At 71.2% G+C, this 42,559-nt stretch carries 41 protein-coding genes and 1 pseudogene; 24 read left to right on the forward strand and 18 right to left on the reverse strand.

The window, feature by feature from the left end; all coding sequences use genetic code 11:
• Positions 1 to 511 precede the first annotated feature (511 nt).
• Together ACFVW8_RS20365 and ACFVW8_RS20370 are read left to right on the forward strand one after the other, a co-directional pair.
• Positions 512 to 1,120 carry a hypothetical protein gene (locus ACFVW8_RS20365; RefSeq protein WP_389691885.1) on the forward strand — a complete coding sequence of 203 codons (609 nt, stop codon included), beginning with the start codon at positions 512 to 514 and terminating at the stop codon, positions 1,118 to 1,120.
• Between the two features lie 199 nt (positions 1,121 to 1,319).
• The gene (locus tag ACFVW8_RS20370; protein ID WP_389691887.1) at positions 1,320 to 3,752 is read left to right on the forward strand and encodes a right-handed parallel beta-helix repeat-containing protein; all 2,433 of its coding nucleotides are present in this window, start codon (positions 1,320 to 1,322) and stop codon (positions 3,750 to 3,752) included.
• Here the strand turns inward: ACFVW8_RS20370 and ACFVW8_RS20375 are convergent.
• Positions 3,725 to 6,102: pseudogene (locus ACFVW8_RS20375) on the reverse strand (hypothetical protein); the annotation flags it as partial. The gene ACFVW8_RS20370 and the pseudogene ACFVW8_RS20375 sit on opposite strands and share 28 nt — an antisense overlap.
• 184 nt (positions 6,103 to 6,286) lie before the next feature.
• Here ACFVW8_RS20375 and ACFVW8_RS20380 point away from each other — a divergent pair.
• The 4 genes from ACFVW8_RS20380 to ACFVW8_RS20395 all read left to right on the forward strand — a co-directional run bounded on the left by ACFVW8_RS20380 (position 6,287) and on the right by ACFVW8_RS20395 (position 10,360).
• Positions 6,287 to 7,129: a DeoR/GlpR family DNA-binding transcription regulator gene (locus tag ACFVW8_RS20380; protein WP_389691889.1), complete on the forward strand. Its 843-nt coding sequence runs from the start codon at positions 6,287 to 6,289 to the stop codon at positions 7,127 to 7,129.
• 46 nt (positions 7,130 to 7,175) lie between these two features.
• Positions 7,176 to 7,628, forward strand: coding sequence for an SRPBCC family protein (locus tag ACFVW8_RS20385; RefSeq protein ID WP_389691891.1), 453 nt, complete (start codon positions 7,176 to 7,178; stop codon positions 7,626 to 7,628).
• Between the two features lie 124 nt (positions 7,629 to 7,752).
• Positions 7,753 to 9,765 carry a hypothetical protein gene (locus ACFVW8_RS20390; protein ID WP_389691893.1) on the forward strand — a complete coding sequence of 671 codons (2,013 nt, stop codon included), beginning with the start codon at positions 7,753 to 7,755 and terminating at the stop codon, positions 9,763 to 9,765.
• Between the two features lie 115 nt (positions 9,766 to 9,880).
• On the forward strand, positions 9,881 to 10,360 hold the full coding sequence (locus ACFVW8_RS20395; RefSeq protein ID WP_389691895.1) for an SRPBCC family protein: 480 nt from the start codon (positions 9,881 to 9,883) through the stop codon (positions 10,358 to 10,360).
• Between the two features lie 27 nt (positions 10,361 to 10,387).
• Here ACFVW8_RS20395 and ACFVW8_RS20400 read toward each other — a convergent pair whose 3' ends face one another.
• Positions 10,388 to 11,539 (reverse strand): PLP-dependent cysteine synthase family protein, encoded by a 1,152-nt coding sequence (locus tag ACFVW8_RS20400; RefSeq protein ID WP_389691897.1) that lies wholly within the window; start codon positions 11,537 to 11,539, stop codon positions 10,388 to 10,390.
• Positions 11,540 to 11,765: 226 nt separating this feature from the next.
• Here ACFVW8_RS20400 and ACFVW8_RS20405 point away from each other — a divergent pair, with 226 nt between their 5' ends.
• Both ACFVW8_RS20405 and ACFVW8_RS20410 read left to right on the forward strand, forming a co-directional pair.
• A complete protein-coding gene (locus tag ACFVW8_RS20405; RefSeq protein WP_389691899.1) occupies positions 11,766 to 12,083 on the forward strand; it encodes a hypothetical protein in 318 nt (105 codons plus the stop codon).
• Between the two features lie 187 nt (positions 12,084 to 12,270).
• Complete coding sequence (locus tag ACFVW8_RS20410; RefSeq protein WP_389691901.1) at positions 12,271 to 12,792, forward strand: ATP-binding protein; 522 nt, start codon at positions 12,271 to 12,273, stop codon at positions 12,790 to 12,792.
• A gap of 353 nt (positions 12,793 to 13,145) precedes the next feature.
• Here ACFVW8_RS20410 and ACFVW8_RS20415 read toward each other — a convergent pair whose 3' ends face one another.
• Positions 13,146 to 13,484, reverse strand: coding sequence for a MerR family transcriptional regulator (locus tag ACFVW8_RS20415; protein WP_389691903.1), 339 nt, complete (start codon positions 13,482 to 13,484; stop codon positions 13,146 to 13,148).
• An 810-nt stretch (positions 13,485 to 14,294) separates the two neighbouring features.
• Entirely contained in the window at positions 14,295 to 14,585 is a 291-nt protein-coding gene (locus ACFVW8_RS20420) for an SHOCT domain-containing protein (protein WP_389691905.1), read from the reverse strand.
• Positions 14,586 to 14,785: 200 nt separating this feature from the next.
• On the opposite strand from ACFVW8_RS20420, the gene ACFVW8_RS20425 reads away from it, so the two are divergent.
• The 4 genes from ACFVW8_RS20425 to ACFVW8_RS20440 all read left to right on the forward strand — a co-directional run bounded on the left by ACFVW8_RS20425 (position 14,786) and on the right by ACFVW8_RS20440 (position 17,341).
• Positions 14,786 to 15,370 (forward strand): TetR/AcrR family transcriptional regulator, encoded by a 585-nt coding sequence (locus tag ACFVW8_RS20425; protein WP_389691907.1) that lies wholly within the window; start codon positions 14,786 to 14,788, stop codon positions 15,368 to 15,370.
• Between the two features lie 84 nt (positions 15,371 to 15,454).
• Positions 15,455 to 15,853 carry a cupin domain-containing protein gene (locus tag ACFVW8_RS20430; protein ID WP_389691909.1) on the forward strand — a complete coding sequence of 133 codons (399 nt, stop codon included), beginning with the start codon at positions 15,455 to 15,457 and terminating at the stop codon, positions 15,851 to 15,853.
• Between the two features lie 10 nt (positions 15,854 to 15,863).
• On the forward strand, positions 15,864 to 16,445 hold the full coding sequence (locus ACFVW8_RS20435) for a DUF4865 family protein (protein WP_389691911.1): 582 nt from the start codon (positions 15,864 to 15,866) through the stop codon (positions 16,443 to 16,445).
• Positions 16,439 to 17,341: a phosphotriesterase gene (locus tag ACFVW8_RS20440; RefSeq protein WP_389691913.1), complete on the forward strand. Its 903-nt coding sequence runs from the start codon at positions 16,439 to 16,441 to the stop codon at positions 17,339 to 17,341. The genes ACFVW8_RS20435 and ACFVW8_RS20440 overlap by 7 nt, the downstream gene beginning before the upstream one ends.
• A gap of 58 nt (positions 17,342 to 17,399) precedes the next feature.
• Here ACFVW8_RS20440 and ACFVW8_RS20445 read toward each other — a convergent pair whose 3' ends face one another.
• Positions 17,400 to 18,614 (reverse strand): ROK family protein, encoded by a 1,215-nt coding sequence (locus ACFVW8_RS20445; protein WP_389691915.1) that lies wholly within the window; start codon positions 18,612 to 18,614, stop codon positions 17,400 to 17,402.
• Between the two features lie 218 nt (positions 18,615 to 18,832).
• Here ACFVW8_RS20445 and ACFVW8_RS20450 point away from each other — a divergent pair, with 218 nt between their 5' ends.
• From ACFVW8_RS20450 to ACFVW8_RS20470, 5 genes are all read left to right on the forward strand, one after another.
• Positions 18,833 to 19,963: an MFS transporter gene (locus ACFVW8_RS20450; RefSeq protein WP_389691962.1), complete on the forward strand. Its 1,131-nt coding sequence runs from the start codon at positions 18,833 to 18,835 to the stop codon at positions 19,961 to 19,963.
• Between the two features lie 68 nt (positions 19,964 to 20,031).
• A complete protein-coding gene (locus ACFVW8_RS20455; protein WP_389691916.1) occupies positions 20,032 to 20,403 on the forward strand; it encodes an SCO4225 family membrane protein in 372 nt (123 codons plus the stop codon).
• A 20-nt stretch (positions 20,404 to 20,423) separates the two neighbouring features.
• On the forward strand, positions 20,424 to 21,179 hold the full coding sequence (locus ACFVW8_RS20460) for a maleylpyruvate isomerase family mycothiol-dependent enzyme (RefSeq protein ID WP_389691918.1): 756 nt from the start codon (positions 20,424 to 20,426) through the stop codon (positions 21,177 to 21,179).
• A gap of 88 nt (positions 21,180 to 21,267) precedes the next feature.
• Positions 21,268 to 21,774 (forward strand): NUDIX hydrolase, encoded by a 507-nt coding sequence (locus tag ACFVW8_RS20465; protein WP_389691920.1) that lies wholly within the window; start codon positions 21,268 to 21,270, stop codon positions 21,772 to 21,774.
• Positions 21,775 to 21,855: 81 nt separating this feature from the next.
• The gene (locus tag ACFVW8_RS20470) at positions 21,856 to 22,173 is read left to right on the forward strand and encodes a DUF6332 family protein (protein ID WP_389691922.1); all 318 of its coding nucleotides are present in this window, start codon (positions 21,856 to 21,858) and stop codon (positions 22,171 to 22,173) included.
• On the opposite strand, the gene ACFVW8_RS20475 is transcribed toward ACFVW8_RS20470, so the two are convergent.
• The 3 genes from ACFVW8_RS20475 to ACFVW8_RS20485 all read right to left on the reverse strand — a co-directional run bounded on the left by ACFVW8_RS20475 (position 22,134) and on the right by ACFVW8_RS20485 (position 25,577).
• The gene (locus tag ACFVW8_RS20475; protein WP_389691924.1) at positions 22,134 to 22,799 is read right to left on the reverse strand and encodes a response regulator; all 666 of its coding nucleotides are present in this window, start codon (positions 22,797 to 22,799) and stop codon (positions 22,134 to 22,136) included. The genes ACFVW8_RS20470 and ACFVW8_RS20475 overlap by 40 nt on opposite strands.
• Positions 22,796 to 24,028: a sensor histidine kinase gene (locus tag ACFVW8_RS20480; RefSeq protein WP_389691926.1), complete on the reverse strand. Its 1,233-nt coding sequence runs from the start codon at positions 24,026 to 24,028 to the stop codon at positions 22,796 to 22,798. The genes ACFVW8_RS20475 and ACFVW8_RS20480 overlap by 4 nt, the downstream gene beginning before the upstream one ends.
• A gap of 331 nt (positions 24,029 to 24,359) precedes the next feature.
• Positions 24,360 to 25,577, reverse strand: a complete 1,218-nt coding sequence (locus ACFVW8_RS20485) for a geranylgeranyl reductase family protein (protein WP_389691928.1) — start codon at positions 25,575 to 25,577, stop codon at positions 24,360 to 24,362.
• A gap of 183 nt (positions 25,578 to 25,760) precedes the next feature.
• Here ACFVW8_RS20485 and ACFVW8_RS20490 point away from each other — a divergent pair, with 183 nt between their 5' ends.
• Positions 25,761 to 27,125: a dipeptidase gene (locus ACFVW8_RS20490; protein WP_389691930.1), complete on the forward strand. Its 1,365-nt coding sequence runs from the start codon at positions 25,761 to 25,763 to the stop codon at positions 27,123 to 27,125.
• 128 nt (positions 27,126 to 27,253) lie between these two features.
• On the forward strand, positions 27,254 to 27,964 hold the full coding sequence (locus tag ACFVW8_RS20495) for an MBL fold metallo-hydrolase (RefSeq protein WP_389691932.1): 711 nt from the start codon (positions 27,254 to 27,256) through the stop codon (positions 27,962 to 27,964).
• Here the strand turns inward: ACFVW8_RS20495 and ACFVW8_RS20500 are convergent.
• The gene (locus tag ACFVW8_RS20500) at positions 27,923 to 28,960 is read right to left on the reverse strand and encodes an NUDIX domain-containing protein (RefSeq protein ID WP_389691934.1); all 1,038 of its coding nucleotides are present in this window, start codon (positions 28,958 to 28,960) and stop codon (positions 27,923 to 27,925) included. The two genes, ACFVW8_RS20495 and ACFVW8_RS20500, sit on opposite strands and share 42 nt — an antisense overlap.
• A gap of 208 nt (positions 28,961 to 29,168) precedes the next feature.
• Between ACFVW8_RS20500 and ACFVW8_RS20505 the strand changes: the two genes are divergently transcribed.
• A complete protein-coding gene (locus ACFVW8_RS20505) occupies positions 29,169 to 29,345 on the forward strand; it encodes a hypothetical protein (RefSeq protein WP_389691936.1) in 177 nt (58 codons plus the stop codon).
• Positions 29,346 to 29,384: 39 nt separating this feature from the next.
• On the opposite strand, the gene ACFVW8_RS20510 is transcribed toward ACFVW8_RS20505, so the two are convergent.
• Together ACFVW8_RS20510 and ACFVW8_RS20515 are read right to left on the reverse strand one after the other, a co-directional pair.
• Entirely contained in the window at positions 29,385 to 29,816 is a 432-nt protein-coding gene (locus tag ACFVW8_RS20510) for a hypothetical protein (RefSeq protein ID WP_389691938.1), read from the reverse strand.
• Positions 29,817 to 29,873: 57 nt separating this feature from the next.
• Entirely contained in the window at positions 29,874 to 30,146 is a 273-nt protein-coding gene (locus ACFVW8_RS20515) for a hypothetical protein (RefSeq protein WP_389691940.1), read from the reverse strand.
• A gap of 206 nt (positions 30,147 to 30,352) precedes the next feature.
• On the opposite strand from ACFVW8_RS20515, the gene ACFVW8_RS20520 reads away from it, so the two are divergent.
• Positions 30,353 to 30,757, forward strand: coding sequence for an NUDIX hydrolase (locus ACFVW8_RS20520; RefSeq protein ID WP_389691942.1), 405 nt, complete (start codon positions 30,353 to 30,355; stop codon positions 30,755 to 30,757).
• 140 nt (positions 30,758 to 30,897) lie between these two features.
• On the opposite strand, the gene ACFVW8_RS20525 is transcribed toward ACFVW8_RS20520, so the two are convergent.
• The 4 genes from ACFVW8_RS20525 to ACFVW8_RS20540 form a co-directional block, all read right to left on the reverse strand.
• Positions 30,898 to 32,238 carry an FG-GAP repeat domain-containing protein gene (locus ACFVW8_RS20525; protein WP_389691943.1) on the reverse strand — a complete coding sequence of 447 codons (1,341 nt, stop codon included), beginning with the start codon at positions 32,236 to 32,238 and terminating at the stop codon, positions 30,898 to 30,900.
• 164 nt (positions 32,239 to 32,402) lie between these two features.
• On the reverse strand, positions 32,403 to 33,317 hold the full coding sequence (locus ACFVW8_RS20530) for a carbohydrate ABC transporter permease (RefSeq protein ID WP_389691945.1): 915 nt from the start codon (positions 33,315 to 33,317) through the stop codon (positions 32,403 to 32,405).
• Entirely contained in the window at positions 33,314 to 34,228 is a 915-nt protein-coding gene (locus ACFVW8_RS20535; RefSeq protein ID WP_389691947.1) for a carbohydrate ABC transporter permease, read from the reverse strand. Before ACFVW8_RS20535 ends, ACFVW8_RS20530 begins: the two co-directional genes overlap by 4 nt.
• A 16-nt stretch (positions 34,229 to 34,244) precedes the next feature.
• Positions 34,245 to 35,534: an ABC transporter substrate-binding protein gene (locus ACFVW8_RS20540; RefSeq protein ID WP_389691949.1), complete on the reverse strand. Its 1,290-nt coding sequence runs from the start codon at positions 35,532 to 35,534 to the stop codon at positions 34,245 to 34,247.
• A 263-nt stretch (positions 35,535 to 35,797) separates the two neighbouring features.
• On the opposite strand from ACFVW8_RS20540, the gene ACFVW8_RS20545 reads away from it, so the two are divergent.
• Both ACFVW8_RS20545 and ACFVW8_RS20550 read left to right on the forward strand, forming a co-directional pair.
• Positions 35,798 to 37,846, forward strand: coding sequence for an NPCBM/NEW2 domain-containing protein (locus ACFVW8_RS20545; RefSeq protein ID WP_389691951.1), 2,049 nt, complete (start codon positions 35,798 to 35,800; stop codon positions 37,844 to 37,846).
• 105 nt (positions 37,847 to 37,951) lie between these two features.
• Positions 37,952 to 38,284: a nuclear transport factor 2 family protein gene (locus tag ACFVW8_RS20550; RefSeq protein ID WP_389691953.1), complete on the forward strand. Its 333-nt coding sequence runs from the start codon at positions 37,952 to 37,954 to the stop codon at positions 38,282 to 38,284.
• Between the two features lie 51 nt (positions 38,285 to 38,335).
• Here the strand turns inward: ACFVW8_RS20550 and ACFVW8_RS20555 are convergent, their stop codons facing one another.
• Positions 38,336 to 39,292: an ROK family protein gene (locus ACFVW8_RS20555; RefSeq protein ID WP_389691955.1), complete on the reverse strand. Its 957-nt coding sequence runs from the start codon at positions 39,290 to 39,292 to the stop codon at positions 38,336 to 38,338.
• A 182-nt stretch (positions 39,293 to 39,474) separates the two neighbouring features.
• Between ACFVW8_RS20555 and ACFVW8_RS20560 the strand changes: the two genes are divergently transcribed.
• The gene (locus tag ACFVW8_RS20560; protein WP_389691956.1) at positions 39,475 to 40,503 is read left to right on the forward strand and encodes a LacI family DNA-binding transcriptional regulator; all 1,029 of its coding nucleotides are present in this window, start codon (positions 39,475 to 39,477) and stop codon (positions 40,501 to 40,503) included.
• Between the two features lie 30 nt (positions 40,504 to 40,533).
• Here ACFVW8_RS20560 and ACFVW8_RS20565 read toward each other — a convergent pair whose 3' ends face one another.
• Complete coding sequence (locus ACFVW8_RS20565) at positions 40,534 to 41,832, reverse strand: DUF6986 family protein (protein ID WP_389691958.1); 1,299 nt, start codon at positions 41,830 to 41,832, stop codon at positions 40,534 to 40,536.
• A gap of 179 nt (positions 41,833 to 42,011) precedes the next feature.
• The coding region (locus ACFVW8_RS20570; RefSeq protein ID WP_389691960.1) for an electron transfer flavoprotein subunit alpha/FixB family protein at positions 42,012 to 42,559 on the reverse strand (548 nt) is incomplete at its 5' end.

A 42,559-nucleotide genomic window follows, 5' to 3' on the forward strand; every position in this document is an offset into this window, starting at 1 on the left:
GGGTACTAGGGGAACTGCGCACAGGCGGCGGGCTGTCCGCGGCGGCTGGCAGAATGGACGCATGCGCCCTGCCGTACTGAGTGCCGTCCACACACATCCGGCCGGATCGCCGACGGCACACCCGGCCGGCGAGACCGCTGTCGAGCCATGGGGACTCGACAACGAACCTCGCCGGATGTCGGCCGATGCCGTCGGCAGAACTGTCACGCGACGTCAGCAGCCGCCTTGGGCGCCTGCGTCCGTCACGCCGGTGCCGGGCGGCGGAGCCTGTCGGCCGGCCCCGGTGAGCGCGGCTTCGGCCACGGAGGTCCCGGAGCCGCCGAGCACGGTCCGCCCGATACCGCCAGGAGCGGGGGCCCGGTGCGCGCCCCGGCCGGGCGGTCATGCGAGAAGGGGAACTCCTGGGGGCGGCCGATGCGTTGGAAAGGGAGAGGCTGCTCTCTCCTCGTTTTTCCGGCGCTCGGACCGCACCGTATCGGGTTAAGACGGATACGGAAGGGGGTGCAGGACTGTGCGAGCACTTACAGGAGTCTGGCGTTGGCGGCACAACCCCCTGCGTCGTGCCACGGACCGGCACGAGGCGTGGGTGGCGCTCGTCGCGTTCGTGCTGCTCGTGCTGGCAGCACCCGCGGTCGGATGGTTCTTCGGAGCGCGCACCGACGACGCGTTGCAGGTGTCCGTGCGGGCGCAGCAGGCCAGGAGCCATCTCACCACCGCCGTCGTGGTGCGCAGGGCGGCAGGAGGACGGCACTTCGTGGCCGACCCCGAGATCGCCACCGACCGGACACCGCAGACTCTGGTGCTGGCCCGTTGGCGGGCGCCGGACGGAACGACCCACCACGCCACGGTGTCGACATCCTCGCGCAACACCGCACCCGGGGCACGGATCCGGATCTGGACCGACCGGGAGGGCCGTCCAGCGCTGCGCCCGATGGACGCACCGACCGCGCACACACACGCCGCACTGGCCGGCTTCGGCGCGGCGATGGTGGCCGCCCTGATGATCGAGGCCGGACGGCGTCTGATCGTATGGCGCATGGTGCAACAGCGGTACGAGCGGCTCGACCAGGCATGGTCCAGGGCCGGTCCGGACTGGGGCAGGACGGGCACCGGCAGCTGACGCCATGACCGGCAGGCATGGCCGGTCCCGGCACCGGGGTGGGCCCCGGGAGCTGCTGATCGGGTCAACTCCCGCCCTCCGCGCGCGCTACGGTGGACCGGCCCGCCCGTCACTCCGGCGGGCGGACCCTGGGTGGTCACTGCCGCGAGGCCGGTGATCCGGGCATCACACACGCACGAGGCGGGGGCACGACAGCGCCATGGCACAGGGCACGGTCCAGGTGACGCACACCGGCACATCGCGGTGGCGGCGCCGCACTGGCGAATACGCCTCCCTCACCGCGGCGCTGGAAGCGGCGGCGGACGGTGATGTGCTCACGGTCGCGCCGGGCACCTACCGGGAGAATCTGGTCATCGCCCGCGCGGTGACCCTGCGCGGCCCCGAGGGCTCCCTCGGCTCCGTCCGCATAGCCCCCGTGGACGGCGTACCGCTGACCCTGCGAGCCTCCGCGGTGGTCCAGGATCTGCATGTGGAGGGCCAGGACTCCGCGGCCCCCGCCCTGCTGGTCGAGGAAGGCGCCCCGGACCTGGCGGACCTGCGGATCGTGACCCGCTCGGCTGCCGGGATCGAGGTGCGGGGTGCGGCCCGGCCCACCGTGCGCCGCTGCACCGTCGACAACCCGGCCGGTGTCGGCATCGCCGTACTCGACGGCGCGGGCGGCGTGTTCGAGGAGTGCGAGATCGTCTCGGCCGGGCAGTCCGGTGTCTCGGTGCGCGACGGTGCGCACCCCCGGCTGGAGCGGTGCCGTGTCCACCACTCCTCGGGCGCGGGGCTGTCCGTCACGGGTGAGGGCAGCGGACTGGAAGCGGTCGGCTGCGAGATCTACGAGATCAAGGGCAGCGGAATACAGGTGGCGGCCCACGCCTCCGCCCACCTCACCGACTGCACGGTGCACCGCACGTCCGCGGACGGGGTCACCCTCGACACCGACGCCGTGCTCACGCTGGCCGACTGCGACATCCACGACATCCCGGAGAACGCGGTGGACCTGCGCTCGCGCTCGGTCCTCACCCTGACCCGCTCCACGGTGCGCCGCTTCGGCCGCAACGGGCTGTCGGTCTGGGACCCGGGCACCCGTGTCGACGCCAACCAGTGCGAGATCCACGACAGCACGGGCGACTACCCGGCCGTCTGGGTCAGCGACGGGGCGACGGTGATACTGGACTCCTGCCGTGTCCACGACGTTCCGGACGCCATCTTCGTGCTCGACCGCGGTTCGCGGGCCGACGTCGTGGACAGCGATCTGTCCCAGATCCGCAATACGGCGGTGTCGGTGAGCGACGGGGCGACGGCGCAGCTCGACGACTGCCGGATCCGGGAGGCCTCCACCGGTGCATGGTTCCGCGACCACGGGAGCGGCGGCACGCTGAACAACTGCACCATCGACGCCGCCCAGACGGGCGTGATCGTCACCAAGGGCGCCGATCCGACGATCGAGCGGTGCACGGTCACCTCGCCCGCCGAGGCCGGTTTCTATGTGTCGGCCGAGGGCCGCGGCACCTTCCACGGCTGCCGGGTCACCGGTAGCGAGGGCTACGGCTTCCATGTGATGGACGGCTGCCGTACGACGCTCACCCGCTGCCGTACCGAGCGTTGTGCCCGCGGCGGTTACGAGTTCCCCGAGGGCGGCACCCGGAGCGAGGGGTCCGGCACCGGCCCGGTCGTGGAGAACTGCACCAGCGACGAGAGCGCGCTGCGCGCCGCCGCTCCCCCGCCGCCGGCCGTTCTCACGGAGACCCGGACGACGCCGGGGCTGCTCGGTGGGGTCCCCGCGCCGCGTGCGGTCGAGCCCGTCGCCGTGGAGCCGGCGGCCGAGCCGGTGCGCACTTCCGGGGCGGTGCTCGGCGAACTGGACACGCTGGTCGGCCTCGACAGTGTCAAGCGCGAGGTGCGCGCCCTCACGGACATGATCGAGGTGGGGCGCCGGCGCCAGCTGGCCGGGCTCAAGGCGGCGTCGGTCCGGCGCCATCTCGTCTTCACCGGTTCCCCGGGCACGGGCAAGACCACGGTGGCCCGGTTGTACGGCGAGATCCTGGCGTCCCTCGGAGTGCTGGAGCGGGGCCACCTGGTCGAGGTGTCCCGGGTCGATCTGGTCGGCGAGCACATCGGCTCGACCGCCATCCGCACCCAGGAGGCCTTCGACCGGGCGCGCGGCGGGGTGCTGTTCGTCGACGAGGCGTACGCCCTGTCGCCCGAGGACTCCGGCCGGGACTTCGGCCGGGAGGCGATCGACACGCTCGTGAAGCTGATGGAGGATCACCGGGACGCGGTCGTCGTCATCGTCGCCGGGTACACCCACGAGATGGAGCGGTTCCTCTCCGTCAACCCCGGTGTGGCGTCCCGTTTCTCACGGACCATCACCTTCAGCGACTACGAGCCGCAGGAGCTGCTGCGCATCGTCGAGCAGCAGACCGAGGAGCAGGAGTACAGCCTGGCCCCGGGGACCGACGAGGCGCTGCTGAAGTACTTCACCGAGCTCCCCAAGGGCCCCTCCTTCGGCAACGGCCGGACGGCCCGTCAGACCTTCGAGTCGATGGTGGAGCGGCATGCGGGCCGGGTCGCCCAGCTCGCCGAGACGAGCACGGACGACCTCACCCTGCTGTATCCGGAGGACCTTCCGGAACTCCCTTGAGCTCCCCGCGGGGCTCCTCGGCCTGATGGGGCAGAAGCGGGACCAGCCGTTCCAGGAGCGCGGCCCGCTCCTGGGCGAAGACGGGGTCGGCCTGGTAGTCGGAGTGGCCCAGCACCGGTTCGGGCAGTGGGTGTTCGGGGGTGCGCCCGTAGACCAGGGGGTCCCTCAGCGGGCCCCGGTCCACCTCGGGTCCGGACTCCTCGCCGAGCCGGATCTCGCCGCCGATCGGATCGGTGGCCCGCCACAGATTGCGCCAGCAGTGCACCGAGCGGTGCAGCCCGTGCAACTGCGCGGGGCCGAAGTAGGCCGGGAACCAGCGCCCGTAGAGCCGCTCGATCGGTGAACCGTAGGTGAGCAGGGCGACCCTGCGCCGGGTCCCCGCGGGCAGCTGCCAGACCGCGGACGCCGCGAGGACGCTGCCCTGGGAGTGCCCTGAGATGACGAGCCTGCCGCGGGTGCGTGCGGTCCAGCCCGACATGCGTGAGGCCAGATCGGGGACGGCGCGCTCCGCGTAGCAGGGCGGCGCGAAGGGGTGTGCGGCGCGCGGCCAGAACGTACCGACGTCCCAGAGGATGCCGATCGTGCGCCGGGCGGAGGCGTCCCGGTAGGCCCTGCGGCCGCAGGTGACGAAGACCAGGAAGCCGAAGCCGATCATCCAGGAGCCGGTCGACTGCGCCGCCTCGGCCACCGACTCGACGAAGGGGCTGCTGCCGTCCATCGCCAGGCCGGGCACCTGTCCGCTCGCCCAGGCCCCGCCGACCGCTGCGGCGCCGAGCAGCAGGGTCGCGCCGGAGACCAGAGCGAGCATGCCGGGCGCCGAGTCGGTGAGCGCGGCTGCCGCCCGGATGCGGGCGATCTGCTTGGTACGGGCGGGATCGGGCCGCGACTCCTCGTACTCCGTGTCGATCAGGGGCTCCAGCCGGCGGGCCGTGAGAAACGTCCGCACGACGAGCGCGGCGCCGGGCACCAGGAGCAGCACCAGCAGTACGGGGATGACGGAGGCCTGCCAGCTGAGCAGGACCGGCGGTCCGTCTATGACGGCGCTCCGGCCCATGCCGGGGCTCCCGGGGCCGTCGAGCCAGTCGGCGACCCGCTGGGCCACCCCGCCGGTCATCACACCGCCGAGCGCGCAGGCGAGCATCGCGACGGCGGGGCCGCCCAGTCCGTGCACCACGGTGCGTGGCTCGGGACTGCGCCGGTACAGGCTCCACGCCACCACGGCGAGGAGGACGACGAGGGCTCCCTGGGCGAGCGTGACGATGCGGAACGTGATGTCGCCGGGCAGTGTGCCCGAGGAGGTCCAGCCGGGGCGCGACCAGGCGGCGTGCACCGAAGCGAGGACGAGCAGCGTCAGCGCGGCCCCGGGCAGATAGGTGATGACGGCGCGGTCGAGCCGGTTGTCGAGGCGCCGCTCGCTCCGGCCGCGCCGGCAGACGACCCAGAGCACCACGAGCATCCCGAGGACGAGCAGCGCCTCGATCACCCGGCCGTACACCGCGGGAACCGACCCCTCGGCGGAGCGGTCGTGCCGGGCCGCGGCGCCCGCGACGGAGGCGGTGACGGTGAGGAATCCGGCGGCGGTGTGGGCGGCGCGCAGCCGGGCGACGAGCCGGCGTCCGAACCAGAATCCGGGGCGTCCGAGCGCGGGCCGCACCGGCTCGGCGGGAGCGGTGCCGTCCTCGGGGGCGGTGTCCGGCTCGTCGGCGTCCGGGTCCGTGCCGGTCAGCGGGCGCTGGGACTCGTAGGCGCTCCAGGTGCGGTTGGACAGGTACCAGAGCAGCCCCACCAGCGCGGTCGGCACCAGGGCGGCGAGCGCGAGCCTGCGCCCCGGCTGGGACCACCAGCCGCCCTGTGCGGCGGACAGGAAGCCGAGCCAGGAACGCTGGTCGGAACAGTGCGGCACGCCGGCGCACTGCCAGGCCGCCAGGTCGAGCGCGACCTCACAGGCAGCGGCCGTCAGCAGGACGGTGAGGCTCAGCGCGACAAGCCGGACGAGCGCGCCGTAGAGCCGCACGGTGCGGGGCCGGCCCGACGCGGCCGGGCGCATCCAGTGGGCGAGGTTGATCACCATGAACGGGAGCAGCAGGAGCCACAGTGCCCGGGAGCCGTTGCCGGACGTGAGATTGGACCAGCAGTACGCCTCGGCGATGGGCCGGTCCCGGTAGCGCTCGGGGTGCTGTTCCGCGTCGATGTCGTCGGAGCGCCGGTATATGGCGGCGGTGGCGTCACCGGTGACGCGGACCGTGCGCGGGTCGACGAGCATCTCCTGGGGGGTGGTCCCGCCCACACCGTGGACCAGCAGTTCCAGCGCTGGCCCGGTGCTCTGCGGGGCCTGGGTGGCAGGTGGCACTGGGGTCACTCGCTCTCGAAGGGGGAAGGCGGCTGATGCCCGGTCACCAGAATCTCGGATGGGCCCCGGTGTCCGTGCCTCTGTCACCGAATCTCCCCAGTGCGGCGGTCCGCGACACCGCGTGGCAGGATGAGCCCGTCCGAAGGGACTCCTGCACGGCCAGAGGGAAGGACCGGACCCGGCGTTGAGCGAGAATCAGAATCTGCTCGCGGAGCAGCGGCGTGCGCTGATCCTCGACGAGGTACGCAGGCGCGGCGGGGTCAGGGTCAATGAGCTGACCCGGAAGCTGAACGTCTCCGACATGACCGTCCGCCGGGACCTGGACGCGCTGGCCCGGCAGGGTGTCATCGAGAAGGTGCACGGCGGCGCCGTTCCGGTGGTCGAGGCGAGTACGCACGAGCCCGGCTTCGAGGCCAAGTCGACGCTGGAGCTGACCGCCAAGGAGGACATCGCGCGGGCGGCAGCCGCGATGGCCGTGCCGGGCAGCGCCATCGCGCTCTCCGGGGGCACCACGACCTATGCGCTCGCCCAGCATCTGCTGGATGTACCGGACCTGACGGTGGTCACCAACTCCGTACGGGTCGCCGACGTGTTCCATGTGGCCCAGCGTCCCGGATCGCCCGGCGCCCGGCCCGGTGCCGCGACCGTGGTGCTCACCGGCGGGGTGCGGACACCGTCCGACTCGCTGGTCGGCCCGGTCGCCGACCAGGCGATCGTCTCGCTCCACTTCGATGTGCTCTTCCTCGGAGTGCACGGGATCTCGGTGGAGGCCGGTCTGTCCACGCCGAACCTGGCGGAGGCGGAGACCAACCGCCGCTTCGTCCAGTCGGCGCGCCGCGTGGTGGTGGTCGCCGACCACACCAAGTGGGGCACGGTGGGCCTGAGTTCGTTCGCCACGCTGGAGCAGGTGGATACGTTCGTCACGGACGCGGGGCTGCCTCGGGAGGCCCGCGCGGAGGTCGAGGAGCAGCTGCCCGGTCTGGTGGTCGCCGGCCGGGACACGGGCGGCAGGCCCGCAGAGGGCTGAGCCGCGGATCCACCAGGGGTTACGGGAGAGCCCTTAGGATCGTGGTGTGGCCGTCTTCCGGATCGAGCGTTTCACCCCTCTGCCCGCAGCCGAGTCCTGGCGTCGGGTGACGGACTGGGAACGGCACGCCGCGCATGTCCCGCTCACCACGATCACGGTGCCGGCCGGACTGCCGACCCGGACCGGGACGGTCTTCGTGGCACGTACCGGGGTCGGCCCGCTGGCGTTCGACGATCCGATGGAAGTGGTGCGGTGGTCACCGCCGTCCGGCAGCAGGGCCGGGATGTGCCGGCTGGAGAAGCATGGCCGGGTGATGCTGGGCCGGGCGTCGATCGATGTGTATCCCACCCATGCCGGCTCCCATGTGGTGTGGGTGGAGGAGCTGAGCGTCCGGCTGCTGCCGAGGTGGGGCGATCCGCTGATCTCGGGGGCGGGACGGCGGATCTTCGGCCGGGTGCTCGACTCCATGCTCGACCGGCCGGCACAGCCGCATCGGTGACCGGGGGCGGGATGCGTGCGGACACCGGGGGCACGGGCGCTTGAGCAGGTGATGTGACCGTCACACCGTCGAGTCGTTTGTCGGTGTGACGGTTTCCGCCTCTGGCTCGGAAGGCCCCGAATTCATGCCGATCCACCAACAGAAGCAGCGGTACTCCGGCAGCGGCGGACGCCCCGGCGTCCCGCAGGCCGAGGCCGCGCTCGTGGAGCACTATCCGCGGCTCGTGCGGCTCGCCTATCTGGTGCTGCCGCCCGCCCTCGGCAGGCACCGCCGCGTGCTGGCCGCCCACGCGGCGGTGCAGCGTGCGCTGCCGGGGTTGCGCACGAGGCCCGCGGCACCGGCTCCGGCCCGGGTGCCGGCCCAGACCCGCGGGGCGGCGCGCAGGCCCCTTCCGGACGACGGTGTCACCTCCGCGTTCGCCTGGATGCGGCTGCGGGTGCTGCGCAGCTCGCTGGCCCACGAGCGGCGGCCGCGCTGGTGGCCCGGTCGACTGCCTGCGCCCGCCGCGCTGCGCCCCTCGCTCCCGGCCGTCTGGGGCCTGCGGCTGTTCCCGCGGGCCGGCGGGGCTGCCGAACTGGCCCTTGACCAGGCGCTGTCGGCGGCTCCGGCGGCAGTGCGGGCAGCGTTCGCGCTGCGGCTGCTGGAGGAGCTCGACGAGCCCGAGGCGCAGGCGCTGCTCGCGCGTGCAGGTGCCCGGGACCCGGCGGGGGCGGTGCGGGCGGCCGGGCGACTCGGGGCCGGCGGTGGTGCGGGCGCGGAGGCGCTGCTGCGCTCCGCGGAGTTCGACCCGTGCGTCCTGCAGACGCGCCCGAGTGATCTGCTGCGGCGCAGGCACCGGATGCGGGTGGTGGCGGGCGTCGCCGCGCTGTGCGTGGTGGCCGGCGGCGTGGTCGCGCTGGCCGAGGAGGGCTCGGCTGTCCGTCTCCCCGACGGCGCGGACACGCGGGGCGCGTTCGCAGCCGCCCTCGATCCGACGTCTCTGCTGCGTACCGCCGCCGAGGAGTGGGCGGACACCTCACGCGTCGACTTCACCGCGTGGCCGGCCCGTGGTGAGCGCACCGATGACCGGAAGCTGCTCGGCCGGGCGCTGCACGCCTGGGGCCGTACCCCTCAGGACGTCGCGGTCTCGGCCACGCCCGGAACGCTCGCGGTGCCCCCTGCCCAGCCGCCACGGCTGCTGTACGCGGGTGAGGTGGACGGCGCTGCCGTGGTGCTGTTTCACGACGGCGGGGTGCGGGTGGTGCGCTACGCGGAGCCGCTGTCCGGGTCCGGCACCCCCGCGCTGGACTTCGCCCGGACCGATGACGCGGATGTGACAACGGGCGCGGCCGTGGTCGTCAGCCGCAGCGGGGACCGGGCCCGTTTCCTGCTGGCGCCCTGGATCTCGCAGACCACGACACGCGATCTGCTGCGGCCGGACACCGCCGCGCGTGCTGTGAAGGTGGGGGCGGACGGCGTCACCGCCGCCGTTGCGCGTCCGTCGTCCGGCGGCGCCTGCGACTCCTGGCCGGTGATGCAACTGCGTTCATCCGAGCGCATCGTGGAGAAGCACGCCTTCCTCGTCACCGATCTCGGAGATCTGACCCCGGTCCATCTGACGTTCACGCCGAGGCCGGGCGGCGGGGCACCCGCCCGGCAGCCGAGGGAGGCGACGGGCGGCCCCGCCCTGCTCAGCTGGGCACATACGGCCTGCTCGCTGCAGGCGCTGCGCGGCAGTGGTGTCCGCGCGGTCAACAACTGGGACTTCGCCGAACAGCGGCTCCCGGAGGGCGGCTCCCCGGCCCAGTGGGTCTGCACCAGGGCCGACACCTGGCAGGGCCCCGGACGCGTTCTGGTGCAGTTCCAGGGCCCCGGCCCCTCGCTCACCGCGCCGGCCACCGTGGTGGGCGACGAGCGCGACACAGCGTTGTGCAGCCGGTTCGGGCAGCACGTCCTGGCGGGCAACCGCTGGAAGGCGCCGTCCGGGCAGTGGTACGTGCTGGCCGCGGGAAGCCGTGCGGTGAACCGGATCGAGGCCACCGGCGCGGTCCACGGCACGGCGGACGGCACCACGCTCGCGGTGCGGGCGCCGCGCAATGCCTCGGTCGAGCTGACGGCCCGGCTGCGGGAGGGGGGTTCGCTCACGGCGGTGCGGTGAGGCGATCCGCGTACCGTCCGCAGTCCGAAGCCGATGCGCCTGACGACATCTGACGAGCAGTCAGCTAGGGTGAGCCGCAGCCCGTCCGCCGCCGACCGCACGGGAGGTGCGTTCCATGGCACACCGACTCCGCACTGTGCAGCCCGACTTCGTCGGGTCCGCTCCGCTGCGCCTGGTCTTCACCGCCGAGGTGTCCGCGCCGCCCGATGCCGTGTACCGCGCGCTGGCCGAGGACGTCGAGGGCTGGCCCGGCTGGTTCACCCAGGTGACGGCGGCGCGGCCGCTCGACGCGGGTGCGGGCCGCGAGGTGCGGCTGCGGGGCGGGATCGCGTTCCGCGAGACGATCGTCGCCGCGGAGCCCGGCCGGCGGTACGCCTACCGGGCGGACGAGTCCAACGCACCGGGTATGCATGCCCTGTTGGAGGAGTGGCTGCTGACCCCGGCCGGCACCGGCACCCGAGTGCAGTGGACCTTCGCCGCGGACGGGTCTGCGCTGTTCCGGTTCACGATGCGGCGCGCACGGCCGGGCATGGGCAAATCGTTCCGGGACGCCGTGCGCAATCTCGGCCGGCGGCTCTCGACTGCCACCGCCTGAGCCGCCTGGCGCGCCGCGTCCGGTGAGTCACTCCGTACTTCCCTGCCCACCGGGCCAGTTGCCGGTGGCCAGGAAGTGCTCGATGGTCCAGGCGTACGGGGTGATGTCCAGGCCCTGCCCTGCCAGCCAGGAGTCGGAGTAGTACTTGTCGAGGTAGCGGTCGCCCGGGTCGCAGAGCAGCGTGACGATGCTGCCCGTACGCCCCTGCGCGCGCATCTCGGCCACCAGCTTGAACGCACTCCACAGGCCTGTCCCGGTGGAACCGCCCGCCTTGCGGCCGATGGACCGCTCCAGGGCACGGACGGCCGCGACACTGGCCGCGTCCGGGACCTTCATCATCCGGTCGATGGCCCCCGGGACGAAGCTCGGCTCCATCCTCGGCCTGCCGATGCCCTCGATGCGGGATCCGCAGTCGCTGGTGGCGAGGGGGTCGTGGCGGGTCCAGCCGTCGAAGAAGCAAGAGTTCTCCGGGTCGGGCACACAGATCCGAGTGTCGTGCTGCATGTAGTGCACGTACCGCGCGATGGTCGCCGATGTGCCGCCGGTGCCCGCGGTCGCGACGATCCAGGCGGGCTCGGGATACCGCTCCAGCCTGAGCTGCTGGTAGATCGACTCCGCGATGTTGTTGTTGCCCCGCCAGTCCGTGGCCCGCTCGGCGTAGGTGAACTGGTCCATGTAGTGGCCGCCGGACTCGGCGGCGAGCATGGCGGACTCCTCGTACAGCCTGCGCGAGTCGTCGACGAAGTGGCAGCGACCGCCGTGGAATTCGATGAGCCGGCACTTCTCGGGGCTGGTGGTGCGGGGCATCACCGCGATGAACGGCACCCCGATCAGCTTGGCGAAGTACGCCTCCGAGACGGCGGTCGAGCCGCTCGACGCCTCGATCACCGGCTTTCCGGGGCGGATCCAGCCGTTGCAGAGTCCGTAGAGGAAGAGCGAGCGCGCCAGCCGGTGCTTGAGACTGCCGGTGGGATGCGTCGACTCATCCTTGAGGTAGAGGTCGATGCCCCAGCTCTCGGGCAGCGGGAAGAGCAGCAGATGCGTGTCGGCGGAGCGGTTCGCATCGGCCTGGACCTTGCGGACGGCCTCCTTGAGCCAGGCCCGGTACTCCAGGTCGGTACGGTCGACGTCGATGGTCGCCACGGCTTCGCCGTCGTGTCTGTGCTCACTCGTGTCCATCAGCGCGCTTCTCCTCGTACGACCGGTCCGGGCGCGCCCAACGATATGCCCCCTACCTGCACAAACATTGACTTTGATACTCCATAGCCCTGCCTTGGTGTTGCACGTGAGGCGCCTGGGGACCGTGCGCGCACCTTGCGCCATTGTGTCCCGCTACGGGCTGGTGCACCCGCGCCCCGATGTGCACACTTTCTCTCGGGAGCATGACGAAGGGGGCGAAGGGGCCATGTCCGAAACGGAGTTCAGTGAGACGGGCGTACGGATCGACCGGTGGGCGCGTTCGCTCACCCGGGCCGGGCAGGTGACCGTCAAGGACGGCCGGGTGGCGCTGCTGACCAGCTACGGCCGGGAGATCGACAGTGCGCCGGTGGGGACGGTGAGCGCGGGCAGGCCGTGGTTCGCGGGCGGTGACGCGACGGTGGCCCGGGTCAACGGCACGCGGTACCGGCTGACGATGCCCCGGGGCCCGGGGAAGCCCGACGACGCCGGGCCCGTGCGCCGGTTCCTCGAAGTGCTGCGCGGTACGGGCGGCGGAAGGGGCTGACGGAGCGGCGCGACAGGGACACCGCGAGTTGCGGAGCCGTATCCCCTGAGCGACATTGGACACACGTCACTCATGGTTTACCGGCGGTGACACTGAGATCCAGGCCGCCGGCCCGGAATCAGCAGCCAGCCAACTGCTGGATCCGTCCCTTCGTCTTCTTCCGGACCTATTTCGGGGAGTCGCAGCCGTGATCAGCGAGCCAAGCAGGCACTGCACGGTGGAGCTCCAGGCCCTGCCGTCGCGAATCGGTCAGGTCCGCAGAATCATTTCGGCGCAGTTGCGCTACTGGCATCTCGATCCCTTGATCGACCAGGCAGCGCTGGGCGTCACGGAACTGCTGACCAACGTCCACCGGCATGCACAGCCGGACAAATCATGCACCGTCGAGATCGAGTTGCTGCTCGAACGGCTGACGGTGTCCGTCCATGACCACGACCCACGGCTGCCGACCGTGCGCGAGGCCGACGACTCCAGTACATCGGGGCGCGGACTCGCACTGATTGCCGCGGTCAGTGAGAGCTGGGGTGTCCGCCCCCGGGGCGGTGCCGGAAAGATCGTCTGGTTCACCCTTCCGGCGCCTTCCCTGTTCGCCGCCCAGCCACCGCATTCGGTGTACGGGGCGACGACCGACGGGCCGTTCGACCTGAGCGGCATCATGTCGCCGGAGGGTGTGCCGCCCTCGGTGGCACGGTCCGTGGTGGTCGGCTGACGCAGCAGGTGCGGGGCGCCCCAACCGGGCGCCCCGCTCCCGCGCCTGCAGTGCCGAATGCGGCGACCAGGACGGACTCCCAGCGGCCCATGGCCCGCAGCTGCCGCCTGTCTGCCCGACGACGGCGCGCAGCAGGCCGAGTTCCCCAGGCCGCGTCAGGCATCGCCGACCGCGCAGCACGACAAGTCCGCTGCCCACTGGACAGAACGGTGCCCAGTCACAGTCTGTGACTGGGCACCGGTGGCCAGCTCCGGTGCTCGTCTTCCAGTGCCGCCTCGGCCAGCTTCTGAGCACATGGACCTTGATCAACAGGCCGGCATTACCCACCATCCCAGCCAGGGCGGAGCACTCTTTTAGCCCGCAGGCGACGAGTCCGCCGGTTTGGCGATGCGGTGGTGTTCGGCGTTGATACGCCGGGCTTCTTCGAGTTGGTCCTCGAGGATGACGATGCGACAGGCGGCCTCGATGGGGGTGCCCTGGTCGACGAGTTCCCGAGCTCGGGCGGCGATGCGCAGCTGGTAGCGGGAGTAGCGGCGGTGGCCGCCCTCGGAACGCAGCGGGGTGATGAGGCGGGCTTCGCCGACGGCGCGGAGAAAGCCCTGCGTGGTGCCGAGCATCTCGGCAGCCCGGCCCATGGTGTAGGCGGGGTAGTCGTCGTCATCGAGACGGCCGAACGAGTCGTCTGCTGTCACTTGCACCTCTCTACGGAACGCGTGGAGGGGCCCTGGTGCCGTGGGCACCAGGGCCCCGAAGGAACTGCTACACCATCTGCCGGCTTCGATACTGCGCCGACCGTCTGTTTCCGCCGCCCTGGCCTGAACTCTGCCGGGAACGCGGGGATCGCGGTTGCTTGACCGGAGACCACCTCACTATCGATGTCCTGCGGTACCCGGGCCCTGTCGCTCCGCCCGGGCGATCCTGATGGCGCTAGGCCCCTCCGTTCTTTCCCTCTGGGATCGGTCACTTGCATACTGCTGGTGATGCGAACTGCTCCGTGGCCTGTGACAGCGCCACGCTTCGACAGCCAGCCCCGTCGCCCGTCCTGCATCCACTCCGGCTCAGAACCCCGCTGCCGAACTTCCCGGTGCGCGCGCCCGCAGCCGACGCCTTCACCAAGGTGCTGCTCACTGACTTCACTGCTGGGTCCTGCGTGCGGCGGCCCCTGATCACTGCGGGCCGCCCAGTGCGGTCGTCAGTCGCGTCGCCGTCCTGCAACAACCCTGGCTTCGCAACTCCACCACCGCACCGTCCTGCGTACTGCAACTACGGGTACCGCTTCCCGGCAGTTCATCTCTGCCGGGCCTTGTTGATCTCGGCTACGAGAGAAAATCTAGACCACACCGCCACCCAATGTCTACTCCGGCCGACATAGTTTTTCGTGTGTACGGGAGTGCGCTAATCGTTCGAAGACAGTACAGAGGGACGAAGCGAGGTGACCGTCTCAGAGGTCCGGCGCTCATCCGTCAGTTCGTGTACACAGTCGGCGTCCGTGACGGTGGTGGTCATACCGCACTGTCCCTGCCGCGGGCGCCGAACTGCTCGTCGAGCACGGAGAGCCGGCGCCAGTACTCGTCCTCGTCGATCTCCCCGGCGGCGAAGCGCCGCCCGAGCATCGCGATCGGTGACTGTCCGGCGGGCCCGCCCTCGACCGGCCGGCCCCGCCAGGGGCCGCGCCGACCGCGCCAGACCGTGCGGCGCAGCACCGTGACGACGGTGATGACGACGGCTGCCCAGATGAGTGGGAAGAGGAGGATCCACGGTCCGGGTCCACCGTCGAAGGCCAGGGTGTTCATCTCGGTCAGCTCCTCGGGTCACGCTTCTCGTTCACGTTTTCCTGTCGCTTCCGAGCCTGTCTCCGGGGAGGGGTCCGCGTCGTCGTACGGCCAGCGGCACTGCGGCTACCCCCGCGGGAGTAGCCGGCGGTTCCGTGGCTGCTCCCGTCCGCCGTTCACCACCCCTGGTTTCTGTACCTACTAGTATGTACAGTGAGTCCATGAGCACTCCGGACCGTCTGATCGAAGCCACTCAGGAGCTCCTGTGGGAGCGCGGCTATGTGGGCATGAGCCCCAAGGCCATCCAGCAGCACGCGGGCGCGGGCCAGGGCAGCATGTACCACCACTTCAGCGGCAAGCCCGATCTGGCGCTCACCGCGATCCGGCGCACGGCCGCCGGGATGCGCGAGGCGGCGGCCCGCACCTTCGACTCCCCCGGTACGGCGTACGAACGGATCTCGCACTACCTGCTGCGTGAGCGCGATGTGCTGCGCGGCTGCCCGGTCGGGCGGCTGACGATGGACCCGGAGGTCATCGCGAGCGACGAACTGCGGGCGCCGGTCGACGAGACGATCGCATGGTTGCGCGGCAGGCTGGCCGAGATCGTCCAGGAGGGCCTGGACGACGGCGAGTTCGTCCCCGGCCTGATTGCCGACGACGTCGCGGCCACGATCGTCGCGACGGTCCAGGGCGGCTATGTACTGGCCCGCGCCTCGGGCACGGCCGATGCCTTCGACGCTGCCGTCCGCGGGCTGCTCGCACTGCTCGGCCCGGCCCCGGGCGAGCCGTCCCGGCGCACTCCCTGAGGCCCCGCGCTCCCGCCCGGCCCCGTACGCATGCCGGCCGGCTCCCTCACGTACGCCACCGACCGCCCGAGGAGCACCTCGCCCATGCGCATCACCAGGAACCGCCTCGACACCCGGTCAGGACCCGCCGAGCACTTCAACGGCAGCGTCTGGCTCGACGAGATCGCGGCGCCCGAACCCCCTTCCCGGCTGCGGGCGTTCAGCGTCCACTTCGCTCCGGGCGGCCACACCTCCTGGCACACCCACCCGCACGGCCAGGTCCTCCACGTCACCGAGGGCGAAGGGCTGGTGCAGCGCCGGGGCGGTCCGGTGGAGACGATCCGGGCCGGTGACACCGTGTGGATCGAGCCGGACGAGTGGCACTGGCACGGCGCCGCGCCCCGCACCTTCATGACCCATCTCGCCCTCGTCGAAGCGGCCGAGGACGGCTCCACCATCCACTGGCACACCGATGCCGGAGTCTGCGACTACCCGACGGCCTGAGGAGCGGACGATGCACGCCATGCAGTACGAGATCACCCTGCCGGCCGACTACGACATGGGCATCATCCGCACCCGGGTCGCCACCAAGGGCCATCTCCTGGACGACTTCCCCGACCTCGGCCTCAAGGCCTTCCTGATCCGGGAGCGCGGCGAGGACTCGCCGGTCAACCAGTACGCGCCGTTCTATCTGTGGTCACGGCCCGAGGGCATGAACTCCTTCCTCCGGGGGCCCGGATTCCAGGGCATCGTCCAGGACTTCGGGCGGCCCGACGTGCAGCACTGGGCCGGACTGTCGTACGAGGAGGGCCCCGCGTCGGCCGTACTCCCCCGCACGGCCACGCGCCGGCGCACCCCCGTGCCCGCATCGGCCGCTCCGGCGGACGCGGTCGGCGCGGCGCTGGAGGAGAGCCGCCGGCTCGCGAAGGCGCCGGGCGCGGTCGCCACGGCGCTGGCCATCGATCCCCGCCACTGGGAACTGGTCCACTTCACCCTCTGGGACCACCTCGCGCCCGAGGAACCCGGCGAGCGCTTCGAGGTGCTCCATCTCAGTCAGCCCGGTCGCGGGAACCTCGGGAAGGGGCGTCAGTGGTAGCCACCGTCCGCACCGTTCTCGGCGACGTCCCCGCCGGCGAGCTGGGCGTGTGCGACGCCCACGACCATCTCTTCCTGCGCAGCCCCCTGCTCCCGGGCCAGGAACTGGACGATCCGGCGGACGCGGCCCAACGACTCAGTTCCTTCCGGGCGTTGGGCGGCCGCACGGTGGTGCAGTGGACTCCCTGCGGGATGGGGCGCGGGGCCGAGTCGCTGGCCGGGCTGTCCCGTGCGACGGGTGTGCACGTGGTGGCCGCAACGGGGCTGCACCAGGCGGTGCACTATCCGGCGGAGCTGCTCGGCCGGATCCGCGACAGCCTCGCCTCGCTCTTCGTCAGCGAGCTCACGGAAGGGATCGGCTCCACGGGGGTGCGGGCAGGGCTGATCAAGGTCGCCGGCGCCTTCCACACGCTCGACGCGCACGCCCGGCTCACCATGACCGCGGCCGCCGGGGCCCATCACCGCACCGGCGCGCCGATCGCCGTCCATCTGGAGCTGGGCACCGCCGCCGGTGACGTGCTCGACCTGCTGTGCGGGGAGCTGGGCGTCGCACCGCAGCGGGTGATCCTCGGCCACCTCGGACGGTCGCCGGACGGTGCCGTGCAGCGGGAGGTGGCGCGGGCGGGGGCGTTCCTGGCGTTCGACGGACCCTCCCGGGCACACCACGCGACGGACTGGCGGCTGCCCGAGGAGCTGGCGGCGCTGGCCGAGGCGGGATTCGGCGGGCAGATACTGCTGGGGGGCGACACCACCGTGCCGGAGACGCCGGGCATGGCACATCTGCTGCGCCGGCTGCGGCCCCGCCTGGAGGAGGCCCTGGGGGCGCAGGGCGTGGCAGCGGCGCTGGTCGGCAACCCCGCGCGGGCGTTCGCGTTCGAACCGGTGCGGGAGGCGTGAGCGCCGGCGGGGCCCCGACCCCGCCGGCGTCCGCCCGTCCGCCCGTCCGCCCGTCCGCTCAGGCGAGGGCGCCGAGAGGATCGTCCAGCACCGGCTGCCAGGCCAGCTCCGCCGCGCCGACCAGGCTGTTGTGGTCCAGGGTGCAGGGCAGGATCGGCACGCTGCCGCTGCGCCCCCACAGACTGCGGTCGGCGACCACGGCCCGCAGCCGCTCCGGGTCGGCGTCGAGCAGCGCGCGGTGCAGTCCGCCGAGGATGATCCGGTCCGGGTTGAGGATGTTGACCAGACCGGCGAGACCCAGACCGAGCCGGTCGATCAGTTCTTCGGCGGCGGTGCGCACCGCCGCATCGTCGTACTCGTTGCGCAGCAGGTCACCGGACTGTTTGAGGAGTGACTCCTCCGGGCCGGGTGCGCGCCCGGCCGCGGTGAGGAAGGCGAGCGGATCGGTCTCGACGTCGAGGCAGCCACGGCCCCCGCAGTGGCAGGGCCGGCCGTCCGGGTTCACCGTGAGATGACCGACCTCCAGGGCCAGTCCCGAACTCCCGCTGTGCAGACGGCCGTCCAGGACGAGCGCACCACCGACACCGCGATGGCCGGTGGCCACGCAGAGGAGGTGCTGGGCGCCGCGTCCGGCTCCGTGCCGGTGCTCGGCGAGCGCGGCGAGGTTGACGTCGTTCCCGGTGAACGCCGGTCCGGTGATGCCCGCTTCACGGATGCATGTGGCGAAGATCTCGCGGACCGGGGCGCCCACGGGCCAGGCGATGTGGAGCGGGTTGAGGGCCGTGCCCTCCGGCTCGGCGACCGCGGACGGCACGGCGAGCCCCGCGCCCACACACCTCAGCCCGCTGTCCTGCAGCAACCGGGCGCAGTCGTCCACGACTTCGCCGATGACCTGCGCCGGATCCGCCGTAATGGTGACGCAGCCCGGAGCGGTCGCGACGAGCCTGCCGCCGAGGCCGACCAGCGCGGCCCGGAAGCCGTCCGCGTGGACCTGGGCCGCGACGGCCACAGGGCCGGACTCCCGCACGGCCAGCCGGTGCGAGGGACGGCCCTGCGATCCCGCGGCGGAACCGGGCCTGGAGTCCACCCTGATCAGACCGAGCGCCTCCAGCTCCGCCGCGACCGCGCCTGCCGTGGCGCGGGTGACACCGAGCTCGGAGGTCAGGACGGCGCGGGTGGGCGCGCGTCCGGTATGGACCAGTTCCAGCGCGGGACCGAGCGCGCTGCGGCCCCTCTCCAACTTCGTCCGGGTGGTGGTCGCCTTGCCGTTCATGGGGGCGAGTCTCCCATGATCCGGAGGTGTTGCCGACGCCGCGGTGGCCGGGTTCATCCCCTGTGCCGCCCCGGTCGTCGACCGTCTTGCGCCCGTCGTCCGAGGACCCCTATGCTGACTTTGTGCCGCAACTAAACAAACTGCGGACGGCCCTGCCGGGGGGACCGGGCGGCAACACCGCCCCACTCTCGTCCTCCCGTCTCCGTACCGCGCTGACCGTGTTCTTCGCCCTCGACGGGTTCCTCTTTGCCGGCTGGGTGGTCCGTATCCCGGCCATCAAGCACCAGACCGGCGCCTCGGCCGCCACCCTCGGCCTCGCACTCCTCGGCGTATCCGCCGGTGCCGTGATCACCATGATGCTCACCGGCCGGCTCTGCCACCGCTTCGGCAGCCACCCGGTGACCGTGGTGTGCGGAGTCCTGCTCTCGCTCAGCATCGCGCTGCCCGCCCGGACCCATTCGGCACTCGCCCTCGGCCTGGTGCTGCTGGTGTTCGGCGCCGCGTACGGCGGGATGAACGTGGCGATGAACAGCGCGGCGGTGGACCTGGTCGCCGACCTGCGGCGCCCCGTGATGCCCAGCTTCCACGCCGCGTTCAGCCTCGGCGGCATGATCGGGGCCGGACTCGGCGGACTGGTCGCCGGCGGCCTCTCGCCCTCGGCACACCTGTTCATTCTGACCGGAATCGGACTGCTGGTGACCGTCATCGCGGGCCCGGTACTGCTGCGGCACACCGTTGCGAAACCCGCGGCGGAGCCGGCTGCGGGTGTGGAACGCCCCAAGCGCCTGAGCGGACGGGCGCGCCGTGTGGTGCTCCTGTTCGGCATGATCGCGCTCTGCACCGCGTACGGCGAGGGCGCGCTGGCCGACTGGGGCGCCCTTCACCTGGAACAGGACCTGCACGCCCACCCCGGGGTCGCGGCGGCCGGCTACTCGCTCTTCGCCCTGGCCATGACGGCGGGCAGGCTCACCGGCACGGCACTGCTCGAACGGCTCGGCCAGACCCGGACCCTGGTCGCGGGCGGCACAACCGCGGCGGCCGGCATGCTGATCGGTTCACTCGCCCCGACCACCTGGCTCGCGCTCCTCGGATTCGCCGTCACTGGACTCGGCCTGGCCAACATCTTCCCGGTGGCGGTCGGCAGGGCCGGTGAGCTGGCGGGTCCCGGCGGAGTGGCCGCGGCCTCGACACTCGGCTACGGCGGCATGCTGCTCGGACCGCCGGCGATCGGCTTCCTCACCGACTGGTTCTCGCTGCCCGCTGCTCTCACCACGGTCGCCGTGCTGGCCGCCGCGGCGGCGGCACTGGGATACGGCGCCCGCAACGTGCGCACAGACACCAGTGAGTAGCCGTACTCAGGCAGAAACGGTTCCCCGGACGCACGATGGAGGAGTCAGCCATCAACGGGGAGCACACGATGAACACACCGGTCATGAACAGCGCGCACCTTCGCGCCGTCGCACGTCTGACCTTCGGCAACACCGCCTCACGGATCTATCTGGGGGTGGTGGCGGCCACCGCCGTGTTCGTCGCCGTGGACACACTGTTCGTCGCCCACGAGGACGCCTCGTTCGCCGGTGTCTGGCTCTTCTTCCTCGCGGCACCGACCGTGTTCGCCTTCCTGGCGGGCGGTTCGGTGTGGGGCGCCGACGCACCCGGGCCCGACTGGTTCGTGTATCTGGCGCTCGTGGTGTCCGTGCTGGTGCAGTCGTTCGCCCTCGGCTGGTTCGTACGCCTACTGCGCGGCGGTGCCGGCCGGACGCGTTCCGCGCACCCCCAGGGCACCTGACCCCTGGCACAATCCGTGTCATGGAGATCGCTGAGCACATCAACTCACTGGCCGTCGAGGGCCGGTTGCTGGCGAAGGCGGCCCAGGAGGCCGGCACCGGGGCGCCGGTCCCGACGTGCCCGGGGTGGCAGGTGCGGGATCTGCTCCGGCACACCGCGATGGTCCACACCTGGGCGGCTGCCTTCGTGACCGAGGGGCACACCTCGTACGTCCCCGACACCGGGGAGCCCGGCCTGGACGGCCCCGGACTCCTCGACCGGTTCCGGGACGGACACCACCGGCTGGTGGCCGCCCTGGAGGGCGCCCCGCCGGACGTGGAGTGCTGGACCTTCCTCGCCGCGCCGTCGCCGCTCGCCTTCTGGGCGAGGCGGCAGGCCCACGAGACCACGGTCCACCGGGTCGACGCCGAGTCCGCGCGCGGCGGGGCGCTGTCCCCCGTGGCAGCGGCTCACGCGGTGGACGGTGTCGAAGAGCTGCTCCTCGGATTCCACACCCGTCCGAGGAGCAGGGTGCGCACCGAGGAGCCGCGCACGCTGCGGGTACGAGCCACGGACACCGGCATGGTGTGGACCGTGCGGCTCTCGGCGGAGCCCCCGCGGGCGGTGCGCGAGACCGGGGCGCCCATGGACACGGCAGTGGACTGCGAGTTGAGCGCCCCGGCCCAGGACCTCTACCTCTCGCTCTGGAACAGGCTGCCGCTCACCGCCCTCGCCGTGACCGGCGACCCGGACCTCGCCCGGCTGTGGCGCGAGAACTCCGCGGTCACCTGGTCCTGAGCGGCCCCTTCGGCGGAGGACGGCGGAGCGTGCCATGGGCGGCGATAATTCGGCGGCGCCCGCGTGGCTTCTTGGCTACCCTGCCGGGATGTCTGAACCGGAGAACTATCGCCGCCGTTCCGCCCGTGTGGTACTGGTCGACGACACGGACCGGGTGCTCCTGCTGAAGTCCCATGCCGATCCGGACGACCCCGCGGCCGGCCACAGCTGGTGGACGCCCGGCGGTGGCGTGAAGGGTGACGAGAGTCTGGCCGAGGCCGCAGCCCGGGAACTGCTGGAGGAGACGGGGCTGTCCGTCGATGCGGTGGCTCTCGGGCCGAAGATCGCGGAGACCTCCGGCTATGCGGCCCTCCACTGGGCCGAGGGCATGTTCCAGGACAACTTCTTCCACCACAGGGTGACGTCCCACCACGTCGACATCAGCGGGCAGGAGGAGTACGAGCGTGCCCACCACGCCGGGCACCGCTGGTGGACGGTGGATGAACTCGCCGCCGGCACCGACGTCATCATTCCCATCGGTCTCGCGGAGCTGGCCGCCGAACTCGTCGCCGGACGTGTCCCCGCCGAGCCGGTCCGGCTGCCCTGGCACCACTGACCTTCCGGAACCGCACTGCTGCGCCGCGCCTGCGCACGACGGGGGTTGCCCGCCGGTCACCGTGCCTGTGACACTTCGGACATGGGAGACCGCAGCCAGGCCGATCGGGACGCCATGACCGTCGAGATCGGATTCGCCGTGCTGACCGGCGCTGTGATGGCCGCCGGTGCGTTCCTCGCGGTCCGTGTCCCCACGACGCTCCTGGTACCGCACGACGGTGCGCGGTCCGTGATGTTCGTCGTCGCGGCCGCTGTCGCCGTCCTGGTCTTTCTGGGGCGTGTCGTCGACGTGCTGTGGCGGTTCGGCCGTCGCGACGCCATGGCCGGGATCGGCGGGCCGGGCGGTCCGCCACGGCCGGATCAGCCCAGCCAGCCGGGGCGTACGAGCCCCGACTCGTAGGCGAGCACCACCAGCTGGGCCCGGTCCCGGGCACCGAGTTTCACCATGGTGCGGCTGACGTGGGTCTTGGCCGTGAGCGGGCTGACGACGAGCCGGCGGGCGATCTCCTCGTTGGACAGCCCTATGCCGACCAGGGCCATCACCTCCCGTTCCCGTTCGGTCAGTTCGTTCAGGCCCGTGGCCGCCGCGGGTTCCTTGGAGCGGGCGGCGAATTCGGCGATGAGCCGGCGGGTGACGCCCGGGGACAGCAGTGCGTCACCCGCTACCACCGCCCGGACGGCCCGTAGCAGCTCCTCCGGTTCGGTGTCCTTGACCAGAAAGCCGGAGGCTCCGGAGCGGATCGCCTCGAAGACGTACTCGTCGAGTTCGAAGGTGGTGAGCATGACCACCTTCACCGCGTTCAGTGCGGGGTCCTCGGTGATGGCCCGGGTCGCGGCGAGGCCGTCGAGGTGCGGCATCCGGATGTCCATCAGCACGGTGTCCGGCCGCAGTTCGCGCACGAGCCGGACGGCTTCCCCGCCGTCGGCGGCCTCTCCCGCCACCTCGATGTCCGGCTGGGCGTCAAGGAGGGCCCGGAACCCCGCCCGGACCAGCAGCTGGTCGTCGGCGAGCAGTACGCGAATCACGGTGTCTCCTTCTGGTGCGGCGTCCCGCCGGCTGTGTCGCTTCCATCGGCGGGCAGCGGAAGTTCGGCACGTACCCGGAAGCCGCCGTCGGGACGGGTACCCGCCTCGATCGTGCCACCCAGCGCCGCGGCCCGCTCCCGCATGCCGGCCAGTCCGTTGCCGCTGCCCCCGGCGTCCGTGCCGGTGGCGGGGCCCTCGTCGTCGATCCGGAGCCGGATGCGTCCCGGCTCGTAACCGATCGCGACCTGCGCGGTGCGCGAACCGGAGTGCCGCACGACGTTGGTCAGTGCCTCCTGCACGATCCGGAAGGCGGCCAGGTCCGCGCCGGGCGGCACGGCGCGGCGCTCGCCGTCCGCGGTGACCGTGACGGTCAGTCCGGTGCTCGCGGCCTGCTCCACCAGTTCGGGCAGCCGGTCGAGTCCGGGCGCCGGCGCCCTGGGCGCGTCCCCGGGGGTACGCAACGTGTCCAGGACCTGCCTCACCTCGCCGAGCGCCTCCTTGCTGGCGGACTTGATGGTGGTGAGGGCCGTACGGGCCTGTTCCGGGTCGGAGTCGAGCAGAGCGAGGCCGACACCGGCCTGGACATTGATGACGGAGATGCTGTGCGCCAGGACGTCGTGGAGCTCGCGGGCCATCCGCAGGCGTTCCTCGTCGGCCCGGCGCCTCTCCGCGGCCGCCCGTTCCATCCGCTGGGCGGCCCACTGTTCGCGTCGCACACGGACGAACTCCGAGGCGGCGACGATGGCCACCACCCAGGCGGCCACCCCCACCTCCTGCCCCCAGGGCGGGGCCGCGTCGCCGGAAGGCGGCAGCCAGCGGTAGAGCCAGTGGGCCACCAGGAGATGGCCCACCCACACCATCCCGACCGCCGACCACGCGGCCCGGCGGTGTCCGGCGACGACGGCACTGAAGCAGCCCACGGCGACGGCCAGGAAGACCGGCCCGTACGGGTAGCCGGCACCGAGGTAGACCATCGCCGCGGCCGAGCTCACGAAGACGGCGACCACGGGGTGGCGGTGGCGCAGCAGCAGCACCGCCACGGCGACGAGGAGGAGGAGCCGGGCGAAGAGGTCCAGCGGGGCCTTGTCGCCGACCTGGCCGCGGGCCGCGATGGCCGACCCGGCCATGACGACCACGCCGAGCAGCAGGGTCGACGCCCAGGGCAGCCGGGCTGCGGACCGCCCCCGCACCCCGGTGAGCCAGCGCGGCGGACCGTCCTGGCTCCACATCCTCCCCGAGCCGCGGGGTCCCGTCGTCCTGCTGTCCGGTTGCACGCGCGCCCACGGCCGTCGCCGCGGCGGTCCGCCCTGTCCATCAGGGGGGCCACCGCTTGCCTGTGAGCGCTGCTCTTCCATGCCGGCCACGCTAGACCGCGCACCACCGCGCGGGCGTCCGCCGGGCGTGGTGATCACCCGTACTCCCTGTGGAGTACGGCGAACGGGGAGGGACGGGGACGCCGGGTGTCGCGGTCCGGGGCAACCCGCGGGCTGCGCGTGGGCCGCGCGCTCACCGCTGCGGCCGCTCCCCCGCCCCGGCCGGCCCGGCCCACGACCGCTGCGACTACCTGCGGTCCATCGCGGACAGGGCCCGCTGCGCCATCGGATGCGAACGGACCAGCTCGGCCAGCGAGGTCGTCCCGCGGGTGATGCCCGCGAACGCGTTCCAGGCAGGGCGGAATCCGGTGAGCACCGCGTGCAGCAGACCCGGGCGGCGCTCGAAGAGCTTGAGCATGCGCCGTCCCACGCTCATCTCGACACCGAGTCCGGCCTTGATGGCGAAGGCGTAGTTGAGCGCCTGGCGGCGGGCGTCCACCGCGTCGTGCGACTCCGCGACACGGACCGCCCACTCACCGGCGAGCCGCCCCGAACGCAGCGCGAACGAGATGCCCTCGCGGGTCCACGGCTCCAGCAGGCCGGCCGCGTCACCGCACACGAGCACCCGGCCGCGGGACAGTGGCGAGTCGTCGCTGCGGCAGCGGGTCAGATGGCCCGAGGAGATCTTCGGTTCGAAGCCGGCCAGACCGAGCCGCGCGACGAAGTCCTCCAGGTACCGCTTCGTTCCGCCGCCGTCGCCGCGCGCCGAGATCACGCCGACCGTCAGGGTGTCGCCCTTGGGAAAGACCCAGCCGTAACTGCCCGGCATCGGGCCCCAGTCGATCAGCACCCGGCCGGCCCAGTCGTCCGCGACCGTCTGCGGAACGGGGATCTCCGCCTCCAGGCCGAGGTCCACCTGGTCGAGCTTCACCCCGACGTGGGCTCCTATCCGCCCGGCACTGCCGTCCGCGCCCACCACCGCGCGGGCCAGGACGGTCTCGCCGCCGGCGAGCACGACCGCGACCGTGCGCCGGTCCGGCACCGCGGCACCGTGCTGCTCCACCCGGGACACCGTCGCTCCGGTACGCAGTTCGGCACCCGCCTTCTGCGCCTCCTCGACCAGGCCCGCGTCAAACTCGGGGCGGTTGATCAGCCCGAAGAGCATCCGCCTGGAGCGGCGGGTCCGCGCCAGTCTGCCGTTCAGCGAGAACGTGACCGCGTGGATCCGGTCCCGCAGGGGGAGTTCGAATCCGGGTGGCAGCGAATCACGCGAATACCCGATGATGCCGCCGCCGCACGTTTTGTAACGGGGCAGTTCCGCCTTCTCCAGCAGCAGCACCCGACGGCCGGCGACCGCCGCCGCGTATGCCGCGGAGGCTCCCGCCGGTCCGGCGCCGACTACGACGACGTCCCACACGGACGAGTCTTCGTGCTCATGTCCGGCGTCTGCGTTCTCGCTGCTCACGATGTGCTTCTGCTCCCGATCCGACCAGTGGCCCAAGCTGCTCACGGCATCCTACGGCGCGTTCCGGCCAACCCCTGCTGTGGGAGGATCGGCCATGCCTCCGTCGTGACCGCAACGCCGCATTCGCGGTGTTCAAGTACACGGATTCGTACAGATAACGTCGCACCTGCTAGGAGCGTGCCCATGACCGCCCATCCGATTTCCGGGACCATCGCCTCACTGATGCCCCGCGCCAAGGCGGAGCTCACCGAGCTGGTGGCCTTCCAGTCGGTGGCGGACCCCGCTGTGTACCCGAGGAGCGAGTGCGACGCCGCTGCCGAGTGGGTCGCCGAGGCGCTGCGCGCCGAGGACTTCCAGGACGTCGCCCTCCTCGACACCCCGGACGGCAGCCGGTCCGTCTACGGCTTCCTGCCCGGACCGGCCGGAGCACCCACCGTGCTGCTCTACGCCCACTACGACGTGCAGCCGCCGCTCGACGAGTCCGCCTGGCTCTCCCCGCCGTTCGAGCTGACGGAACGGGACGGCCGCTGGTTCGGCCGGGGCACGGCCGACTGCAAGGGCGGACTGGTCATGCATCTCCTCGCGCTGCGCGCCCTCAGGGCGAACGGCGGGATACCGGTCTCCGTCAAGGTGATCGTCGAAGGCTCGGAGGAGCAGGGCACCGGAGGCCTGGAGCAGTACGCCGAGGCCCACCCGGAGCTGCTCGCCGCCGACAGCGTCGTCATCGGCGACACCGGCAATTTCCGGGCCGGTCTGCCCACGGTGACCTCGACGCTGCGCGGGATGACGATGCTGCGGGTGCAGCTGGACACCCTCGAAGGGAACCTTCACTCGGGGCAGTTCGGCGGCGCCGCGCCCGACGCGCTGGCCGCGATGATCCAGCTGCTCGCCTCGCTGCGTGCCGAGGACGGTACGACGACGGTCGACGGTCTCACCAACGGTGCGGCGTGGGCGGGTCTGCAGTACCCCGAGGCGGAGTTCCGCGCGGACGCGAAGGTGCTCGACGGCGTCGGACTGATCGGCACGGGCACAGTGGCGGACCGGATCTGGGCGCGGCCGGCCGTGACGGTGATCGGCATCGACTGCCCGCCGGTCGTCGGTGCGACGCCGTCGGTGCAGGCGAGCGCCCGGGCCCAGATCAGCCTGCGGGTGCCGCCGGGTGCCGATGCCGACGAAGCGACGAGGCTGCTCACCGCGCATCTGGAGTCGCACACGCCGTGGGGCGCCCGGGTCGCGGTCGAGCAGGTGGGCCAGGGGCAGCCGTTCCGCGCCGACGTCACCAGCCCGGCGTACACCTCGATGGCGGATGCCATGCGTGCCGCGTACCCCGGCGAGGAGATGCAGTCCTCCGGCATGGGCGGCTCGATCCCGCTCTGCAACACACTCGCCGGGCTGTACCCGGAGGCGGAGATCCTGCTGGTCGGGCTGAGTGAGCCCGAGGCGCAGATCCACGCGGTGAACGAGAGCGTGTCGCCCGATGAGCTGGAGCGGATGTCGGTGACGGTGGCGCTGTTCCTGCAGAACTACGCAGCCTCCACGCAGGGCTGAGCGCGCCCGTCCCCACTCTGTCGGTCCGGTGCGGGCCGGTTCCGGCCCGCACCGGCTACGCGTTGAGCGAAGCACGCCCAGAGCGTAGACCCGTGTGACGGACGTCGCCCGCTGCCTACGTTCGTCGCATGGATCTCGTCGAAGTACTTCCCCGGCTGCACATGTTCCGCTTCCCGATCGGTCAGGCGTATCTCTGGCGCGACGCGGAGGAGCTGACCCTGATCGACGCGGGCGACATCGAAGCCGCGTCCGATATCGAGAACGCGGTACGCGGTCTCGGTCTTGACCCCGCCCGCATCGCCCGGATCGTCCTCACGCACGGCCATCGCGACCACTACGGCGCCGCCCAGGAGCTGGCCGACCGCCACGGCGCCGAGATTCTGGCGCACCGGCTCGACACGCCGGTCATCCGGGGCGAGGAGGAGATCGCCGACCCGGTGCTGCTCGACTGGGAACGCCCGCTGTGGGAGCACGCGCTGACCGTGCCCGCGGCACCGCCGACCCGGGTCGACCGCGAGCTCTCCCACGGATCGGTGATCCCCTTCGGCGGCGGTGCGCGGGTCGTCCACTCACCCGGCCACACCCCGGGTTCCATCGGTATCCATCTTCCCGCGCACGGGGTGCTGTTCACCGGGGACTGCGTGGCCGGCGTGGGGCAGGTGATGCTGGGCGTCTTCAACATCGACCGTGAGCAGGCCGTGGCCTCGTTCCAGCGGCTTGCGGCGCTGGAACCGGCCACGGTCTGCTTCGGACACGGTGATCCCGTCACGATCGGCGCCGCCGCGGTGCTGCACGCCTCAGCCGACCGGGATGCCGGCCTCCAGATTGAGCACGGCTGACTGTTCGCGGGCGCGCAGCGCCCAGCGCAGCCGTTCGTAGCGGGTGGGCGGCAGCATGTCGGCGGCCTCGGCCTCGGTGACGAACCGCCAGCCGCGCAGTTCGGATCCGGGCAGCAGCAGCCGTTCGGCGTCCCGGCCGGGCAGCAGGCCGCCGTCGAAGAGCAGCCGCAGGCCACCGAATCCGGGCGGCTCGGGCGCCTCCCAGTCGATGACGAGCAGTTTCGGCACCTGTTCGAGCTGTATCCCTATCTCCTCGGCGACCTCCCTGATCCCGGCCTGTGCCGGGGCCTCGCCGGACTCCACCACCCCGCCGGGGAACTCCCAGCCGGGTTTGTAGGTGGGGTCGACGAGCAGGACCCGGCCGGACTCGTCGAACAGCAGCACCCCGGCAGCGACGGTCTCCGCGGTCGGGTCGGGTGTCTGCACGATCTCGCAGGCCGGTGCCGCCCCCGTGTGCAGGGCCTCGGCGATGAGTTCGGCCGTCTCGTGCGGGGTGAGGACGCTGTTGTCGATGGTGTGGGCGTCCCCGGTGATCCAGTCGAGCGCCGAGCGGTAGGGGCCGATGTGCTCGTACGCCCACTGACGGACGCGTTCGCTGTGCTCGGGATCGTCGGCGAATTCCACTCGGTCGGCGATCCTTTGGCGCAGGATCGTTTCCTCAGGTGAGAGCAGCACATGGCGCACCGGAATACGCCGGGAGGCGAGCCCTCCGAAGATCTCGTCGCGATACTCCTGTCGCAGCAGCGTCATCGGCACCACCAGTACCCCACCGACCTCGGCGAGCAACGCCGCCGCGGTGTCCACCACCAGACGCCGCCAGATCGACAGGTCCTGGAAGTCGGTCACCTCGGCGAGCTTCTTCTGCGGCAGTAGGTACCGCAGCCCCGCGCCGGTCAGTTCCGGGTCGTAGAAGGTGCTGTTCGGGATCAGATCGATCAGTTCGCGCGCGGCGCTGGTCTTGCCCGCGCTGAACGCACCGTTGATCCAGACGATCACGGTTCCCCCTCTTCCGTAGCCCCCTGTGGCTTGCCCGCAACACCCTGCCGCGAAAACCCGTTTGAGGCGACGGGCGTTGCAGGAACGCAACCGCGGACGGCCGTCGCGGGCGTCCACGGGCACGGGAGAGGCGGCGTTCGGGAGCCGTAACGGGGACGGGCCGGACGTCGTTGGAGCGGACAGCAGAAGGAACGACAGGGGGTGGACCGTGCGTCGCACCGTGCTTGAGCAGTTCCCCGCAGGAGGCCCGCGGGGCAGCTGGCCGGCCGAGGAGTTCGCGGCGGCCCGCCGCGGCGAGGGGGTCGCGGCGGAGGTGGTGATGGATCTGGAACGGGACGCGTTCCTGGTGGTCGTGCCGCAGCAGTCCTCGGACCGGGGCCGCTGAGCCGGGCCGCACGTCCGGGCGAGCGGCCGGCGCCTGCACTCAGCCCGGCCCGCCGGTGGTGTCCTGCTCCGGCTGCGGCCCCGGCGCAACCCCGTTCCGACGGACGGACACGGCGTCGAAGAGCTCCCAGCCGTCCATGACGTGAACCGTGGGCGCGTCGGCACACCAGCCATGGGACAGGGCCTCGTCGAGCAGTGCGCGGACGGTGCCCGGCTCGTTGAGGTTGAGGTACCCGCCCTCGGCCATGCCCACCTCGCCGAAGTGCAGAAAGAAGCCGTCGGGCACCGCCCGGCCCGGCCCCTGCCGGAAGGCGATCTCCAGCCGCCCCCGGCCGATGAGCGGGCGGACCGCGAGGGTCTCCTGGCAAAGCCCGGGCGGGACACCGCCGCGGGCGTGCCGGTGGCTCACCCGCCACAGGAACGTGACACCGTCCACGACGAGCCGTCGGGACTTCCTCCTGCTGCGCGCCATCCGGGGATGCTAGCCCCGTGACCGGCGGGCCCGCGACAGAATAGAACGCGCCCGCGCTCAGGGGGTGTCGCCCCGCCAGTCCCACTTGTACGGCTGGTCCGCCCTGGGCCCGTACTCGGCCCTGCCGCCGGCCCCGTACGAGCCGATCTCGGTGACCAGGGCGGAGCCGTCCGCGAGGGCGACCTCCGTCCATCCGGTCACGTCCAGCAGCAGCCCGTCGAGCGGGCCGCCCACCAGCTCCCGGTAGACACGCCCCGGCCGGGGCCCGGGGTCGGGGTCGGGGTCGTCGTGATCGGCGCCGTACACGCGTCGCCGCATGATCTCGTCCATAGCAGCAGGATCGCACCGACCACTGACAACTTCCTCGGTCAAGGGGCCGGTGTGACTCCAATGGCCTCGGCAGCCGCCCACGCGGCGGTGGACCGGGAAGACAACGAGAGCGCGGATGCCGCCCGACCCGCGCGCCGCCCTCATCCGCCCCCTTCCTGCTGGCAGCATCAGCCTCCGTTCTCCCGCCCCGGAACCCTGGAGGCAGCATGACCGGCACCGTGGCCACGCCCGGCGTCTCTGTCGCGATCGTCGTCCATGGCGGGCGTGTGCTCATGGTGCGCCGACGCCTTCCCGGGGGCGAGCTCATGTGGCAGTTCCCTGCGGGCGCCGTAGCGGACGGCGAGAGCCCGGCGGACGCGGCCGTACGGGAGACGGCGCAGGAGACGGGCCTGGCCGTGCGGGCGGTCCGCCTGCTCGCTGAGCGTGCCCACCCGGAAACGGGCCGGCCCATGAGCTACACCGCTTGCGAGGCCGTGTCCGGCGAGGCGCGGGCCGCCGACGACGAGCTCGACGCCGTGGCCTGGGTCGCGCACGGGGAGATCGGCGAGTACGTCCCGTACGGACTGTTCGACCCGGTGCAGGAGTACTTGGACGGCGCACTCCTGCACTGAGCCGAAGCCGCCGGCTTCTCGCGTCGGAGCTGCGGAAAGCCCTCCGCCGGCGGCCCGGCCGTCCTGAAATGTACGCTGCGCGACCAGGGACTGCCCGGCGGATCAGCTCACAGACGGGACCCCGGAACAACACGCACGCGCTACGAACCTTGACCCGTGCTGGGGGCGACCGGGAAGGACACCTCGTCGCGGTCCGTGCCGTCGGTGATCCACCATCGGTCCCCGCCGAGTAGGGCCATTTCCGCATGGCCGTCACCGTCCCAGTCGTGGACGGCGAAGAGTGTGCCGTCGACGGGGCCGTCGTCACCCGGCACTGAGCGCTCGGTGGCGCGCCAGGGCTTCGACCCGAGCCCGTGCTCGGAGCCGCCCCGCAACACCTCGATCCGCGCGTCCCCCGTCTCCTTCTTCTTGGTGAGCTGTACGGCCAGGTCGTCGCAGCCATCGCCGTTGAGGTCCCCGGCGGCGAGCCCGGTGCCGAAGCCCTCCTTGAAGTCGCCGCCGTCCATGGTGACCCACTTCCCCGGCTCCGTCCCGTAGCGGACGCTGACCCGGCCGCGCCGGTGGGGTGTTTCCTCCTCGTCGTAGCTGTCGACGAAGCTCCGTCCGACGGCGACGTCCTGGCGCCCGTCGCCGTCGAAGTCGCCGAAGACGACGTTCTCGCCCTCCGGCAGCCGCTCGGGGTCCTTGCTCAGGCCGCCGGCGGTGCGGGCACCACCGGTGAACAACAGGGGCGGATCCCACGGGGAGTCGTAGAGCGCGAGATCGGTGGCGCGGTCGTCGTTCGCGTCCCCGGCGACCAGTACGGGTGTCGCGCCCTCGTGGACCGGGCTGGGAATCTCCACGATCCGGGCGGGGGCGCCGGACCGCTTGAACGGTCCCTTGAGGACGACCAGTTCCCGCTCCTCGTTCGAGTCCCTGAAGACCGCGAGATCGGTGTGGCCGTCCCCGTCGAAGTCACCGGCGACCGGCGCGGTGTGGTACCCGCTGCCCGGCAGTCGGACGCGCCCGTGCGGTCCGCCGGCCTGCGGGCCCTTGGGGCCTCCCCACAGGACACTGGCGGCGGCGCTGACGACGAGATCGGCGTGGCCGTCCTCGTCCAGGTCGGCGATCGTGGGCTGCCACGGCTCGTCGCTCGTCTGGATGTGGTCAGGCACACCGAGGTCGTGGCGCGTGAGGACGGTCGTACGGTCCTGGTCCGGACCCTGCTCGGAGCCGGGCACGACGACCACATCGAAGTTCTCCGTGTCGGCGTTCTCGTACACCAGATCGACAAGGCCGTCCCCGTCGAGGTCGGGGGTCACGGGCGTGTCGTTGCGTGCTGAATCGGCTGGTCTGCAGGGACTGTTGGGCACCGAGCGCACCCTGTCGGACGGGAGGAGGATGAGGAACGCCACCGCCGCCACCACGATGAGGGAGGCCGACACGGCGTGCCACATGCGCAGGTGCCGGAAGGACAGACCGCCTGCTTTCGGAAAGTGCATCAGCCCACTTCACGGGAGTGGCCGCGGCCCGGACAAGGAATCAGGCCACTTTGTTACGGGGGTGATGCACCACGGCCCTGCCCCCTTCGGGCAGCGTGACGCCCCAAGTGGTCGGGCCGCGCTGCCTCTGCCCGATCTCGGCCCCTCGGCCCCGCCCCCAGTCCTCAGCCCTTGCTCGACCCCAGCGTGAGCCCCGCGATGAAGTGCCGTTGCAGCAGCAGGAAGACGATGAGCGTCGGAAGCGCCACGATCACCGAGCCGGCGGCGAGCAGGTTGTAGTCGGTGAAGAACTGACCTCGCAGATTGTTGAGGGCCGAGGTGACCGGGAGTTTGTCGCCGTCGGAGATGAAGACCAGGGCCCAGAGGAAGTCGTTGTACATCCAGGTGAACTGGAGCGTGCCGAGCGCGGCGAGCGCGGGGCGGCACAGGGGCAGGGTGATCCGCCAGAACTGGGTCCAGACGCCCGCTCCGTCCACGACGGCCGCCTCCAGGATCTCCTGCGGCAGGGTACGCATGAAGTTGGCCAGCACGAAGACGCAGAACCCGAGCTGGAAGCCGATCTGAACGAGGACGACGGCCCAGTACGAGTCGAACATCGTCATCGAGTCGGACATCCAGTACGGCAGCGGGATGCGGTTGAAGACGACGTACAGCGGGGTGACGATCACCTGTTGCGGGAGCAGGTTCCCTGCGGTGAAGAGCATCAGCAGGACGAGCCCGCCGCGCATCCTCAGCCGGGCCAGCGCGAAGGCCACGAACGAGGCGAGGAAGAGGGTGACGAGCACCCCCGGAACCGCGATGATCATGGTGTTGACGAAGTACTTCGTCATGCCGGAGTCGGTGAACGCCTGCCGGTAGTAGTCCAGCGAGAGATGGCGCGGCAGCGAGAAGTAGCCGTGCTCGGACGTCTCGTCGTACGGGCGCAGTGATGCGTACACGGCGAGGACGAGCGGTGCGAGGAAGGCGAGCGACACCGTCATCAGAAAGGCGTGCACGCCGAGGCGGCCGGGACGGAGCCTTCGGCGGGTGGTGGCCGGGACCGGTGGTGCCGGCCGGACGGCGGTGGCTTCGGTGGTCATCGGTCCTTCTCCCCTCGGAGCTCCTGCACCAGGTACGTCACGACGAATCCCAGGGAGACGACGAGCAGGACGACGGCGATGGCGGAGCCGAATCCGATCCGGCTGGCCTCTCCGATGATGTTGTCGGTGACGAGCACCGAGAGCAGTTCGAGGCCGTTGCGGCCGTGGTTGACCGCGTACACGATGTCGAAGGCGCGCAGCGACTCGATGACGGTGATGACCCCGACGATGACGTTGACCGGCCGGAGTGTCGGGAAGACGATGCGGAAGAAGGTCTGGGTCTCGCTCGCCCCGTCGATCGCCGCCGCTTCCTTCAGTGAGGGGTCGACGGCCTTGAGCCCGGCGAGGTAGAGGATCATCACATAGCCGGTGTGCCGCCATGCGGCGGCCAGCAGGACCATCCAGATGTTGAGGTCGGGATCGCCCAGCCAGTCGGTCGGTGTGCGGGTGTCGCCGACGATCGCGTTGAGGGCGCCCTGGTCGCGGGAGAAGATCAGCTGGGCGATGAAGCCCACCACGGCGAGGGACAGCACGACGGGCATGTACAGGGTCGACTGGTAGAAGCGGCTGAAGCGCACGCCCTTGTCGATGAGTACGGCAAGCAGCAGCCCGAACGGTGCGGCGACCAGGCCGAGGAAGCCGAGCCACAGCAGGTTGTGCCGGGCGGCCGGCCAGAACTGCGGGTAGTTGGTGAACAGGTTCGCGTAGTTGCGCGTACCGATCCACTTGATGTCGCCGATGCCGTCCCAGCTGGTGAAGGAGAGGACCACCGAGGCGAGCGTCGGTCCCCAGACGATGGCGAGGTCGAGCAGGACTGGTATGCCGAGCAGCACACCGAGCACGGCGAGGTCGCGGCGGGTGAACCGCCGCGTACCCCGCTGCCCGGTGCGCCGCCCCGAGATGAACGACACGGTCGGTACTCCAGGTTCAGTCCGAGGCGAAGATGCTCTTCTTCTGCCGTTCGATGTCGTTGACCAGGCCGTCCACATCGTTCGGACTGCTGATGAACTTCTGGATCGCCGGGATCATGACCGTGGAGGCGAAGTCCGGACGGGTGTCGCGGTCCATGAACTGGGAGATCTGCTTCGCCCCGGAGATCAGCTCGACCGACTTCTTCTGCAGGTCGGAGTACTGGGTGGTGTCCGCCTGGTCGCTGACCGCGATGTTGTTCGGGTCGCTCTTCAGGTAGATGTCCTCGGCCTTGCCGGTGGCGAGCCACTTGAGCAGGTCCTTGGCGCTCTCCAGAGACTTCTTGTTCTTGAGGTTCTTGGACTTCTTCGCCAGCAGGAACCCGTCGATGGGCGCCTCCACGGCGTCCTGGCCGTGTTCGGGATTGATGACGGGGAACGGGAAGAAGTCCAGGTCGCCCTGTTCGGCCTTGGGGAACTGGGCCCCGGGATGCGGCAGGCCGAAGACCGCCATTCCGGCGTCGCGCTTCTGGAGGCTGGTCGCCGCCTCCTGCCAGGTACGGCCGTTGGCGCCCTGCTGGCAGTAGGGAAGCAGCCGCCGCCAGGTGTCGAAGACCTCCCTGACCCGCTTGTCCGTCCAGGCTTCCTCGCCGGCCATCAGGCTCTTGTGGAATTCGTATCCGTTAGTGCGCATGTTGATGTAGTCGAAGGTGCCCATGGCGGGCCAGCCGTCCTTGTCGCAGAACGCGATGGGGTCCAGCTTGTCCTTCTTCATCTGCTTGGCGAGTGCCACGTACTCGTCCAGCGTCTTCGGCGCCCGGTAGCCGCGCTCGGTGAACAGGCTCTTACGGTGGAAGACGGCCCACGGATAGTAGTAGTACGGAGTGAGGTACTGCTTGCCGTCGGCGCCGGAGGACTGGGCCTTCAGAGCTGCGGAGAAGCCCTTGTAGTCCTGCCAGTTGTCGCTGATGTCGTGCAACAGGCCCTTCTCGGCGAAGAACTGCATACGGTTTCCGGCGAACCACATGAAGACGTCGTCCGGCTTGCCCTGGAGATACCGGTTGATGTTCTCCTGAAAGGTGTTGTGGTCAACGGTGTTGACCTTGACCTTCCGGCCGTCGGACTGTGCCGCGTAGGCACTGAAGGCCTCGGCGAACGCCTTCTTCGGAACGGGGTCGGACGAATTCGAACCCAGCGTGATCGTCTTGCCGTCCCCGCCGGGGCCGCCACCGCACGCGGTGAGCAGTGCGGGGAGCGTAACCGCTCCGGCACCGACTGCCGCGCCACGCAACAGACTTCGCCGGGACATCCGATGTCCTGCGACACTGCCGGGCACATCTGACCTGTCGTACGAGCGCGCCATGACCCCCTCCTCCGGAAGGCAACCCAACACAACCGAACGTGCGCTTGGATCTCACCCCCAACCAGGGGTCCAGTCAAGGGTTTTGACGAGATACCGAACAACCGGCACCACCCCCCTTCCAACAGACTTCAACACGCTCTAACGTAATCGCTCGTCTTGGCGTGCACATGCCGTCACCTGATTCCGCACGAGTCCGGAGGAACGTAACGATGCGTCATCTTCCAACCCGTACAACACGAACAGGCCGCCGGAGAGTCATCGGAGCGCTGACCGCGGGCCTGCTGTGTGCGGCCGGGGTCGCCTTTCCCGCCACGGCGGATTCCCCGGCCCCCGCACCCTCCCCGGCATCCGCTTCCGGCGCGAGGGCCGGCAACGGTCTCGCCCTCACACCCCCGATGGGGTTCAACAACTGGAACTCGACGCATTGCCGGGCGGAGTTCAACGAGTCGATGGTCAAGGGCATCGCGGATATCTTCGTCGAGAAGGGCCTCAAGGACGCGGGCTATCAGTTCGTCAATCTGGACGACTGCTGGGCCGTGCCGCAGCGGAATGCGGACGGCAAGCTGGAGGCCGATCCGGTGCGATTCCCGAACGGCATCAAGGCCGTCGCGGATTACGTCCACTCGAAGGGTCTCAAGCTCGGCATTTACACCAGTGCCGGCACCAAGACCTGCGACAGCGTCGGGCTTCCCGGCGCGCTCGGCCACGAGTACAGCGATGCGCAGCAGTTCGCCGACTGGGGCGTCGACTACCTCAAGTACGACAACTGCAACAACCAGGGCGTCGACGCGAAGGAGCGCTATACGACGATGCGGGACGCACTGGCCGCCACCGGCCGGCCCATCGTCTACAGCATCTGCGAATGGGGCGAGAACAAGCCCTGGGAATGGGCCGGGGAGCTCGGCAACCTCTGGCGCACGACGGGCGACATCAACGACAGCTGGAGCAGCATGCTGTCGATCATGAAGCAGAATCTTCCGCTCGCCGCAGCCGCCGGACCGGGGAACTGGAACGACCCCGACATGCTGGAGGTCGGCAACGGCGGGATGACGGACACGGAGTACCGCACCCATTTCTCCATGTGGTCGGTGATGGCCGCCCCGCTGCTCATCGGCTCCGATCTGCGCACGGCGACGCCGGAGACGTTCGACATCCTCTCCAACCACGAGGTCATCGCTGTCGACCAGGACCCGCTGGGCAAGCAGGGAAGCGTGCTCTCGTCCGACGAGGGACACTGGGTCGTCGCCAAGGAGATGCAGGACGGCAGCCGGGCGGTGGCGCTGTTCAACGAGACCGGGAGCGCACAGCGGATCTCGACGACGGCCGTCGCGGTGGGACTGCCGCAGGCCGCCGCCTACACCATGCGTGATCTGTGGGAACACAAGGACTACAACACGGCCGGCGACATCTCGGCGACCGTTCCCGCGCACGGGACCGTACTGCTGCGCGTCGCCGCCGACAAGGCATGGTCGTCGCATCCACCGGCCGCCGAACTGGGCCTGCAGGGAAGCCCGTTGGTCGAGGCCGGACATACGTCCGCGCTGACGACCACGGTCACCGACCTCGGCCGTACGCCCGCCCTGAAGGTCTCGGCGGCCCTCACCGGGCCGTCGGGCTGGCAGATCGGGGCCGGCTCGGCGACGACCGCCCCGGCCCTGTCCACCGGACGGGCACTGACCACGCGCTGGCGGGTGACGGCCCCGACCGGCACGGCCACCGGCACGTACGACCTGACGCTCACGGCGCAGTACCGCTCACCCGCCGGGAAGCGGGTGCGGACCTCCGTGCCCTTCCAGGCCCACGTGGTGGTGCCGCCACCGGCCGGTGGCGGCTATCTGAGCGATCTGCCGCAGCTCTCCGCCTCCAACGGCTACGGACCGGTGGAAAAGGACACCAGCAACGGTGAGAGCGCGGCCGGCGACGGGAATCCGCTCACCGTAGGCGGGGAGGTGTACGCGAAGGGGCTGGGCGTGCACGCTGCCAGCACCATCGAGTACTACGCGGGCCGCGCGTGCGGCACCGTGACGGCCCGGGTCGGCGTGGACGACGAGAAGGGCACCAAGGGCAGCGTGGCCTTCGAGGTCTGGGCGGACGGCACGAAGGCGGCCTCGACCGGGGTACTGACCAACGCGATGCCGGCACAGCCCGTATCGGCGGATGTGACCGGTGCGCAGGTCGTCCGCCTGGTGGTCACCGACGGCGGCGACGGCGACGACTCCGACCACGCGGACTGGGGTGACCTCCGGATCACCTGCTGAACCCGTCCGAGCGCTTCGTGCGAACCGGTGGATCCACCGACTCCGCCGGTTCGCACGCGTCGGGTCGCCCGACCGGGCCGGCCCGGTCGGTGTACGGGTAGGACCATGACCCTTTCCGCAGAGCAGCTCAGTGAACCCGCCGTGCGCGCCTTCGTGAGCGCCGTCAACGCCAACGACCAACAGGCCTTCTTCGACGCTCTCACCCCTGGCGCCACGATGTCCGACGACGGCACCGCCCGCGATCTGCGGGAGTGGACCGAGCGGGAGATCTTCTCCGCGAACGGCCGTATGGCGGTCGAGTCGGAGACCGACGGCGGGCGGGCGCTCGTCGTCATGTACAGCAACGACACCTGGGGGGCGATGCGGACGGCCTGGCGGTTCACCGTCGAGGGCGGGAGGACCTCCCGTTTCGAGACCGGGCAGGCCCCCGAGGCGTAGCCCGGGACCCGGAAGTCCGGCCCGCCCACCCACAGGCTTCCGCAACCCGCTTCAGACCGGGACGACCCCGTCCGCTGACGCACGCGTGGTGAACGCCGCGGCCGCCGCACCCACCAGCCCGGCGTCGTTGCCCATGACCGCGGGCGCCACGGTCAGCTGCTGGACGAACGAGAGCGTGGCGTAGCGGCGCAGGGCGCTGCGCAGCGGGGCGAACAGGACGTCGCCCGCACCGGCCACTCCCCCGCCGATCACCGCGATGTCGATCTCGACCAGGGTGGCCGTCGCGGCGATGCCCGCGGCCAGCGCCTGCGCGGCGCGCTCGAAGGAGGCCACCGCGACCGGGTCTCCCACCCTCGCGGCGGTCGCGACCGCCGCGGCTGACGTGTCGCCGTCCGGGCCAGGCCGCCAGCCGCCCTCCAGGGCCCTGCGGGCGATGTTGGGTCCGCTGGCGATGCGCTCGACGCAGCCGCGCGAACCGCACGGGCACGGATCGCCGTCCAGATCGACACTGATGTGCCCGATGTGGCCGGCGTTGCCGCTCGGGCCGGGACGGAGGGTGCCACCGAGGACGAGCCCGCCGCCGACGCCGGTCGACACGACCATGCACAGCGCGTTGTCGTAGCCGCGGGCCGCGCCCAGCCAGTGCTCGGCCGCGGTCATCGCGACCCCGTCACCGACCAGTTCGACCGGCAGCCCGCCGGCCGCCCTGCTGACCCGCTCCACCAGCGGGAAGTCACGCCAGCCGGGAACGTTGACGGGGCTGACCGTCCCGGAGGCGGCATCAACCGGGCCCGCGCTGCCGATGCCGACGGCCGATGCCCGCCCCCACAACGGCGAGGCGGTCAGCTCGGCGAGCACGTCACCGACCGCTCCCATCACCGTCTCTCCGCTCTCCCGGGCGGGCGTGGGCCGCTGCGCGCGTACGAGGAGCGTGCCGCTGCTGTCCACCAACGCGCCGGCGATCTTGGTGCCGCCGATGTCCAGCGCGGCTACGAGGTCGGTATGCATCGGTGTGGGCTCCGGATGGTGAGGGGGCGGGACCTGCGACTTCATTGAATAGTCTGCATAGTCTCCATTCAGCTGACAACGTTGTCCAGGGCCTATGCTCAAGGCCACAGCCTCCGGCGCCCCACGCGGTACCCTCCGTGGCCCCGCCGGAACGCCCGCACCCGACGACAGGACAGCGCACCGTGGCCGAGACCACCCGTCACCCCGAGCCCCGTTACGGCAACCGGCCGACCATGAAGGATGTGGCCGCGCGTGCCGGAGTGGGGCTCAAGACGGTATCGCGCGTGGTCAACAGCGAGCCCGGGGTCACGCCCGACACCGAGCGCCGGGTGCAGGAGGCCATCGACGCGCTGGGCTTCCGCCGCAACGACAGCGCGCGGGTGCTGCGCAAGGGCCGCACCGCTTCCATCGGGCTCGTCCTGGAGGATCTCGCCGACCCCTTCTACGGGCCGCTGAGCCGCGCGGTGGAGGAGGTCGCCCGCGCGCACGGCGCCCTGCTCATCAACGGTTCGAGCGCCGAGGATCCGGAGCGTGAGCAGGAGCTCGTGCTCGCGCTGTGCGCGCGCCGGGTCGACGGTCTCATCGTGATTCCGGCCGGCGACGACCACCGCTATCTGGAGCAGGAGATAAAGGCCGGCATCGCGACCGTCTTCGTGGACCGGCCGGCGGGCCGGATCGATGCCGACATGGTGCTCTCGGACAGCTTCGGCGGTGCCCGTCACGGCGTCGCGCATCTGATCGCGCACGGACATCGCCGGATCGGGTTCATCGGTGACCAGCCCCGCATCCACACGGCCACCGAGCGGTTGCGCGGCTATCACACCGCCATGACGGACGCAGGGATAACGGTGCAGGACTCCTGGGTCTCCCTCGGCTCCACGGACCCCGACCGGGTCCGCCGGGCGGCCGAGACCATGCTCTCCGGCCCGGAGCCGGTCACCGCGCTCTTCTCCGGCAACAACCGCGTGACGGTGACCGCGGTGCGTGTCCTGGCCGACCGGGAGCACCCGGTCGCTCTGGTCGGTTTCGATGACATCGAGCTCGCCGATCTGCTCGGTATCACCGTCGTCTCCCAGGACGCCGCGACCGTGGGCCGCACCGCGGCCGAACATCTCTTCCGCCGCCTCGACGGCGCCGACCACGCCCCGGTGCGGGTGGAGCTCCCCACGAGGCTCATTGCCCGTGGTTCGGGCGAACTCCGCCCGCGCTGAGCCGGAAGTCGCGCGGGCGGACCGTACCGGCTACGGCGCCGTGACCGTCAGCCCGCCGCGCCGCGGTGAGGCGAACCCGTCGAGGTCCGCGCGGGTCAGCCCGGTCAGCCGGGCCACCTCCGCGGTGTCCAGGGCGCCGCAGTCGATGCCGCGCAGCAGGTAGCCGCTCAGCGCCTTGGCGGTGGCGGGTTCGTCCATCACGTCGCCGCCGGCCTTGGCCACGTACGCGGCGAGCCGGGCCGCGGCCTGCTCCAGACCCTCGCGGTAGAAGGTGTAGACGGCCGCGTACCGGGTCGGCAGATGACCGGGGTGCATGTCCCAGCCCTGGTAGTAGGCACGGGCCAGAGCGCGCCGCGTGAGGCCGTAGTGCAGCCGCCAGGCCTCGTGGACCTGCGGGGTCGGGCCGACAGGCAGCACATTGGTCGAGCCGTCGGAGACGCGGACACCGGTGCCGGCCGCGGCCACCTGCATGACGGCCTTGGCGTGGTCGGCCGCCGGGTGGTCGCTCGCCTGGTAGGCGGCGCTGACGCCGACACAGGCGCTGTAGTCGAACGTTCCGTAGTGCAGACCGGTCGCACGCCCCTGCGCGGCATCGATCATCCGGGCGACGGCCGCGGTGCCGTCGGCGGCGACGATCGACTGACTGGTCTCGATCTGGATCTCGAAGCCGAGCCGCCCCGAAGGCAGCGAGTGCGCCTTCTCGAACGCTTCGAGAAGCTGGACGAAGGCGGCGACCTGTTCCGGGTACGTCACCTTCGGCAGCGTGAGCACCAGCCCGTCCGGGAGCCCGCCGGCCTCCATCAGGGCGGTGAGGAAGACGTCCGTGGTGCGGATGCCACGGTCACGTACCGCCGCTTCCATGCATTTCATCCGGATGCCCATGTACGGGGCTGCCGTGCCGTTCTTGTACGCGTCGGAGATCAGCCGCGCAGCGCGGGCCGCCGTCTCGTCCTCCTCGGCGTCGGAGCGGGGGCCGTAGCCGTCCTCGAAGTCGACACGCAGGTCTTCGATCGGCTCGCGCTCCAGCTTGGCGCGCACCCGGTCGTGGACGGGCCCGGCGAGGTCGTCCGGGATGCCGAGGACGGCGGCGAGGGAGGACGCGTCGGGCGCGTGCTCGTCGAGAGCCTTCAGCGCCTGGTCGCCCCAGGATCGGATGGTGTCCGCTGTGAAGGCGTCGCCCGGCACGTAGACCGTGTGGACGGGCTGACGGGTTCCGGGGTCGCCGGGGTAGCGGCGGGCGAGTTCGGCGTCCACTCCCGTGAGGGAAGCACTGATCCCGTCGCTGACCGCACCGGCGAGGCTCCTCGCCACCTTCTCCTGCTGACCCATTTCCGCACCCTCCACGCTCTCACTGTTTCCGCTTCCCGGAATCAACAATCCGTATAGTGAAGTTATAAGGCTGCCGCACCTGCGTCAATGGTGATCGGAAACGGTGCGGGGCCGCGCGGTGTGTTCACCGTGCGGCCCCGGGCCGTTGGATCTCGTGCTGCGTTGCGCTGTGCTGTGGGTCAGCCCTTGCGGGTGGTGACCTCGTCGGTCAGCTGCGGTACCACGTTGAAGAGGTCACCCACGACGCCGTAGTCGACGAGGTCGAAGATCGGGGCCTCGGCGTCCTTGTTGATCGCGACGATCGTCTTCGACGTCTGCATCCCCGCCCGGTGCTGGATCGCACCCGAGATACCCGAGGCGATGTACAGCTGCGGCGAGACCGACTTGCCCGTCTGGCCGACCTGGTTGGAATGCGGATACCAGCCCGCATCCACCGCCGCCCGCGAGGCACCGACCGCCGCACCGAGCGAGTCCGCGAGCGCCTCGATGACCGCGAAGTTCTCCGCGCCGTTGACACCACGGCCGCCGGAGACGACGATCGCGGCCTCGGTCAGCTCCGGACGCCCGGTCGACTCACGCGGGGTACGCGAGAGGACCTTGGTGCCGGTGGCCGTCGCGGAGAAGGAGACCGCGAGGGCCTCGACGGCACCGGCGGCCGGGGAAGCCTCCACAGCGACCGAGTTCGGCTTGACCGTGATGACCGCAGTACCCCTGGAGACACGGGACC

It is taken from the genome of Streptomyces sp. NPDC058221, assembly GCF_042882365.1.
Classification (GTDB): domain Bacteria; phylum Actinomycetota; class Actinomycetes; order Streptomycetales; family Streptomycetaceae; genus Streptomyces.

Bases quoted from the DNA above. Each gene is read 5' to 3' on its own strand.
- ACFVW8_RS20515 (WP_389691940.1), bottom strand. From the start codon at position 30,146: ATGGACGAGATCATGCGGCGACGCGTGTACGGCGCCGATCACGACGAC.
- ACFVW8_RS20490 (WP_389691930.1), top strand. From the start codon at position 25,761: ATGACCGCCCATCCGATTTCCGGGACCATCGCCTCACTGATGCCCCGC.
- ACFVW8_RS20405 (WP_389691899.1), top strand. From the start codon at position 11,766: ATGTCCGAAACGGAGTTCAGTGAGACGGGCGTACGGATCGACCGGTGG.
- ACFVW8_RS20555 (WP_389691955.1), bottom strand. From the start codon at position 39,292: ATGCATACCGACCTCGTAGCCGCGCTGGACATCGGCGGCACCAAGATC.
- ACFVW8_RS20540 (WP_389691949.1), bottom strand. From the start codon at position 35,534: ATGTCCCGGCGAAGTCTGTTGCGTGGCGCGGCAGTCGGTGCCGGAGCG.
- ACFVW8_RS20400 (WP_389691897.1), bottom strand. From the start codon at position 11,539: ATGGACACGAGTGAGCACAGACACGACGGCGAAGCCGTGGCGACCATC.
- ACFVW8_RS20430 (WP_389691909.1), top strand. From the start codon at position 15,455: ATGCGCATCACCAGGAACCGCCTCGACACCCGGTCAGGACCCGCCGAG.
- ACFVW8_RS20390 (WP_389691893.1), top strand. From the start codon at position 7,753: ATGCCGATCCACCAACAGAAGCAGCGGTACTCCGGCAGCGGCGGACGC.
- ACFVW8_RS20460 (WP_389691918.1), top strand. From the start codon at position 20,424: ATGGAGATCGCTGAGCACATCAACTCACTGGCCGTCGAGGGCCGGTTG.
- ACFVW8_RS20370 (WP_389691887.1), top strand. From the start codon at position 1,320: ATGGCACAGGGCACGGTCCAGGTGACGCACACCGGCACATCGCGGTGG.
- ACFVW8_RS20465 (WP_389691920.1), top strand. From the start codon at position 21,268: ATGTCTGAACCGGAGAACTATCGCCGCCGTTCCGCCCGTGTGGTACTG.
- ACFVW8_RS20530 (WP_389691945.1), bottom strand. From the start codon at position 33,317: ATGACCACCGAAGCCACCGCCGTCCGGCCGGCACCACCGGTCCCGGCC.
- ACFVW8_RS20435 (WP_389691911.1), top strand. From the start codon at position 15,864: ATGCACGCCATGCAGTACGAGATCACCCTGCCGGCCGACTACGACATG.
- ACFVW8_RS20510 (WP_389691938.1), bottom strand. From the start codon at position 29,816: ATGGCGCGCAGCAGGAGGAAGTCCCGACGGCTCGTCGTGGACGGTGTC.
- ACFVW8_RS20455 (WP_389691916.1), top strand. From the start codon at position 20,032: ATGAACACACCGGTCATGAACAGCGCGCACCTTCGCGCCGTCGCACGT.
- ACFVW8_RS20395 (WP_389691895.1), top strand. From the start codon at position 9,881: ATGGCACACCGACTCCGCACTGTGCAGCCCGACTTCGTCGGGTCCGCT.
- ACFVW8_RS20425 (WP_389691907.1), top strand. From the start codon at position 14,786: ATGAGCACTCCGGACCGTCTGATCGAAGCCACTCAGGAGCTCCTGTGG.
- ACFVW8_RS20470 (WP_389691922.1), top strand. From the start codon at position 21,856: ATGGGAGACCGCAGCCAGGCCGATCGGGACGCCATGACCGTCGAGATC.
- ACFVW8_RS20445 (WP_389691915.1), bottom strand. From the start codon at position 18,614: ATGAACGGCAAGGCGACCACCACCCGGACGAAGTTGGAGAGGGGCCGC.
- ACFVW8_RS20525 (WP_389691943.1), bottom strand. From the start codon at position 32,238: ATGCACTTTCCGAAAGCAGGCGGTCTGTCCTTCCGGCACCTGCGCATG.
- ACFVW8_RS20495 (WP_389691932.1), top strand. From the start codon at position 27,254: ATGGATCTCGTCGAAGTACTTCCCCGGCTGCACATGTTCCGCTTCCCG.
- ACFVW8_RS20545 (WP_389691951.1), top strand. From the start codon at position 35,798: ATGCGTCATCTTCCAACCCGTACAACACGAACAGGCCGCCGGAGAGTC.
- ACFVW8_RS20565 (WP_389691958.1), bottom strand. From the start codon at position 41,832: ATGGGTCAGCAGGAGAAGGTGGCGAGGAGCCTCGCCGGTGCGGTCAGC.
- ACFVW8_RS20520 (WP_389691942.1), top strand. From the start codon at position 30,353: ATGACCGGCACCGTGGCCACGCCCGGCGTCTCTGTCGCGATCGTCGTC.
- ACFVW8_RS20550 (WP_389691953.1), top strand. From the start codon at position 37,952: ATGACCCTTTCCGCAGAGCAGCTCAGTGAACCCGCCGTGCGCGCCTTC.
- ACFVW8_RS20420 (WP_389691905.1), bottom strand. From the start codon at position 14,585: ATGAACACCCTGGCCTTCGACGGTGGACCCGGACCGTGGATCCTCCTC.
- ACFVW8_RS20480 (WP_389691926.1), bottom strand. From the start codon at position 24,028: ATGTGGAGCCAGGACGGTCCGCCGCGCTGGCTCACCGGGGTGCGGGGG.